The 56,783-nt window shown below is 56.6% G+C and carries 57 protein-coding genes, 2 tRNA genes and 1 pseudogene (1 of these 60 running past the window's edge); 32 read left to right on the top strand and 28 right to left on the bottom strand.

The genetic code is table 11. The annotated features are described in order from the left end of the window. Positions 1–87, top strand: partial view of a hypothetical protein gene (locus CBB62_10600; protein OUT40227.1) — the 3' portion only. Its footprint begins 354 nt before the window's first position; the window shows 87 of its 441 coding nt (coding positions 355–441); the start codon falls outside the window, past its left edge; its stop codon occupies positions 85–87. On the opposite strand, the gene CBB62_10595 is transcribed toward CBB62_10600, so the two are convergent. From CBB62_10595 to CBB62_10585, 3 genes are read right to left on the bottom strand one after another with little or no spacing between them, the layout of a single operon-like run. Continuing rightward, positions 76–375: a hypothetical protein gene (locus tag CBB62_10595; protein ID OUT40226.1), complete on the bottom strand. Its 300-nt coding sequence runs from the start codon at positions 373–375 to the stop codon at positions 76–78. The genes CBB62_10600 and CBB62_10595 overlap by 12 nt on opposite strands. After that, positions 375–1,742 (bottom strand): glutamate--cysteine ligase, encoded by a 1,368-nt coding sequence (locus CBB62_10590; GenBank protein OUT40225.1) that lies wholly within the window; start codon positions 1,740–1,742, stop codon positions 375–377. The genes CBB62_10595 and CBB62_10590 overlap by 1 nt, the downstream gene beginning before the upstream one ends. 41 nt (positions 1,743–1,783) lie before the next feature. After that, the gene (locus tag CBB62_10585; protein ID OUT40282.1) at positions 1,784–2,536 is read right to left on the bottom strand and encodes a 16S rRNA (uracil(1498)-N(3))-methyltransferase; all 753 of its coding nucleotides are present in this window, start codon (positions 2,534–2,536) and stop codon (positions 1,784–1,786) included. Positions 2,537–2,629: 93 nt separating this feature from the next. Between CBB62_10585 and CBB62_10580 the strand changes: the two genes are divergently transcribed. Further along, entirely contained in the window at positions 2,630–3,613 is a 984-nt protein-coding gene (locus CBB62_10580; GenBank protein OUT40224.1) for a 4-hydroxybenzoate polyprenyltransferase, read from the top strand. Positions 3,614–3,616: 3 nt separating this feature from the next. On the opposite strand, the gene CBB62_10575 is transcribed toward CBB62_10580, so the two are convergent. Both CBB62_10575 and CBB62_10570 read right to left on the bottom strand, forming a co-directional pair. Beyond that, a complete protein-coding gene (locus tag CBB62_10575; protein ID OUT40223.1) occupies positions 3,617–4,060 on the bottom strand; it encodes a hypothetical protein in 444 nt (147 codons plus the stop codon). A gap of 25 nt (positions 4,061–4,085) precedes the next feature. Further along, positions 4,086–4,913 carry a hypothetical protein gene (locus CBB62_10570; protein OUT40222.1) on the bottom strand — a complete coding sequence of 276 codons (828 nt, stop codon included), beginning with the start codon at positions 4,911–4,913 and terminating at the stop codon, positions 4,086–4,088. Between the two features lie 139 nt (positions 4,914–5,052). Here CBB62_10570 and CBB62_10565 point away from each other — a divergent pair, with 139 nt between their 5' ends. The 4 genes from CBB62_10565 to CBB62_10550 all read left to right on the top strand — a co-directional run bounded on the left by CBB62_10565 (position 5,053) and on the right by CBB62_10550 (position 9,624). Next, positions 5,053–6,399: a modulator protein gene (locus tag CBB62_10565; GenBank protein ID OUT40221.1), complete on the top strand. Its 1,347-nt coding sequence runs from the start codon at positions 5,053–5,055 to the stop codon at positions 6,397–6,399. A gap of 158 nt (positions 6,400–6,557) precedes the next feature. Next, positions 6,558–7,529 carry a hypothetical protein gene (locus CBB62_10560; GenBank protein OUT40220.1) on the top strand — a complete coding sequence of 324 codons (972 nt, stop codon included), beginning with the start codon at positions 6,558–6,560 and terminating at the stop codon, positions 7,527–7,529. 60 nt (positions 7,530–7,589) lie between these two features. After that, the gene (locus CBB62_10555) at positions 7,590–8,048 is read left to right on the top strand and encodes a hypothetical protein (protein OUT40219.1); all 459 of its coding nucleotides are present in this window, start codon (positions 7,590–7,592) and stop codon (positions 8,046–8,048) included. A 1-nt stretch (position 8,049) separates the two neighbouring features. Continuing rightward, positions 8,050–9,624 (top strand): hypothetical protein, encoded by a 1,575-nt coding sequence (locus CBB62_10550; protein OUT40218.1) that lies wholly within the window; start codon positions 8,050–8,052, stop codon positions 9,622–9,624. On the opposite strand, the gene CBB62_10545 is transcribed toward CBB62_10550, so the two are convergent. The 3 genes from CBB62_10545 to CBB62_10535 all read right to left on the bottom strand — a co-directional run bounded on the left by CBB62_10545 (position 9,581) and on the right by CBB62_10535 (position 12,518). Beyond that, entirely contained in the window at positions 9,581–10,432 is an 852-nt protein-coding gene (locus CBB62_10545) for an IclR family transcriptional regulator (GenBank protein OUT40217.1), read from the bottom strand. The two genes, CBB62_10550 and CBB62_10545, sit on opposite strands and share 44 nt — an antisense overlap. A gap of 156 nt (positions 10,433–10,588) precedes the next feature. Further along, the gene (locus CBB62_10540) at positions 10,589–11,728 is read right to left on the bottom strand and encodes a carnitine dehydratase (protein ID OUT40216.1); all 1,140 of its coding nucleotides are present in this window, start codon (positions 11,726–11,728) and stop codon (positions 10,589–10,591) included. Between the two features lie 4 nt (positions 11,729–11,732). Further along, a complete protein-coding gene (locus CBB62_10535) occupies positions 11,733–12,518 on the bottom strand; it encodes a citryl-CoA lyase (protein ID OUT40281.1) in 786 nt (261 codons plus the stop codon). On the opposite strand from CBB62_10535, the gene CBB62_10530 reads away from it, so the two are divergent. Then, positions 12,066–14,096, top strand: coding sequence for a hypothetical protein (locus tag CBB62_10530; protein OUT40215.1), 2,031 nt, complete (start codon positions 12,066–12,068; stop codon positions 14,094–14,096). The two genes, CBB62_10535 and CBB62_10530, sit on opposite strands and share 453 nt — an antisense overlap. Before the next feature lie 6 nt (positions 14,097–14,102). On the opposite strand, the gene CBB62_10525 is transcribed toward CBB62_10530, so the two are convergent. The 3 genes from CBB62_10525 to CBB62_10515 form a co-directional block, all read right to left on the bottom strand. Then, a complete protein-coding gene (locus tag CBB62_10525) occupies positions 14,103–14,546 on the bottom strand; it encodes a hypothetical protein (protein OUT40214.1) in 444 nt (147 codons plus the stop codon). Between the two features lie 34 nt (positions 14,547–14,580). Beyond that, entirely contained in the window at positions 14,581–15,975 is a 1,395-nt protein-coding gene (locus CBB62_10520) for a hypothetical protein (GenBank protein OUT40213.1), read from the bottom strand. Between the two features lie 2 nt (positions 15,976–15,977). Beyond that, positions 15,978–16,054, bottom strand: a tRNA-Arg gene (locus CBB62_10515). 463 nt (positions 16,055–16,517) lie between these two features. On the opposite strand from CBB62_10515, the gene CBB62_10510 reads away from it, so the two are divergent. Next, entirely contained in the window at positions 16,518–16,997 is a 480-nt protein-coding gene (locus CBB62_10510) for a hypothetical protein (protein OUT40212.1), read from the top strand. Between the two features lie 308 nt (positions 16,998–17,305). Here the strand turns inward: CBB62_10510 and CBB62_10505 are convergent, their stop codons facing one another. Beyond that, positions 17,306–18,190: a hypothetical protein gene (locus CBB62_10505; protein ID OUT40211.1), complete on the bottom strand. Its 885-nt coding sequence runs from the start codon at positions 18,188–18,190 to the stop codon at positions 17,306–17,308. 312 nt (positions 18,191–18,502) lie between these two features. Between CBB62_10505 and CBB62_10500 the strand changes: the two genes are divergently transcribed. The 3 genes from CBB62_10500 to CBB62_10490 all read left to right on the top strand — a co-directional run bounded on the left by CBB62_10500 (position 18,503) and on the right by CBB62_10490 (position 21,555). After that, the gene (locus CBB62_10500) at positions 18,503–19,282 is read left to right on the top strand and encodes a dehydrogenase (protein OUT40280.1); all 780 of its coding nucleotides are present in this window, start codon (positions 18,503–18,505) and stop codon (positions 19,280–19,282) included. Further along, positions 19,279–20,316, top strand: a complete 1,038-nt coding sequence (locus CBB62_10495; GenBank protein OUT40210.1) for a hypothetical protein — start codon at positions 19,279–19,281, stop codon at positions 20,314–20,316. Before CBB62_10500 ends, CBB62_10495 begins: the two co-directional genes overlap by 4 nt. A gap of 198 nt (positions 20,317–20,514) precedes the next feature. Beyond that, complete coding sequence (locus CBB62_10490; protein ID OUT40209.1) at positions 20,515–21,555, top strand: hypothetical protein; 1,041 nt, start codon at positions 20,515–20,517, stop codon at positions 21,553–21,555. A 1,275-nt stretch (positions 21,556–22,830) separates the two neighbouring features. Here the strand turns inward: CBB62_10490 and CBB62_10485 are convergent. Next, positions 22,831–23,958: a hypothetical protein gene (locus CBB62_10485; protein ID OUT40208.1), complete on the bottom strand. Its 1,128-nt coding sequence runs from the start codon at positions 23,956–23,958 to the stop codon at positions 22,831–22,833. Between the two features lie 251 nt (positions 23,959–24,209). On the opposite strand from CBB62_10485, the gene CBB62_10480 reads away from it, so the two are divergent. From CBB62_10480 to CBB62_10465, 4 genes are all read left to right on the top strand, one after another. Next, complete coding sequence (locus CBB62_10480; GenBank protein ID OUT40207.1) at positions 24,210–24,908, top strand: thiol:disulfide oxidoreductase; 699 nt, start codon at positions 24,210–24,212, stop codon at positions 24,906–24,908. Positions 24,909–25,052: 144 nt separating this feature from the next. After that, positions 25,053–25,586 (top strand): hypothetical protein, encoded by a 534-nt coding sequence (locus tag CBB62_10475; GenBank protein ID OUT40206.1) that lies wholly within the window; start codon positions 25,053–25,055, stop codon positions 25,584–25,586. Between the two features lie 148 nt (positions 25,587–25,734). Then, a complete protein-coding gene (locus CBB62_10470; GenBank protein ID OUT40205.1) occupies positions 25,735–26,247 on the top strand; it encodes a xanthine phosphoribosyltransferase in 513 nt (170 codons plus the stop codon). Positions 26,248–26,360: 113 nt separating this feature from the next. Continuing rightward, the gene (locus CBB62_10465; protein OUT40204.1) at positions 26,361–26,843 is read left to right on the top strand and encodes a hypothetical protein; all 483 of its coding nucleotides are present in this window, start codon (positions 26,361–26,363) and stop codon (positions 26,841–26,843) included. Between the two features lie 12 nt (positions 26,844–26,855). On the opposite strand, the gene CBB62_10460 is transcribed toward CBB62_10465, so the two are convergent. Together CBB62_10460 and CBB62_10455 are read right to left on the bottom strand one after the other, a co-directional pair. Continuing rightward, positions 26,856–27,944 carry a hypothetical protein gene (locus CBB62_10460; protein ID OUT40203.1) on the bottom strand — a complete coding sequence of 363 codons (1,089 nt, stop codon included), beginning with the start codon at positions 27,942–27,944 and terminating at the stop codon, positions 26,856–26,858. Positions 27,945–28,074: 130 nt separating this feature from the next. Further along, positions 28,075–29,145: a hypothetical protein gene (locus tag CBB62_10455; GenBank protein ID OUT40202.1), complete on the bottom strand. Its 1,071-nt coding sequence runs from the start codon at positions 29,143–29,145 to the stop codon at positions 28,075–28,077. Between the two features lie 286 nt (positions 29,146–29,431). Here CBB62_10455 and CBB62_10450 point away from each other — a divergent pair, with 286 nt between their 5' ends. From CBB62_10450 to CBB62_10410, 9 genes are all read left to right on the top strand, one after another. After that, a complete protein-coding gene (locus tag CBB62_10450) occupies positions 29,432–29,644 on the top strand; it encodes a 50S ribosomal protein L35 (GenBank protein ID OUT40279.1) in 213 nt (70 codons plus the stop codon). Positions 29,645–29,664: 20 nt separating this feature from the next. Continuing rightward, positions 29,665–30,030, top strand: a complete 366-nt coding sequence (locus tag CBB62_10445) for a 50S ribosomal protein L20 (protein OUT40201.1) — start codon at positions 29,665–29,667, stop codon at positions 30,028–30,030. A gap of 156 nt (positions 30,031–30,186) precedes the next feature. Further along, positions 30,187–31,278, top strand: a complete 1,092-nt coding sequence (locus CBB62_10440; GenBank protein ID OUT40278.1) for a phenylalanine--tRNA ligase subunit alpha — start codon at positions 30,187–30,189, stop codon at positions 31,276–31,278. A 14-nt stretch (positions 31,279–31,292) separates the two neighbouring features. Beyond that, positions 31,293–33,686: a phenylalanine--tRNA ligase subunit beta gene (locus tag CBB62_10435; protein OUT40200.1), complete on the top strand. Its 2,394-nt coding sequence runs from the start codon at positions 31,293–31,295 to the stop codon at positions 33,684–33,686. A 50-nt stretch (positions 33,687–33,736) separates the two neighbouring features. Then, positions 33,737–35,026 (top strand): hypothetical protein, encoded by a 1,290-nt coding sequence (locus tag CBB62_10430; protein ID OUT40199.1) that lies wholly within the window; start codon positions 33,737–33,739, stop codon positions 35,024–35,026. A gap of 9 nt (positions 35,027–35,035) precedes the next feature. Then, positions 35,036–35,359: a hypothetical protein gene (locus tag CBB62_10425; protein ID OUT40198.1), complete on the top strand. Its 324-nt coding sequence runs from the start codon at positions 35,036–35,038 to the stop codon at positions 35,357–35,359. A gap of 112 nt (positions 35,360–35,471) precedes the next feature. Further along, positions 35,472–35,792, top strand: coding sequence for a hypothetical protein (locus CBB62_10420; GenBank protein OUT40197.1), 321 nt, complete (start codon positions 35,472–35,474; stop codon positions 35,790–35,792). Between the two features lie 16 nt (positions 35,793–35,808). After that, entirely contained in the window at positions 35,809–36,954 is a 1,146-nt protein-coding gene (locus CBB62_10415) for a hypothetical protein (protein OUT40196.1), read from the top strand. Between the two features lie 32 nt (positions 36,955–36,986). Next, positions 36,987–37,829 carry a short-chain dehydrogenase gene (locus CBB62_10410; protein OUT40195.1) on the top strand — a complete coding sequence of 281 codons (843 nt, stop codon included), beginning with the start codon at positions 36,987–36,989 and terminating at the stop codon, positions 37,827–37,829. 38 nt (positions 37,830–37,867) lie between these two features. Here CBB62_10410 and CBB62_10405 read toward each other — a convergent pair whose 3' ends face one another. Together CBB62_10405 and CBB62_10400 are read right to left on the bottom strand one after the other, a co-directional pair. Next, complete coding sequence (locus CBB62_10405; protein OUT40194.1) at positions 37,868–40,684, bottom strand: DNA polymerase I; 2,817 nt, start codon at positions 40,682–40,684, stop codon at positions 37,868–37,870. 2 nt (positions 40,685–40,686) lie between these two features. Continuing rightward, the gene (locus CBB62_10400; protein OUT40193.1) at positions 40,687–40,863 is read right to left on the bottom strand and encodes a zinc-finger domain-containing protein; all 177 of its coding nucleotides are present in this window, start codon (positions 40,861–40,863) and stop codon (positions 40,687–40,689) included. Between the two features lie 179 nt (positions 40,864–41,042). Between CBB62_10400 and CBB62_10395 the strand changes: the two genes are divergently transcribed. The 4 genes from CBB62_10395 (at position 41,043) to CBB62_10380 (ending at position 43,741) form a co-directional block, all read left to right on the top strand. Next, the gene (locus CBB62_10395; GenBank protein OUT40192.1) at positions 41,043–41,996 is read left to right on the top strand and encodes a multidrug ABC transporter ATP-binding protein; all 954 of its coding nucleotides are present in this window, start codon (positions 41,043–41,045) and stop codon (positions 41,994–41,996) included. Continuing rightward, the gene (locus tag CBB62_10390; protein ID OUT40191.1) at positions 41,996–43,048 is read left to right on the top strand and encodes a hypothetical protein; all 1,053 of its coding nucleotides are present in this window, start codon (positions 41,996–41,998) and stop codon (positions 43,046–43,048) included. The genes CBB62_10395 and CBB62_10390 overlap by 1 nt, the downstream gene beginning before the upstream one ends. 36 nt (positions 43,049–43,084) lie before the next feature. Then, positions 43,085–43,573, top strand: coding sequence for a hypothetical protein (locus CBB62_10385; GenBank protein ID OUT40190.1), 489 nt, complete (start codon positions 43,085–43,087; stop codon positions 43,571–43,573). Between the two features lie 91 nt (positions 43,574–43,664). Beyond that, positions 43,665–43,741, top strand: a tRNA-Arg gene (locus tag CBB62_10380). Here CBB62_10380 and CBB62_10375 read toward each other — a convergent pair. Together CBB62_10375 and CBB62_10370 are read right to left on the bottom strand one after the other, a co-directional pair. After that, positions 43,701–45,254 (bottom strand): annotated as a pseudogene (locus tag CBB62_10375) (recombinase). The gene CBB62_10380 and the pseudogene CBB62_10375 overlap by 41 nt on opposite strands. A 2-nt stretch (positions 45,255–45,256) precedes the next feature. Continuing rightward, complete coding sequence (locus CBB62_10370) at positions 45,257–45,514, bottom strand: hypothetical protein (protein OUT40189.1); 258 nt, start codon at positions 45,512–45,514, stop codon at positions 45,257–45,259. A 216-nt stretch (positions 45,515–45,730) separates the two neighbouring features. Here CBB62_10370 and CBB62_10365 point away from each other — a divergent pair, with 216 nt between their 5' ends. Both CBB62_10365 and CBB62_10360 read left to right on the top strand, forming a co-directional pair. Then, positions 45,731–46,411 (top strand): hypothetical protein, encoded by a 681-nt coding sequence (locus CBB62_10365; GenBank protein ID OUT40188.1) that lies wholly within the window; start codon positions 45,731–45,733, stop codon positions 46,409–46,411. Further along, positions 46,408–46,836 (top strand): hypothetical protein, encoded by a 429-nt coding sequence (locus CBB62_10360; protein ID OUT40187.1) that lies wholly within the window; start codon positions 46,408–46,410, stop codon positions 46,834–46,836. Before CBB62_10365 ends, CBB62_10360 begins: the two co-directional genes overlap by 4 nt. A gap of 276 nt (positions 46,837–47,112) precedes the next feature. Here the strand turns inward: CBB62_10360 and CBB62_10355 are convergent, their stop codons facing one another. The 3 genes from CBB62_10355 to CBB62_10345 form a co-directional block, all read right to left on the bottom strand. After that, positions 47,113–48,036 carry a hypothetical protein gene (locus CBB62_10355; protein ID OUT40186.1) on the bottom strand — a complete coding sequence of 308 codons (924 nt, stop codon included), beginning with the start codon at positions 48,034–48,036 and terminating at the stop codon, positions 47,113–47,115. 460 nt (positions 48,037–48,496) lie between these two features. Beyond that, positions 48,497–48,889 carry a hypothetical protein gene (locus CBB62_10350; protein OUT40185.1) on the bottom strand — a complete coding sequence of 131 codons (393 nt, stop codon included), beginning with the start codon at positions 48,887–48,889 and terminating at the stop codon, positions 48,497–48,499. 293 nt (positions 48,890–49,182) lie between these two features. Continuing rightward, positions 49,183–49,404, bottom strand: coding sequence for a hypothetical protein (locus tag CBB62_10345; protein OUT40184.1), 222 nt, complete (start codon positions 49,402–49,404; stop codon positions 49,183–49,185). A 180-nt stretch (positions 49,405–49,584) separates the two neighbouring features. Between CBB62_10345 and CBB62_10340 the strand changes: the two genes are divergently transcribed. Beyond that, a complete protein-coding gene (locus CBB62_10340) occupies positions 49,585–51,066 on the top strand; it encodes a hypothetical protein (protein OUT40183.1) in 1,482 nt (493 codons plus the stop codon). After that, entirely contained in the window at positions 51,053–52,576 is a 1,524-nt protein-coding gene (locus CBB62_10335; protein ID OUT40182.1) for a hypothetical protein, read from the top strand. The genes CBB62_10340 and CBB62_10335 overlap by 14 nt, the downstream gene beginning before the upstream one ends. A 163-nt stretch (positions 52,577–52,739) precedes the next feature. Here CBB62_10335 and CBB62_10330 read toward each other — a convergent pair whose 3' ends face one another. The 6 genes from CBB62_10330 to CBB62_10305 all read right to left on the bottom strand — a co-directional run. Next, entirely contained in the window at positions 52,740–53,672 is a 933-nt protein-coding gene (locus tag CBB62_10330) for a hypothetical protein (protein OUT40181.1), read from the bottom strand. A 2-nt stretch (positions 53,673–53,674) separates the two neighbouring features. Next, the gene (locus CBB62_10325) at positions 53,675–54,754 is read right to left on the bottom strand and encodes a hypothetical protein (protein OUT40180.1); all 1,080 of its coding nucleotides are present in this window, start codon (positions 54,752–54,754) and stop codon (positions 53,675–53,677) included. Positions 54,755–54,770: 16 nt separating this feature from the next. Next, the gene (locus tag CBB62_10320) at positions 54,771–56,111 is read right to left on the bottom strand and encodes a DNA (cytosine-5-)-methyltransferase (GenBank protein ID OUT40179.1); all 1,341 of its coding nucleotides are present in this window, start codon (positions 56,109–56,111) and stop codon (positions 54,771–54,773) included. Next, entirely contained in the window at positions 56,098–56,346 is a 249-nt protein-coding gene (locus CBB62_10315) for a hypothetical protein (protein OUT40178.1), read from the bottom strand. Before CBB62_10315 ends, CBB62_10320 begins: the two co-directional genes overlap by 14 nt. Positions 56,347–56,453: 107 nt before the next feature. After that, the gene (locus tag CBB62_10310) at positions 56,454–56,609 is read right to left on the bottom strand and encodes a hypothetical protein (protein OUT40177.1); all 156 of its coding nucleotides are present in this window, start codon (positions 56,607–56,609) and stop codon (positions 56,454–56,456) included. Further along, on the bottom strand, positions 56,584–56,783 hold a 200-nt coding region (locus CBB62_10305; protein ID OUT40176.1), incomplete at its 5' end, for a hypothetical protein. The genes CBB62_10305 and CBB62_10310, both read right to left, overlap by 26 nt.

The raw sequence follows: 56,783 nt of genomic DNA, 5'->3' as shown, positions 1-56,783 counted from the left end.
CCGGTTTCACTCGCCCGGTTTGAAGAGGCAATCCTAAGCATTCTGGATGAGCAGGTTTTTTACCCGTCAAACGATTCAGTCTGCTGATTGCTGACGTTGCTGTTTTCTGTAACGAATAGCCGTAACGACAAGCGTTGTAACGCCCGCAATCAGGGTCAGTGGCACCGAGCGTATCAAGGCCCAGATCAGAACATTGAGAGCGCCCACCCTGGGCGCTTCTGATGTTGAGACGCCAGCCACAAACATGAAGGTGAACAGGCAGAATGCGGTGCCAATCAGGCCCAGCATGCGTTGCCGGGTTTCCGCATGATCGGGGCTGAGCAATATCTGTTTGCAGATGCTCGCCAGTCCATCCTGTTCTGTGGAAGTGCTCATCAGTATGCGTACTCCCGGTACAACGGTTCGATGGCACCGTTCCATTCGGTCTCAAACCGTTTGCGCTTCTCTGCCGCCGGGGTGATGCCGGTTTCCACAGTCTCGAACAGCGGATTCAGGAAGCCACGCTCGTCGACACCGACCCAGTCGAGTTCGGCGCGGCGCTTCAGCCCTTCGCGGGCAAGGTCGAGAACGGTTTTGCCAAGATCGCGCAGGGTGCCGTCCCGGAATGGAGTATTGAGCCCATGGGTCGGGGTCAGCTTGCGCAGGCTGTCGCGCTCTTCGGCGGTCCAGTCGCTGACCAGACGGTCCGCCTGATCCAGTACATCGTTATCATACAGCAACCCGACCCAGATCGCGGGCAGGGCGCAGAGATTGTCCCAGGCACCACCATCGGCTCCACGCATCTCGATATAGCGCTTGAGGCGCACATCGGGGAAGACGGTGGTCAGGTGGTCGCGCCAGTCCGAGATGGTCGGTAGCTCACCGGGCAGCAGGGGCAGTTTGCCCGCGAGGAAATCCCGGAACGACATATCCGAGGCGTCGAGATACTGGCCGTCGCGATAGACAAAATACATCGGCACATCGAGCACATAATCCACATAGCGCTCGAACCCGAACCCGTCCTCGAAGGCAAGTTCGAGACCGCCAGTACGGTCGGCATCGGTATCGGTCCAGATATGGGCGCGGTAGCTCTCATAGCCGTTTACCTTGCCCTCGGTGAAGGGCGAGTTGGCAAACAGCGCGGTGGCCAGTGGCTGCAGCGCCAGCGAGACGCGCATCTTCTTGATCATGTCGGCTTCGGTGGAGAAGTCGAGATTGACCTGCACGGTACAGGTCCGGCTCATCATATCGAGGCCGAGCGAGCCTTTACGCTCCATGTTCCGACGCATGATGGCGTAACGCCCCTTGGGCATCCAGTTGATCTCGTCCCGCCGCCAGTTGGGAGAGAAACCCATGCCGAGCATACCGATATCGAGCCGGTCGCCGACGGTCTTGGCCAGCGTCAGGTGCTTTTTCAACTCGCTGCAGGTCTGGTGGATGGTAGCCAGCGGCGCACCGGATAGTTCAAGCTGCCCACCTGGTTCGAGCGAGACCGAGGCACCATCCCCCGTCAGGCCGATGATATGTTCACCCTCCATGATCGGTTTCCAGCCGCTGATGCCCTGCAGCTCCGTCAGGATCGTGCGGATGCCCTTTTCACCATCATAGGCGGCAGGCTTCAGGTTCTTGTTACAGAACACGAATTTCTCATGCTCCGTGCCGATCTTGTACTGGTCGGCCGGTTTGCAGCCGAGTTCCAGTTCCTCGACCAGCTGTCGGCGGTCGGTAATCGGCATATGGTCGGGTTTGGTCGGGCCGGACATGGCTGTTTCGCCTATGTTTGTATGACAGGTTGCGTCGCGGGTCAGGTTTCTGACTGCCGGAGGTTCTGGACAATCGCAAGTGCGGACAGGGCAGCCGTTTCGGCCCGTAATATCCGTGGTCCGAGACTGATGCGGTCAGCAAATGGCAATTCGGTGAAGAGGTCAAGTTCCGTACTGCTGAACCCGCCTTCCGGACCGATCAAGATTGCGAGATTGCCAGCGGGCAGCGTGTCCTGCCGCAACGGAATGGTGGTGTCACGTTCAGCCGCGATCAGCAGGCGATCCGCGCTGTCCCAGCCCTGCAGGACGGTTGCCAGCGGGGTCAGTGGCAGGATCTCGGGCAGGTCGAGGCGCTCGCATTGTTCGGCTGCCTCAACAGTGATTTTCCGCCAGCGATCCAATTTCACGTCCCGGACCGATGTGTGTTCGCTCAGAACCGGTTGAATCGTGGTAACCCCAAGCTCGGTTGCCTTCTCGATCAGCCAGTCGGCGCGGTTCTTCTTGATTGGTGGAATAATCAGGGTGAGCGTTGATGACAGTACGGGTTGCGGGCGTTCCTGCACTGTTGGGGTAACCGTGGCATCGCGCTTGGAAATGGCCGTGATCTCCGCCCGCCATTCCCCGTCCCGCCCGTTGAACAGGGCCAGTTCGGCCCCAGGAGCGAGGCGCAGGACGCGACCGAGGAAATGGGCGCGGTCCGATGACAGGATTACGGGTTCGCCCTGCCGCAGATCCTCTTCCACATGAAGTCTGGTGGCCAGATCGGTGCTGGTGCGGTTTGGGCTTGTGGACATATCCATCGGGAAATCATCACGATATTTGGCATCAGGCTGTTGCCTTGCTAGATACTCCCGGAGCACTGCACTGTCCATGATCCATCGCGCACTATGACCCCAGAGCACCAAGACGCCCCAGCCGCTGACGTCACGAACGCTGAAAAAGCGCCTGCAACGGGAGCGGGTCATACGGATATTACCCGGCGGAGCCTGATCGAGCGGCTGCTGCCTGCCGCCGCCGGGCCCTATATCCGGCTGGCGCGGCTCGACCGGCCGATCGGTACCTGGCTGCTGCTGTTTCCCTGCTGGTGGTCACTGGTGTTGGCCAGCCCGGTGCCTCAGACGGTCCAGCTCTGGTATGCACTGCTGTTCGCCATCGGTGCCGTGGTCATGCGCGGGGCCGGTTGCACCATCAATGACATTCTCGACCGCAATATCGATGCCCGGGTTGAGCGCACCCGCAGCCGCCCCCTGCCATCGGGTGAGGTGACGCTGGCTCAGGCAATCATGTTCTTTGCCGTGCAATGCCTGATCGGCCTCCTTGTGCTGGTGCAGTTCAATGCCCAGACCATCACCATCGGCGCGTCATCCCTGTTGTTGGTGGTGACCTATCCCCTGATGAAGCGGATCACCTACTGGCCGCAATTCTCTCTCGGTCTGACCTTCAACTGGGGGGCGCTGGTCGGCTGGGTCGCCATGACCGGCACCCTGTCATGGCCGCCGCTGGTGCTCTATCTCGGTGGCATCTTCTGGACGCTCGGCTATGACACCATCTATGCCCATCAGGACAAGCAGGATGATGTCGAGGCCGGGGTCAAGTCACTGGCCTTGCGTCTGGGTGAAAACAGCGCGCCGTGGATTGCGGGGTTTTACATCATTGCCTGGGTTTGCTGGGTGATCGCCACCATCGGGGTCAGCGGTGATCACTGGCTGTCGGCGCTGTGGCTGATACCGGTGGCCATGCACTTCTTCTGGCAGTTGCAGGCCTGGCGACAGGATGATCCGGCGAGCGGGCTGGCGATTTTCCGGTCAAACCGTTGGGTCGGCTGGTTGGCGCTGGCCGGTTTTGGCATGGCGATGAGCCCGCCGATCTAGCGCTTATGCGCCGTTCCCTGCTTCGTTATCTCCAGCTTCGTCATCCACTTCTTCCGGCTGGCCTTCATCCGGGCGGATCAGCGCTACCACGGCCCCCGTGGGGTCGGAGATGATCGAGATACGGCCCAGTTCCGGGATATTGGTCGGCGGCAGACGGATCGCGCCACCGGCATCAATCACCTGTTTCGCCGTCGCGTCCACATCCTCGACCGCGATATAGGAGGTCCAGAAGGCGATCGCTTCCTCGCCATCGGCATCATCCATGTGCAGCATGCCGCCGATGCCCTGACCCTCATGGAGCCAGACCGAATAGGTGCCGAAATCACCGAGATCAACCTGCTGGCTCTTCCAGCCAAAAACCCTGCCGTAAAATTCACGGCAGACATCGGGGCGGCTGGTGGCCAGTTCGTTCCAGATGAACTGGTTGGTTTTGATCGGCATGGTCATGACCGCGATACTTAAGCAGAATGCGTCACAGCAGCAAGGTTTGCAGCGTGATCGGTGGTGTTTTGCCGGACACTGTGCCCTGCCGGTCAGTCTCTGCGGGTTGCCATGGAGCAATGGCGTGCCGGGCGAGCCGGTCAACCCGGCGCTGACGCAACAGCGGATCGGCAATATTGCCGGCAATGAACTGGTTCAGGCCGATACCGGGCGCGAGGCGACGGCACAGGAAGCGCTGCATTGCCGGTTGGCTCATCCGCGCCTGCCGCCGGTCATGCACCGGCAGTTCCGCCATACCGATCGAACGGTGTCCGAAAGTGGCGATGGTGCCTGCGCGGTGGCGATAGAGTACCACGCTGCTGACGTCGCCGGGCACGCCGCTGTCAGCCTCAACCGGTACATCGAAGCGGTCATAGGCAATGCCGAGGCCCTCGGTCTCGTCCATGCGCACAAATTCCGACGGGGTCAGCCAAACCAGCATCATGGCGCAGATGGTGCCGGGTGCCCGCACCGGGGTTGCTGGTATTGCACCGTAATGGCCGATCGAGGCCGCGAAATGCACATCGATGCCGTTGACCCAGACCGGCCAGACCGGGATGGCGAGCGGTTCGCGCCAATCGGCATATTTGCGCGCCAGTTGCCGGGCCGCCCGGTTCGAGCCGACCGCCAGCGTTGGCGCGCGTCCGCGCAGCAGGGCTGCCGTATCATCTTCCGCGGTCCATGCCCGGACCCTTGGCTGCAGAAAGCCGCCGCCGGTGACGATCATTGGCCTGTAGGCGCAGTCATAGGGATAGGTTAGCGCCCGGCGTGCTGCCAGCCGGGTGAGGCGATAGGTATTTTCTGTGGTGAAAATGCTCATTGATGGAAGACGGCTGCTTGTTTTGCCCGTGCACCCTGTTACATACCATTGGACGGATATTGTATAGGCGTTCTGCCTCGGGCTGATCGATACGGCTCGATTTCTTTACCTGCCGGCTGACAAAACGGACTTTCTCGATATGGCTTATGATCGCGACCGCGACACGACTTTTCTGGGTGACCTTATCAAGCGTGCCAAATCCTATGGCGCGGATGCCGCCGATGCGGTCATGTTCGACCAGACCTCGATCAATGTGGGTCAGCGTCTGGGCAAGCCGGAAACCATCGAGCGCTCGGAAAGTCAGGAAATCGGCCTGCGGGTATTCGTCGGCACGAAGGTGGCCAATGTCTCCACCGGTGACCGCAAGCCCGAGAGCATCCAGACACTGGTTGAGCAGGCCGTCGCCATGGCCCGCGCAGTACCCGAAGACCCCTATGCCGGGATCGCGGACAAGGGACAGCTGGCAACAGAGCTGGTCAATGTGGACAGCCTCGACAACACCGAGCCGAGCACCGAAAGCCTGATCGAGGTTGCGAACGAGACCGAGGCGGCGGCCCGTGCGGTACCCGGTGTCACCAATTCCGAGGGCGCGGATGCCGGTTATGGCAAGACCCGCGTGACCCTTGCCACCTCGAACGGTTTCCTCGCCAGCTATGCCGTGACCCGGCACACGGTATCCGTCTCGGTTCTGGCCGGTGAGGGTACCAAGATGGAGCGCGATTACGACTATGCCTCCAAGGTTTATCGCAGCGACCTGCCACCGGCAGCCCAGATCGGCAAGACCGCCGGTGAGCGGGTGATCAAGCGGCTCAACCCGCGCAAGGTGCCGACCGGCAAATATCCCGTGGTCTTTGACCCGCGGGTATCGCGCACGATCCTCGGCCATCTGAGCGGCGCGATCAACGGCCCGTCCATCGCCCGTGGCGTCAGCTTCCTGAAGGACAAGCTGGGTGAACAGATCCTGCCGATCGGTACGCTGGTGGTGGATGATCCCTTCGTCAAACGCGGGCTGCGCTCGCGCCCGTTCGACGGTGAGGGACTGGCCCCGATGCGCCGGAACATCATCGAGAACGGCACCCTGACTACATGGTTCCTCGACCTGCGTTCTGCCCGGCAACTGGGGCTGGAGAGCACAGCCCATGCGTCACGCGGATCATCCGGCAATCCGAGCCCGTCACCGAGCAATCTGGTGCTTGCCGCCGGGCGTATCTCGCCAGAAGAGCTGATCCGCGAAACCGGTACCGGCCTCTATGTCACCGAGTTGATGGGGCAGGGGGTTAATATGGTTACCGGTGATTACTCGCGCGGGGCTGGCGGGTTCTGGATCGAGAATGGCGAGATCGCCTATCCGGTCGGTGAGATCACCATCGCCGGCAATCTGCTCGATATGTTCATGTCCATGACCGTGGCCGATGATCTCGAGCGCAAATACGGCGTCGACGCCCCGACCCTGCGGATCGAGGGCATGACCATCGCGGGCAGTTGATCCGCAAACGGTTTCCGGCCTTTCAACCATAGCGTGAAACATCATGGTGCAAGCCCCATTCGGCTTGACGATGTTGGTATGGTTCTTTAATCTTCAAATAACGAAAAAATTTTCGATATACGAAAATATCAGAGAATGCATTAGGGAGGACTTCAACTATGCGACAATTCTTCAAATTTCTTGCGCTGCCGGTTGCACTGCCGGTGGCTCTGGCCTTCGGAACCGCACAGGCGGCGGATTATCCGAGCAGCCCGGTTACCATGGTGGTGCCGTTCGGTGCTGGTACCTCGACCGATCTGGTTTCCCGCATACTGGGCGATGCCATGTCACAGGATCTGGGTCAGCCATTCGTCATGGAAAACCGTCCCGGCGCCGGTGGCAGCATCGGTACCGTCGAGGTCGTGAAGGCCGATGCCGATGGCTACAAGATTTCCATGGGTACTGTCGGTACGCTGGCGATCAACGTCTCGCTCTATGACAACCTGCCCTATGATCCGCAGGCCGATCTCGAGCCGATCGCGCTGGTTGGCTATACCCCGACCCTGCTCGTCGTCGACAGCGATTCCCCGTACAACAGCCTCGATGATCTGATTGCGGCCTCCAAGTCTGGTGACGGCCTTACCTTCGCCTCTGCCGGTAACGGTACTTCCGGTCATCTGGCCGGTGAGCTGCTCGGTATCGAGAGCGGTGGCCAGATGCTGCACATTCCGTTCAATTCCGGAGCCGAGGGCCTGACCGCTGTCATGTCCGGCGAAGTCGACTTCATGTTCTATCACCCGGTTGCGGCCCTGCCGAATATCGACGCAGGCACCCTGCGGGCGATTGGCGTCAGCGGTGCAGATGGCAGCCCGGTGGCACCGACCGTTCCGGCGATTGCCGATACCTATCCTGACTTCAATCTGGTTGCCTGGTGGTTGCTTGCGGCCCCTGCCGGTACCCCGAAGCCGGTGCTGGAGAAGCTCTATGGTGCGGTTCAGACAGGTCTCGCGGATGACGCCGTTGTGGCGCATTTCGAGAAAAATGGTATTCGTCCAGGCAAGCTGAAGTTTGATGAGCTGCCTGGCTTCATCTCTGCGGAGATCAAGAAGTGGGGCGATATCGCCAATGCGGCGAAAGCCCAGGTCGACTGATCATAATCAGCCAAATGACAAAAGCCTGAAAACACAGGCTGCTGAAACCAAGGGGAAGAAATGTTCTGGACCATTCGTGTGAATGGGCGTGCAGAGGCCGTGATAGCCGGTGCCCTGATGATTGCCGGGATCGTGATCGCGGTGGTCGGCGAGGGTTATGGTCTCGGCTCCCTGCGACGCATCGGTCCGGGTTTCTTCCCCACATGGCTCGGCATCGCCCTTGCCGTGCTGTCAGCGATGGCAGCGCTCAAGGCATTGACGGTGCCGGGCGATGATATCGTCCTCGAATTGCGCTGTCTGCTATGGACCGCAATCGGCATTACCGGTTTTGCCCTGCTGATCGAACTCGCCGGTATCCTTGCTGCAGCTCTTGCCATGGTGTGCTGTGTCGCGCTCGGACAGGGACGGTTCAACCCGCTGCGGGAGGTTGCGACGGCGGTTGGCCTCTCGATCGGCGGCTATCTCATTTTCGGACAGATACTGGGCATCCCGGTTTCCCTGATTGCAGGATTGCTCTGACATGGAATTGCTGTCCAATCTCGCACTCGGTGCCCAGGTTGCCTTTCAGGCGGATGCCCTGCTGTTCTGTTTTATCGGTGTCACCCTTGGCACCCTGATCGGTGCCCTGCCGGGTATCGGCCCGCTGGCGGCGATTTCGGTCTGTCTGCCCCTGACCTTCGGGATGGAGCCGACCGTCGCCCTGATCATGCTTGCGGGCATTTTCTATGGTGCGCAATATGGCGGGTCGATTGCCTCGATCCTGCTGAACCTGCCGGGAACGCCCTCGACCGCGATCACCGCGCTTGATGGTTACCCGATGGCGCAGAAGGGCCGTGCCGGGCTGGCGCTGTTCATCAATGCGTTTGCATCCTTCTGCGGTTCCAGCATCTCGATCCTGCTGCTGATGTTCTTTGCGCCGTTCATTGCGGCCATCGCGCTCAAATTTCACTCGACCGAATACTTCGCCATCATGCTGCTGGGGCTGGTCTCGGCCGCCACGCTCAGCGGTGGTGCGCCGGTCAAATCGCTGATCATGGTGCTGTTCGGGCTGCTGCTCGGTGTGGTCGGCCTCGACAGCAACAGTGGCACTGCCCGCTTCACCCTCGGCTTTCTCGAACTGAGTGACGGGCTGAGCCTGATCCCCGTGGCCATGGGGCTGTTCGGGGTTGCCGAAGTGCTGATGAAGATGGAGGCAGCGCGCAAGTCCGATGCCTCGCCAGCGAAAGTCGAGCGGGTGCGTCTCGCCGATCTGATCCCCGAGCGCAGCATTCTGCGCAAACTGGTGGCGCCGATCCTGCGCGGTGCCTCGGTCGGGGCGGTCATCGGTGCCCTGCCAGGTGCCGGGCCGACGGTTGCGTCCCTGATGGCCTATTCCTTCGAGAAACAGACCAACAAGGCGGGCGATAAGTTCGGTACTGGCGAACCGGCTGGCGTTGCGGCACCCGAGGCGGCAAACAATGCGGCGGTTCAGACCGCCTTCATTCCGACCCTCGGGCTGGGTATTCCCGGCGATGTGGTCATGGCGGTGTTGCTCGGTGCCATGATGATGCATGGCATCGTCCCCGGCCCACGCTTCATCCCGACCGAGCCGGAAGTGTTCTGGGGGCTGGTCATCAGCTTCTGGCTCGGCAATGTCATGCTGCTGATGCTCAACCTGCCGATGATCGGCGTGTTTGTGCGGCTGCTGTCGGTGCCTGCCTCGATCCTGTTGCCGATCATTGTGTTCTTCATCTGCATGGGCTCATACAGCGTCGCCAATAACCCGTTCGATATCTACGTCACCCTGTTCTTCGGTGTGCTCGGCTATTTTCTGGTGAAGAGCGGCTTCAGCCCCGCGCCGGTGCTGCTCGGCTTTGTCCTCGGCCCGCTGGTCGAGGATAACCTGCGCCGGACCATGACCATTGCCCGCGGCGATGCGACGGTCTTTCTCGACCGGCCGATTGCGCTGGTGCTGCTGATCATGACTGCACTGGTGGTACTGCTGCCAATAGGTCGTGCGGTGATGAAGATGCTCGCCGAGCGTCGGGCCGGACGAGACGGCGATGCCGGGTCTAAAAGCGTATTGATGCAGCCAGTGCCGGATAGCGAGCAATAGCAGCGGTAATCGCCGATGCCGTGCGCTGCATTTCCACCAGCCGTTCGGAGACCAGCTGTTCCGGGCTGACCATGCCGGTATAGCCGGATGTATTGAGGGCCGCGATGATCTCGTTGCCCTGTCCGCGAATGGGTACGGCCAGTGCCGTTACACCGTAATCGAGCTGATCCACCGCCGTGGCATAGCCGTTCTTTCTGGTCTCGATCACGATCTCGCGCAGTTGCTCACGGTCGGTCACGGTCTTGCCGGTCAGTGGCTGAAGGTCGGCCTCTGCCAGATAATCGTCCAGCGCCGCATCACTGAGGCCGGAGAGCAGAACCCGGCCGAGCGAGGTGGCATAGGCAGGGTAGCGGGCACCGACCATGGCCGAGGCGCGTCGGGCGCGCTGAACCGAGACATGGGCGATATAGATTACATGCTGGTTGTCACGGGTGCCGACAGAGCAGGCATCACCGAACAGTTCCACGACCCGGCGCAGATCCGGCTGCAGCAACTCCTCGATCTGTGCGGATACGTAATAGGCGGTGCCGAGTGCCATGACCTTGGGCCGCAGGTGGAACCGCTTGTCGCTCTGGCCGACATAGCCGAGCGACATGAGGGTCAGCAGCGAACGCCGTGCTGCCGCCGGTGAGATATTCACCCGGCGGGCGACTTCGCTCAGGGTCATCTCGCGATGCCCGGCATCAAAGCATTCGATGATCGCCAGCCCTTTGGCCAGCCCCTCGACATACTCGGCTGGCTTCTCGGCTTTTTTCTGTTTCTTTGGGTGCTGGCTGGCGGGCCCGGTTTTGGTCTGTAACTGCGACATACAATGGTCCTGTCGATCGGGCCCTTTCCCGAGTTTGCGACATTCCGGTCAATCCCAGCTTGTCGGCTTGCTCATGGGGGCAACGTTCTCATGGCTATATCAGTTCCGGGCCATGAAGTAGAAGGCGTTCGGCGGAGTACGCCGGATTTACGCCGGTCAAGTGGCTGATTTTACGCGGCGCCGGATATCGTCTCCATGTTCATCCAGAACTGGCGGTGGCACGACCGTCCGGTCGGTTTCGCCGTCGAATGTATAGGGTGGGCGGACGGTGGTGAAGGTGCCCATCTGCGGATGCTCGGCGGATACCTTGATGCCGAGATGCTGCGCCTGTGCATCCTCCAGCGCTTCATTGGAATCATAGGCCGGTGAGTGTGGCACCTCATTGGCCAGCAGCCGTTCGCACCATATATCGCGGTCCGCCGAGGCAAAGACCGGAGTGAAGATCGCGATCAGTTCATCCTGATTGGCAATACGGTCCGGGCGCTTGGCAAAGCGCGGGTCACTGGCCAGTGCCTCCTGTCCAGTGGCGGTGAGCAGGCCGGTCCAGAATTTCTCCGGTGACGACAGGTGGAAGGCAATCCATTTGTCGTCCTTGCAGCGGAAGGTATAGGACTGCGAAACCGATGGGCGGCTGAGCGGCCCCATGATCTCGCCCTCGCTGTAATAATGGGTGAAGCTGTCCAGATTGAAATGGCACATGGCCTCAAGCATGGAGATGTCGAGACGGTGGCCCTTGCCCGATTTCGCCCGTTCCAGCAGCGCCGCCATGATGCCGGTGGCGGCATACTGGCCGGTGATGGCATCGGCAATCGCCGGGCCGATCACGCGCGGATTTTCCGGCGGCGTCACCAGCCGCAGAAAACCGCTCGCAGCCTGTGCTACGGTATCAAAGGTCGGGCGTTCCGCACCGGGACCGGTCCGGCCGAAACCGGAGATGGCGCAATAGATCAGATCGGGGCGAATGGCCCGCAGGTCATCCTCGCCAACACCGAGCTTTTCGGCCACGCCGGGGCGGAAATTCTGGATGAAAACATCGGCGTCACGGATCAGCCCATGCATGACCTCCAGATCTTCCGGCTTGGTGGTATCGAGGGCGATGGACCGCTTGTTCCGGTTATAGGTCTGGAAATGCGGGGAATAGAGCTCGCCCTTGAAGGCACGGAACGGATCGCCCATGCCCGGACGTTCGACCTTGATCACATTGGCACCGAGATCGGCCAGCTGCATCGCTGCCGCCGGACCGGTGATATAGGTGCCCATCTCGATGACGGTGACGGATGACAGGATATTGGCCATGGGCTCAGTCCTTCGCCGCCGGTTCGCCGTCATAGCTGATCGCGAGATCGGCATGATGCGACATGATAAAGCCGATCGACCGGCGGGATTCCTCGAGCAGATGGGCAGCGAGACCGGCGGTGCGGGCAAGGATAGGGACGGCTTTCAGGGCATCGACCGGCCAGCCTGCATCCATGACCACAGCGGGAATGGCGCCGGATATATTGATCGGCAGCGGACGGTTCATGATGGCCGGGGCGCGCTCACCCAACAGGCGCAGCATGGCAACCGCCGGGCCGCTGACCTCAAGCTCGTCGGCGAGTTCGAGCAGCCGGTTGGCGCGTGGATCACCGCTTGAATGCTGCGGATGGCCGAGGCCGGGCACCTTGCGCCGTTCTGCCTTCAGCCTTTCAAGAGAGGCGGTGACCACGGTCTCCGGATCGCCTTCCTCGGCGAGCAGTTCGGCCAGATAACGACCAGCCACTTCCGAACTGCCGGCAACCACCGTACCCATGCCGAGGATACCGGCAGCCATGGCGCCCTGCCATGCTTCCGGTGCCGCGGCGAGGGTCATGCGGGCCGCCTGTACGCTCGGCACCAGCCCGTGCTCGGCAATCGACACCATACAGGCGTCGATGATCGTGCGTTGCGGTTGCGTCGGCTTCTCGCCGGTAACCAGCAGCCAGAAATATTCGGTGAAGTCGAGCTTGCCGATCAGGTCACGGCACAGATCATGTCCGCGAACCGTGACCGAGTCAGCATCAGAGGTAGCGATACCAGTGAAGGCCTGGTCCTGTTTGCCAATGCGCATGCGTTATCTTTTCGTATATCGAAGATTTTTTCTTATAACGAATTTAACCGTTGCGGCCCGACACTGTCAACCCGACAACGGGGCATTATCGGTGAGTGTCACTACAGTTTGGGGCGATGCGGGCATACAGTTATCAATGGTACTGTTATCGCGTGTCCGAAACCCGCAGATATTCCCCGCAACACCGCCCTATGTCAGGTCCCGATGTCTGAGCACAAGACCATCACCATTGAAGACAAGGTAAGCCAGCATGAGATCGACAAGCTGCCGCAATACCGGCGCAAGCTGCGTCGGTTGGAGCGCCGTCAGCAAATGGTTCGTACCTATAGCGTGATCGGTTTTGCCTCTTGGGGGCTTTGTTTTTCCGCCTGTGCTCTGTTGCTCTGGGCCATGTATGCTTATTACCAGAATACTGGGCTGTCGGGTGGGTTGATCGCCTTTGGCATGGTGCTGGTGCCGTTCATGCTGCTGTTCTGTTTTCCGATGATCGGCTATGTCTACGCTTTTATCACCGGGCATGATCCGGTGCGGGCCAAGTCGATTGCCGATCTGATCCGCCGGATTGATCAGGTCGAGGCGCTGCTCGGCAAGAGTATCTCATGGCTGAACGAGCGCAAGCTGCTGGAGAATATTGATCCGGCAGTACTGACCGATGCCAATATGGCGCGGCGCAGGTTCCTCCGCCAGCATTGCGTGAGTGGCATCACATTCATCATCCTTGTGACGCTTGGTTTCTGGCTGATTTATGACGAGTGGCCTGTGGTCAGCCGGTTTCTGGACAGCGAAACCAGTCTGTTGCCGCATATTGTTTATGGCGTGCTGTTTGCGTTCTTTGTTCTTGTCATCAAGGACGATACCTCCTTGGGTTTTTCCCGTTACCTCAAGGACAGTTTCTACAAGGATCTGCTGGCGCGCATTGATGTTCGCTATCGCCAGAAGGCATTTTTTCTGCCGGTCGATATTGCCGAACACGGCCTTGTCGATACCCATGCCGATTTCTTCTGTGATGAGGCATTCAGCCTGACCTATCACAATCGCCGGGTCGAGTTTCAGGAGTTTACCAACCGGTCCCTGCCACCAGATTTGAAGCCGAAGATCATCGAGAAGAAGCCGGGTACAGCACATTACATGCGTGGCAACTCCGATCGCAGATTGCGTGGGATTATGGCACGCATCGAATTACGGCGACCGCTGCAGTCGCAAACCATTGTCTATGCCAATGCGCTCGAGAAGAAATTCTCCCGTCCGAAATTCAGAAGCATCAAGCTGCTCAATGATGAACTGGAAGAGCGCTATACCGTGCAGTCAATGGATGAGGTGGAATCCCGCTATATCTTCGACCCGCATTTTATGGAGAAATTCCTGCGGCTGGCCGAACATCTCGGTACGGACAGGATTGTCGCCAGTTTCAAGGACAAGGAACTGCTGCTGCTATTGCTTACCGACAAAAATCATTTTGAAGTCGGGTTTTTGCGCGAGCCGCTGGTGCCCGAGAGTTTCGAGCCGTTGTTCCGCCATGTGATGATCTATCAGGAAATCGTCGATACCCTGGAACTGGCACCGAACCGCGGTCTCTGATCGGCCTTATTCCACCATGCCGGGCAGGGCGAATTGGCGCAGCAGGGCGCGGGTTTCATCCGGTATCGGCGTTGCCTTGCGGGTCTTGTCATCCATCAGCACGATCACAGTCTCGGCCCGCCCGGCAACCTTGCCCTCCTGCACGATCATCTGGCTGAACTGGATCGATGAGGTGCCGATCTTGGCAATGCCGCTGCCAACCTCGGTCGGATAGCGCCAGTCCAGCTCGGCGACATAATCCAGATTGAGATTGGCGATCACGAATTGCGTGCCCGGCGGTGACAGCCCCTTGTCACCGCTATAAAGCAGCCGCACCCGCCCGGTCTCCAGCAGCGTCACAAACACCGCATTGTTAACATGCCCCTGCCGGTCCGTGTCGTTATACCGAAGCGGCACCGTCACCCGCGCAGGATAATCGGCAATATCGGGAAGGGTGGTGGGTTTGGTCATGGGGTAGCCTTTACTGCCGGGGTGGCTTGGCGGTTCATTGGGAACGTTTCAATTCTTCTGCAACCGCATCAAACACGCTGTCCCAGTCGCCGGGGGTTGGTTGGCGGAACAGGCGCATGGAGGGATACCACGGCGTTGTCTCGCCCGTCGATCCATAGAGCCAGTAGGGGCGGTAGTGCAGCAGGTTCCAGATCGGCAGGCCGAGTGATCCGGCCAGATGGGCGATGCCGCTGTCGGTCATGATGGTGAGGTCGAGTTGCTGCAGGATGGCGGCGGTCTGGGCGAAGTTCTTGAGGTAGGGGCCGAGCTCGATCACCAGCCCCGATCCGCCGGCCTGTGCCAGATCGCCCTCATTCGGGCCTTTTTGCAGGCTGTAGAGCTGTACTCCCGGTATCTGTGCCAGTGGCAGGAAGTGCTCAACCGATGCCGCGCGCTTGCTATTGTTATAGAAGGCGGGATTGCCCGACCAGACGATGCCGATTTTCCAGCGGCCATTGCCGGCATCAAGCCGTTGTTGCAAGCGTTCCGGCAGCTTGGCTTTCGACATGAGGGGCGGCGGTGGCGGTGGTGCCTCGCGCGTCGGGTCGGTGCCGAACAGGCCGGGCAGGCTCATCATGGCAACGGCATAATCGAAGGCCTCAGGCTCTGTGACCTCAGCGGTGACCTTGCCGGGCAGGGTTGAGAACAGGCCATGCAGTGCCGGATTGCACAGCAGCGTTACCGTCGCGCCGCGTGCCGCCAGCAGCGGGATATAGCGGGCGCACAGGATCTTATCGCCGAAGCCCTGTTCCTCAAACACGAGTATGGTCTTGCCGCTCAGATCCTCGCCCTGCCAGAAGGCGAGATCGGCGGGCAACTGCTCCCGGATCGCTGCCCGCTGCCAGCGATGCTCGAAGGTGGTCCATGCTTCCGGGTAGCGCTCAAGATAGAACAGCGCCTGCGCGCGTTCCCACAACACCTGATTATGCTCCGGCTCCTGCTCCAGATAGCGGTCACAGGCGGTGAGGCTCTCCTCGAACCGCCCGGCCTCGCGCAGGGCCAGGATCAGGTTGCGCACCATGCGGATATCATCGGGCCGCTGCGCTACCGCCCGCTTATGACAGGCCACGGCCTCTTCCGCGCGATAGAGGTCGACCAGAATATTGCCGAGATTGGTGAGCACGGTCGGGTCATCGGGCATCAGCTCCTGCGCCCTCAGGGTACAGCCATAGGCCGCCTCGATATGCCCCTGCCGCCGCAGACACAGCCCAAGGTTCAGCCACGCGGTGCCATGGGCCGGATCAAGCTCCAGCGCCTGCCGGTAAAAACCGGCAGCCGCCGGCCAGTCCTCACGCTGAAACGCACCATTCCCCCGCCGATAAAACCGCTCGGCGGGCGACAGTGACGATGCAGCAGATTCTATTGGGGAAGTCATGGCAGTAGAAAACATAATGGCGCGCCCGGGAGGATTTGAACCCCCAACCTCCTGATCCGTAGTCAGACGCTCTATCCAGTTGAGCTACGGGCGCGTGATGCTGCGCGGGTGCATTGGGCATGACCTGAGCGGTATAACCTCAACACGGGGAGAGGCGCGGCATCGAACTTCGATAAAATCGGCGATGCCGAGCGAAGCGAGCGGGACACTAGCCAAAGCAGCTGCGCTTGGCAAGCCACTATCTGAAAGATTTTTTGTGGCCCCGGTTCTGCCCGGCAACCAGGGCTGTCGGCCCGCCGCTGGCGGCATAAGCCCTTGCTAATCAAGCATGTGGGGAAAAGCCCGGTTTTCAGCCAAAAGCGTCTCAAAAATAGATAAAATATCCAATAAAAAGAATTAGTTGAACAGGTCCAAATCCAACTTATTCTCATTCTTAACACCGCAACAAGAGGGCAGTTTTGATCCCCGTCTGCGGTCAAACGGTCCGCATGATCGCAACAGACGGCCAGCGGGCCAGACAACGACAGTAACGGGGCTTACAGAAGAAAGAAGAGGCGATGATGGTCCGTACAGTTGTTTACACACCAAACTACGAGAATCTGGCTCTGGCCAAATCCGTTGTAGATCGAACCAGCGCACTGGAAGTGCGCCACAGCAGCGATGTGAATGAGCTGGAGGCAGCAATGCGTCAGCATGATTGTCATGCGCTGATGATTTTCCTGCCCCGACGGCTGGCAGAGTTGGGTGAGGCACTTGTACGTCTGGCGCCCTATATCATGCGCTGGCATATCGCCATCAGCGTGGTTGGCAATGCCCCGACCATTGAGCAGGCCAAACGCATGAAAAACGCCGCGATTTCGGATTATGCGATCCTGCCCATGGGTTCGGATCAACTGGCTGAACGCCTTGACCGTGCTGTTCAGCTCAAACGGGCCGAGGCAAACTCCCGCTTTGTGGTTGAGGCGAACAGTAGCTGGAAGCCGGCAATGGCGCGTTCCGTATCCATGCCTTCTGCATTGGTGGCAGCGACGGCCTGAGGCTGAAAAGCAGCCCACTGGAACGTAGCAGATGCGGGAGGCCGAATTAAAAAGGGCCTCCCCGACGTCTCCGTCAAGAAGGCCCAGATTTGGACGACAGGCTCTCCCCTTCCTCTCGTCCGGCGTGCTGCAACCGTCGCCGTATCGCAGCACACACAACTCTAATTTTGCTGGGGTCAGAGGCAATAAACGGGGCGGAAAGCCTCATGACCGAACTGGAAATTTCTTGACGTTAAGGTCACATTTTTCGATGAAAGCGCCAATAGAAAAATCCAAATTAATTTAGTTATTCCACATACTTAAAGGCATCACGGCCCTGGGCGGCGGAAGCCGATGCCATGATCATTCCGGTACGGGGAATTGTGATCGGTGCGGTCGGCAACTGGTTGCTCGTGCAAGTCTTTAGCAAATGCCGCGACATCGGCCAGATGAGCCAGCAGCGAGTGGTTCTTCACCGGATCGGTCATGTCATAAACAATGGCAATTTCTTCCGGCTGACCGTTCATGTTCGAGAACACCTTGATAGACAGCGCGTCGGTGGCAACCGGGCTCGGTGGCATGCCACGGGTCGGGTCCATGACGATGGCGCCCGGTGGCAAAGACATGCCTTCCGGCAGCTCGCCGCCATTGGCCTCGACCGCTTCGCGTACTTCCTCGACGGTCATCGGCTTGCTGCGGGGCTTGGGCCCCTTCTTCTCAACACCACCTTCGGAAGGCTCTCCGTCAGCAGACATGGAGACCGCGCCTGCGCCATTGTGGACCAGAATTGGTGTGTCAGGGCCGGGGATCATAGGTTGCTTCGGTTGCAACGGGTGTGCAGGACCATCATCGTCATCTGGCCCGTCCATCATGTTTTGTTGTGCGGCCATACGTTGCCGCATTGCGCCCTGCATCTGCTGCTGGCGCTCCATCACATCGGTCGGGTACAGCATGACCGGACGAATACGGTCGATATGCAACTCGACCAGCGTCTTGTCGTCCTTGTCCTTCATGGCGGCGCGCTGCGCACCTTCCTTGGGTGACAGGCGCTCGAACTTGACCGGGTAGCCCTTGGTGCCGAGATCATTCACAAAGCTGCCGATTTGCTCGAACATCTGATCGACCATCTGACGATGGGCGCGGTACTGCTCAAGCCGTGCGGCGCTGATGTGAACCAGAGGGTTCTCTTCTGAACTGGCGGGTGTGGGCGACATAGTACAAACCTGAAAAACGGGGAGTTGGGATAAGCTCGCTACCCTCGCGCCGCATGTTCTCAACACATTGCAGCCACTCAGATATCGAATGGCTAGGGTGCAAATGGTCAATGAAAGCGACAATCATTTTGTTTCAAAAATATGACTAAAAACGACATAGTTGCGTTTGCTATCTATCAAACGCGATCAATCGCGCATTTCCATCCATCCCCACCGTAAAAAGACCCTCGAAGCGGGCGTCGATCCCTGCTAGTGGCTACAGCCAGATAGATTTTTCAATCCGCGTCATGCAAGGGAGGGCCACTGGCAATGCTGTCACTCAACGGAAAAACGGCACTGGTTACCGGTGCGGCACAGGGGATCGGGCTCGCCTGCGCCGAGGAACTGGCGCGTCACGGGGCCGATGTGGCCATGGTCGATATTGCCGGGGACAGGCTGGCCGAGGTCGCCACCCGGCTGGCGGGTGAAACCGGGCGCCGTATCGAGCCGATCACAGCGGATATTGCCGATGCCAATGCCTGTCATGTTGCCTTCGCCAGTGCGGTCGATGCGCTCGGCGGCGTCGATATTCTGATCAATAACGCTGCCATCCTCGCCAGTGGCGACATCTTTGATCTGGCACTCAGCGATTTCGACAAGGTCATGGGCGTCAATCTCCGCCCGGTCTTTGTGCTCAGTCAGGTCGCGATCCGGCATATGCGCGATACCGACCGCAAGGGGGCGATCATCAACATGTCCTCGGTCAATGCCGTGCTGGCGATCCCGAACCAGCTTGCCTATGTCACCGCCAAGGGTGCGGTTTCCCAGTTGACCAATGCCATGGCCCTGGCCGGTGCGCCCCATGGTATCCGGGTCAACGCTATCGGTCCCGGCTCAATCGCCACTGATATGCTGAAGCAGGTGATGACCGATGACAGTGCCCGCAAGACGATCCTGTCACGCACCCCGATGGGCCGGGCCGGTGAGCCGGCGGAGATTGGGCGACTGGCAGTATTTCTCGCCTCAGATTACGCCAGCTATATCACCGGCCAGACGGTCTATGCCGATGGTGGTCGCCTGCCGTTGAACTACACGGTGCCCGTGGCGGAATGACCGGAACCAGCGCCCCGGATCAGGGTGGCAAGCGCCATCGGATTGCCACGCTCTATGCGCCGGAATCCGGCACCGAACAGGGTGAAGACCTGATCCTGCAGGGCAATAACGATATTCGCCATCTGATCGACCCGCGTCATTTCACCAGCGACAGTATCATCCTGCGGGCAAGCCGTCTCGACCATATCCGCGCCATTGGCCTCAACAGCTTCGATCTGGTGATCAATGCGGTATCGGATGTGGATTTGAACCCGGAAGGCCTTGAGCTTGCGGCAACAATCTGTGGCGAGCTGGATGTGCCGGTGCTGAACCTACCGGGTGCCGTCATGGACACGGCGCGCGACCGGATTGCAGAAAAGCTCACCGGCATCGACGGGCTGCATATCCCCAAGACGCTGCGCCTGCAGGGATCGGCGATCACGGCAGCCAGCCATTATCTGGGCGGCATGGGCTGGCCGGTACTGGTGCGCAAGGCGGGCAATCACGGTGCTATTGATCTGGTCCGCTATGACGATGCTGCCGCCCTCGCCACGGTGCTGGAACGGGCGGATTACGACGCGGATGACTTCTACTACATGACCGAGTTTGTCGATTTCAGCGAGCCATCGGGCATCTACTGGAAAACCCGGATTGTGGTTATCGATGGCGAGCCGGTCATCCGCCACCACATCCCGTCACCGGAATGGATCGTCAATATGTCCCGGCGCAAGCTGCTGGTGGAAAAGCGCCCGGACCTGATGGAGCGCGAGGCCCGTGTGGTCAATGATCCACTGACATTTCTCGGCGAGGCGGGACTGCGGACAATCCGGGCAATCCACCGGGCGATCGGGCTGGATTACTTCGGCATCGACTGTACGGTTCTCGGCGACGGGCGGCTGATGGTATTCGAGGCCAATGCCTCGATGAACATGCTGCCGCTGCCGGAGAAACCGCCTGACTATTCGGTAAATGCCCTGCGCCGGATTACCAGCCGGATTACCCGCATGCTGCAGGCGCGGATTGCCGGGCACGCAGCGCGAATCGGTTTGACATAGCCCGCCTGAAACCGCGCAGCACGAAAGGCCAAACGGCTGGGCTCTGGCAATGGGGCAACGATTTGGCACAAAGCCGGGCCTGTGTGGCGGCCAGACGGCCCAGAGGCGACTGCAGAGTTGATTTCACCCGCGGACAGGCAGTCATATTGACGGTCATGTTGCTACTTCATTGGGGAAATCCTGCCCGTGACTGCTGTGATGGCCAAGCCTGTGACTGATGACACGTCTATCTCTGTCAATACCGATGCGGACAAGCGGGCCTCGGCACGCGCTGCCTTTGCCGCGCAACATCTGCCCGATGGTGCAGAACTGATTGCCCTGCCAGCCGATGCGTCGTTCCGCAGCTATTACCGGGTGCGTGGCGCGGATATGCCGATGCTGCTGATGGATGCGCCGCCGGGGCCGGAAGACCTTCCCGCCTATCTACGGATTGACAGCTACCTGCTCGAGAACGGGCTCGCGGCACCGAAGGTCATGGCAAGTGACATCGAGAACGGCTTTGCCCTGATTGAGGATTTCGGCGACCGGACCTATACCCGCCTGCTGGCAAGCGGTGCCGATGAAACCGCCCTCTATGCGCTCGCCGTCGATGTGCTGGCTGCCCTGCATCACTGCCCGATCCCGGCAGGGGACAGCGGCATTGCCGATTACAATCTGGACCGTCTGCTGGCCGAGGCCGCGCTGTTCCCTGACTGGTACTGGGAACATGTCACAGGTACGCCGCCGAGTGCCGACCAGCGCGCACGGTTCATGGCCATGATGGCAGAGATTATGGGTGATGTGGCCGGGCGCCGCGAGTGCCTCGTCCTGCGCGACTATCATGTCGACAACCTGATGCTGCGCCCGGATCAGCCGGAGGGCGATACCACCAGTTGCGGGCTGCTCGATTTTCAGGACGGGCTGATCGGTGCCCGTGCCTACGACCTCATGTCATTGTTCGAGGATGCACGGCGCGATGTGCCGCCAGAGCTGGCCGAAGCTATGCGCGCGCGTTACCTCAAGCAATGCCCGCCGGATGATCCGGAACGGTTCGAGCAGGATTACCGCGCACTCGCCATTGGCCGCCACGCCAAGATTCTGGGCATTTTTGTCCGGCTCAACAAACGTGACGGCAAGCCGAAATACCTGCAGCACCTGCCTCGTATCGCGGGCCAGATCGGTCGCCATCTGGAGCATCCCTCCATGGCCGACCTGAAAGCATTCCTCGACACGGAATGCCCAGGCTGGCGGACGCCATAAATCAGCACGGATTGAGTATTAGGGCCACCAGGCTCTGTGGCCAAAGCCAATCGGCAAAATCCCGCCACGCTCGCCTCAGTCAAACTCTGGACACCATTTGTCCACGGAACCTAAATCAGCACTATTCGACATCGCACACCTCATTCATCCCAAACCGATCCTCGGGCACAGGCAATCCCCGACGTACACGCTCTGCGTCCAGTATATTTACCCCATCAAAGCACCCCACTCGACCGATACCCGTAGAAAAAAAGTAATAGAAAACCTCATTTTCCAACCAAAATGAAAAATTTCTGAGTAAATTACTTTTTACTTCGTCAAAAGTAGCATTTGCTGAATTTACTTTATAAAAATACAGCCCCCTTCTGGTTCTTATACTATCATCTATATTATAGACCAAAATTCCACGTATTGTCGGTATAATAACCATTGATGAGATTGCATATTTTGCCAAATTGCCTTCCTTGACACATGATACCTTTATCCGTAGCAAATGATCGCGCATTCCGGATACATAGTATCCTATTGGAACAACGTCTGCGCCAAACAAGTATATTTTATAATAAGAAGATAATCTTTTCTCTGACTTCAAATTATTAAAAACATCAACTATTTCTCTCTTAAAAAAATTTTCCATCATTCCGTTTTTTATGCTTTTATCTAAAGCATTTTTTTCTCTTAAAACTTTGTTGCTAAACCTTCTTTCGGCCATATTATGGCTTGAATTTCGTATGGGTTCACAAGTATTTAAATCAAACATTCCTGGACCATAAAATTGGACTATAATTCTGGTGGGAACTATATCTTCCAATTTTCCATTGATACCTTTCTCTTCCCAAATGCATTCGCAAGGATCGAGAAAGCTGTAGTCATCAATTTGTGGATAGGTTCCCTTGTCAAAATCATTGGATAGCGCGCCGCCTGTAAAACAAAAGGAGCATAAAAAAAATGCAAGCAGGCAACTTTTCTTATTGATTAAGAAAGGCATAAATAGACTCTCATATTATATAAAATCCAAAGCAATCCCTCTGGTTGAGGCATTGCCACCAGAGGCCTGACAACATCTCCAACGCCTGTTACCCAAAACGCTAAGCCAATATTGTTGCCATGTAAAATGACTTTTCCGCGTACTTGTTATGACCCAATAAGCGACCTGACGAAACACCTTAAGGCGGCTTAGCATCTGTTCGATGACGTTGCATTGACGGTAAAGCCTTGAGCTGGCGGACGCCAAAACCGGCTGCGTGAATTAGCGCTGAAATTGTGTGGCTTGGCCTAGAACGCCACCTTGCCGCGGTATTCCTCATAGCGCGGGCGGACGCCGTCCTCGTGGGAGGCGCGCATGAACTTGATGAACTTCTTGAAGCCGGGGCAATCCTCGTCGGCTTCCGGGTTCCAATATTTGAAGATCACGCCACAGCCGGAGCGACAGACGCGATATTCGTCACAGGTCCGGCATTCCTTTTTCGGCTTGGCCGCTTCGAGCACATGGGCGCGGAAACCGGGTGAGGCAGCAACCTCGGCGACCGAGCTCTGCACCACATTGCCGAGCCATTCGGGATCGAGACCGCCGCCAGCCTCAAGGCAGGTTGCGGTCTGACCGTTCCAGTCGATATCCATCGACCCGGCAATGATCGGGCAGACGATATCGTCGAGCGGCTCCCCGGAATTGATGCCCGAGAGCATGCTCTCCACCGGATTGACGAACAGGTCCGGGTCGTCATCTCGTCGCTCGAAATACCAGTTCGCGGCCTCGATAAGGAAGTTCGAGGTCTCGACAAATTCCGGGAACATCTCGTCACGGTTCACCAGCCCGTCACCGGACGGAATGAAGAAGCCGAAATGGATCTGCTTGATACCCTGATTGTAGTGATAGTCGAGCAGGGTGCGGGCACCGTAATTGATCACATGCTTGGTCATCGCGGTGGTGACGCCGACATCAATGCCGTTGTCGCGGAGCAGCGCCAGATTATCGCGCCACATCTGCTCCAGCTTGGGTTTCGGGAACCGGGTTTCCGGCTCATAGGAGGTGTTGACCCGATCGAAGTGATTGGCGATCGGCAGGATATCCCGGGACAGCAGGTTCGAGACCATGATGATCTCAAAGCTGAACGGCTTGTCCATCCGAGCGGCAGCCTCTTCAAGGGCCGCGCGACCAACCGGGATATTTTCCTCGAAAAACGGCAGGCCGAGAATGGTCGGCTCACCGCCGATCACATGGATTTCGGCATGGTCATAGCCGATCTGGGCCATGTGTTCGGCAATGCCGGTGAAAATCTTGCGGAAGTTGTCGGTCGACATCTTGCCCGACGCCTTCTTCACGTCGGAGTGTATATAGCAGTGAGTACACCGCAGGTTGCAGTCGCGTGTGATGTTTACCTGATAGAGAAACGTCTTGCGCATTCGGCCCCGGTTATCCCCTCACTGTCTTCTGGCGCAACCGCCGCGGGTTTGTATTCATGGCCAGCCATCAAAACATTATTGGCCAGCCTGCACAAATCCCCGACATACTGTTGAATATGGTACCGAATTTGTCCCCTTAGCGCGACCGAAATCCGTATTCGCGGTTGCGTCCGGCGGAAAAGCGCACATCTTATGCAGTGACACGCCGTTCGGCGTTTTTATCTTCCCACCCATTTCCGGGGGCACCTCACATGATCGATCTTTATTACTGGACCACGCCAAACGGTCACAAAATCACGATGTTTCTCGAGGAAGCCGATCTCGATTATCGGCTGCACGGCGTCAATATCGGCAAGGGCGAGCAGTTTGAGCCGGAGTTTCTGAAAATCTCCCCGAACAACCGTATCCCTGCCATCGTCGATAATGATCCGATCGGCGGCGGTGAGCCGATCTCGATTTTCGAGAGTGGCGCCATCCTGCTCTATCTCGCCGAGAAGACCGGCAAGTTCATCCCCGAAGACCCGCGCGGTCGGTATGACTGTCTGCAATGGCTGATGTGGCAGATGGGTGGCCTCGGTCCGATGCTGGGCCAAAACCATCACTTCGGCACCTATGCGCCGGAGAAAATCCCCTATGCCATCGACCGTTATGTCGGCGAGACCGCGCGCCTCTACAAGGTGTTGAACAAGCAGTTGGCCGAGCGCGACTATATCGCTGGCACCTACTCGATTGCCGATATGGCCTGCTATCCGTGGATCGTGCCCCATGAGCGTCAGCAGATGGACCTCAACGACTTCCCCCACGTAAAAGGCTGGTTCGAGGCCATTCAGGCGCGCCCGGGCACCATTGCCGCCTATGAGAAGGGCAAGGAGATCAATTCGGCCCCGACCGTTTCCGAAGACGCCAAGAAGGTGCTGTTCGGCCAGAACGCTTCAACCGTCAAGGACTGATGGCCTGCCTGAAGATCAATGATGAACAACTGGTTCGGGCGCCTGTCACGGTGCCCGAATTTTTTAACAATCGTGTACTAGGGCTTTATTAACCAGCGATTGGGTATAACATAGTTAACTGACAACATTGGGAAGGATGTTGCTATGACTTGTACCCCACTACCCACGACGACCGCATCAACGGGCGTGAAGTGCCGGAGCGCAGTCGCCCTGTTTGTTGCACTTGGCTTTACCGCCGCCCCGGTGGCCATGCCCACCGATGCCCATGCCGCACGCGAGGCCCATATAGAGGCCGAGCAAAAGGCTGCATCTGTCGCCCATCACGATCTGGTGGCAATACAGCAGGTGATCCGCGAGCAGATGGCGGCATTCTCCGCCGATGATGCCCAGGCCGCCTTCAAATACGCCACGCCGATGGTTCAGAAGCGGTTCGGCAATGCCGACAAGTTCTTCGCCATGGTCAAAACCGGCTATGCGCCGCTCTACCGGGCACGGATGGTGAGCTTCCATCTGGCCAAGCCGGACCGGGGCAATGAGGACGCGATCATACAGAGCGTCATCATTCAGGGGCCGACCGGCCTGCTCGTGAATGCGCTGTATCGGATGGTGCGCATGGATGGCGGCGAATGGCGTATTGCGGGATGCGTCCTGCGCCAATCGGAAGAAATGGCCCTGTAGGCCGGATCGACACCGTCGAGACTGAATGCCCGCCGCAATACAGCTTGCGTGCGGGCTTTCAATTTCTAGCTTGCAGCACGGATCGTCTCCGCTATAAGCAGCGACACGATATTCTTTTCCGTTCCGCCGCCCTGCGAAGGTTGATCCCATGTCTGAAGAAGATGAACTTCCACAGCCCGAGAAGAGCTTTCCCGTGTCATGGGAAGAGCTGCACCGCAATGCCAAGGCGCTCGCCTGGCGTCTGATCGACGGTATTGACGGCCAGCCCTGGAAGGGCATTGTCGCGGTTACCCGTGGTGGCCTCGTGCCGGCAGCCATCGTTGCCCGTGAACTCGATATCCGCCTGATCGAAACCGCCTGCATCTCCTCCTATAGCGGTACCCAGAGCGGTCAGGCCAATATCCTGAAGCCGGTCGCGGTTTCCGATGGCGGGGCCGGCTGGCTGATCGTCGATGATCTGGTCGATACCGGCAAGACGGCAAAAATCCTGCGCGAGATGCTGCCAAAAGCCCATTTCGCTACCATCTACGCCAAGCCACTGGGCCGTCCGCTCGTTGACACCTTTGTCACCGAGGTCAGTCAGGACACCTGGATCTTCTTCCCATGGGATGTCGACCTCCAGTTTGCCCGCCCGATCGCCAGCATGCGCAGCGGCGGCTGATCACACCGGCTGATTGCTGCGTGACATTTCCACCAGCGCTTGCCGGCCTGACGAAGCGGAGCGGTTGATTGTGATTGAAAACTGACCCTGCCCCTGTCAGGGTCAGTATCACTATGCAACGCACAAGTTTTTCCCATATTGACTGTCCCATCGCCCAATGTCTTGAGGCGGTTGGTGACTGGTGGTCCATGATGATTATCCGCGACGCCATGCTCGGTGTTCAGCGGTTCGAGGATTTTCAGGATCGCCTCGGCATTGCCCGCAACATCCTCTCACAGCGCCTGAAAAAGCTGGTGGCCGAGGGCATCTTGCGCCGCCGGGAATATCAGCAGCGCCCGCGCCGGGTGGAATATGTCCTGACAGCCAAGGGCCGTGACCTGTTTCCACTGATTGCCACCATGGTCGAATGGGGCCGCAAATGGGGCAAGGACGGCCTTGGCAGCACCCAACAACTGGCCTTCCCGGATACCGGTGACCTCGCCAGCGCACGGGTAGTGGATGAGACGGCGGGCCGGGCCATCGATCTGTCGACTGTAGTGCTGTTCGATACGGTTAAAGGCAGGCCGATCCGCCCAACCACGCGGCGCAATAACTGAGTTGGCTCAAATTTAGGGGGCAGGCTTCGCGGCTGGTTTGGGCGCGCAATTATCATCGGAATCAACTGGCCGTCCGAAGGTCATCTCGCTGTAGGTAATCGTAACCCGCAAATCGCGCCATTTGCCGATTTTCTCAGCATTGATAGTGACCATGCCTTCGGTGGAGACTTCAGACAGATCGGTATTCAATCCGCTCTGCAGGATTTCATCCATCAGCGATGGCTGGATAACCGGTGGTGGGCCAAGCGCGGCAACGGCGGCGGCCGTCACGTCATAGCCGATACGATCCTTGAACTCATCCTCGACCCGTGTGCCCATTTCCATCCGGGCAAGCTGGTGGGCGTGGAGCACCTTCTCACGATCACCGCTGGCGATCATGGCTTCGCGTGCCTCGATGGCCATTTCCGTCATGTCGTTCAGATACTCATCCGGCCGACCGGCATCTTCCAGCCGCAGGGCGGTCATGGCGACATATTCGAGACCGGTCTTGCCGATCAGGCCCTTTGGGCGGTGCCGTTTGGCATAATCATTGTTCGGGGTACCGTAGGAGCAGGCGATCAGGTTCGCCTTCTGCTTCATGTCCAGCGATTGGCCGATATAGTACTTGCTCTCCGGATTGGCGAGGAAGGTCAGGGCCGGCACCTTGACGCCGTCACCGATCTCCGCCTGCACAATCTGGCGGCGATAAAGGCATTGCATGCATTCAGGGGTTTCCTGTGCATGTACCTCGTTGAGCATCAGCGCGGCGGTCTCTTCCGGTGCAAAATAGACGATGCCCGGCAGGCGGCTGCCCTTGTGTGGCTCCAGCCCGAGGGTCAGACCCGGGGACTTCTCCGTACCGCGATAATAGATGTCATTGAGCGAGAAATCTCGCCGGAAGCCATGGATGGCCGAGGCGTGACGCTCAGTCTGTCCCGGTGGCGGGTTGGCGCAGATCGAGCCATAGGCAAATATAAAAATGCCACGCTCCCCGGTCACGGGATGCGTGGTCATCAGGGCATCGAGGGGTGGCTTGGTACCGCCCGGCCATGTGCGACCGACAACCGGCGCGTTTGGCGCGTCGTCGTCAAAGTCATCATGGTTGGCGGCTGGTTCAGCCATGCTTTTGCCTATCCGGTTATGGCATACGCTCTATGCATTAAAAGCATAGATAGCGGATAAGAAAGCCCGAAATGTGCAGTGCACAAAAATGCATTTTTTTCCGGGGAAAGCCTGATTTCTCGGCATTGACCTACATGCCCGGACGGCGAATTTGACGCTGCTCATTCACCTTTGGCACCGCAGGATCGGTAATGGACGGGTCTGGGGTGGCATCCAGCCCGGCACCTGCGGCCCGTTTCCGGCGCCAGTCATTCAGCTTGTCAGCCGGAACGACAACCGCGTTTTTGCCCAGCCCGCTGGCTGTCAGTGTGTTGTTAGATGGCATGATCTGCGGCAGCCCCATATCGGCGACAGCCGCCGCGGCAATCTTGCTGCCGATCCGGTCGCTGAACGCGGCCTCAACCTTGGTGCCGACCTCCATGCGAGATAGTTGCTCGGCCTTCATCCGCTCGACCTTGTCATCGCTGTGGATCATCGCCTCGCGCTTCTGCACCGCCAGTTCGGTCAGCTCAGAGAGATAGGCATCGGCATTGCCGGATTCCTCCAGCCGCAATGAGGTCATGGCGAGATATTCCAGATCGGTCTTGCCAATGGTCATGCCGCTGCGGTTGCGCTTGGCATAGTCATTGTTCGGAATGCCGTAGGAGCGGGCGATCTTGGCGGCCTTTTCATCCATGCTCATGCTGTCGCCGACATAGAGCTTGCTGTCAGGATTGGCGACAAAAGCAAGGGCTGGCACCTTGTGGCCACCCTCGATGCCGGTTTCCACCACCCGGCGCTGATAGATATCTTCCATACCGCGCGGGGTTTCCTGTTTCAGCACCTCGGTCAGCATTTCCTGAGCACTCGCCTCGGGCGCGAAATAGACCGCACCCGGCACCTTGCCGCCCTCATGTGGGTCGAGGCCGAGGGTCAGACCCGGCTCGGCCTTGGTGCCGCGATAGAAAATGTCCTGCACCGCGAAGTCGCGGCGGAAGCCGGTGATATGGGTATCATGGCGCTCGGTCTGGCCCGGTGGGGCATTGGCCACCAGTGAGCCATAGCCGAAAATGAAGATACCGCGCTCGCCGGTCTTCGGATGGGTAGTCATCAGTTCCGCAAGCGGCGGGCTGGAGCCACCGGGCCAAGTCTGGCCGATTACCGGCTCGGACGGTGAAGATGCGTGATCGTCAGTGTTTTTACCCTTGGCAGGATCGGCCATGTTGTTCCCTCAACCCCCATTGAACGAAATCGATAAGGTTTAAACTATCTGATACACAAGAAAGTGATAACAGCCATGCACAAACCGCATTCGTCATTTGGGCGGATTGCTTTCCATACTGGGCTTGATTGCTGGAAATGCTTGCTCTATAAGCACGCGGTCTGAATAACCCGTTTGGGTGTTCGGATAATCAGTTATGAGCGTCATGGCGATTGGCGACGATCCACCGGATCGATTGCCAGGGCATGCCTCGCCGCTCTGAAGTTTAGCCTTAATGGAGAACAAAATGCCCAAAATGAAAACGCGAAGCAGCACCAAAGGCCGCTTCAAGCTTACCGCCAGTGGTAAGGTGAAAGGCCGCAACGCCTTCCGCAGCCACATGATGGAAAACAAATCACAGAAAATGAAGCGCCAGTCTCGTGGTGCTAAAATCCTTGCTGATGGTGATGCACGCGCAGTGACGCGGCACATGATGCCATACGGCAAGAAGTTCAGTTAAGCCAGGGAAGGGATAAAGACATGGCACGTGTAAAACGCGGTGTGACCACCCACGCCCGGCATCGTAAAATTATCAAAGCTGCAAAAGGTGCGCGGGGTCGTCAAAAAAACACCTTCCGCGCGGCTAACCAGCGGGTTGAGAAAAACGGTCAGTACGCATACCGCGACCGCCGCCAGAAGAAGCGTCAGTTCCGCGCTCTCTGGATCCAGCGTATCAACGCCGGCGCTCGCCTCAACGGCATGACCTATTCTGCCCTGATGAACGGCCTCAACAAGGCTGGCATCGAGCTTGACCGCAAGGTTCTGTCTGACATCGCTATCCACGATGCTGCAGGCTTTACTGCCCTGGTCGAGCAAGCGAAGGCAGCTCTCGACCAGGCAGCATAAGCCGGTCCAGCCGAGCAACGGTATCTGCGGCGCATTCGGGTAACACCCGCGCCGCAATATCGATGATAGAACAACAAGGTCTCGGCTACCGCCGGGGCCTTTTTGTTTATTGACGCGAATTTCCACGACACCAACCGATTGAACGAGATGACATCGATGCTCGACCAGGCAGCGCAACTGAAAGATCAGTTGCTGGAGAAGATCGAAACCGCCGCCGATATGTCCACCCTTGAGGATGTGCGCGTGACCGCCCTTGGCAAGAAGGGGCAACTCACCGAACTGATGAAGGGGCTGGGCAAGCTCGACCCGGAGGAGCGCAAATCCACCGGACAGGCGCTCAATCAGGTGAAGCAGGCAATCGCCGAAGCGCTCGAGCAGCGTCAGGAAAGCCTCAAGGCATCCGAGATGGAAGCCAAGCTGGCGGCCGAAAAGATTGATATGAGCCTGCCGGTGCGTCCTGAGCGTGAGGGCCGTATCCATCCGATCAGCCAGACGATTGAGGAATGCATTGCGATCTTTGCCGAGATGGGCTTCGTCGTCGGTGAAGGCCCGGATATCGAGAATGACTGGCTGAACTTCGGTGCGCTCAATATTCCGCCCGAGCACCCGGCACGGCAGATGCACGACACCTTCTATATGCCGAAGGCCGAGGGCGGTGAGGACGATGGTATGGAGCGCGTGCTGCGCACCCACACCTCACCGGTGCAGATCCGCTCCATGACCTCAATGCAGCCGCCGATCCGTGTGATCGCGCCGGGCCGCACCTATCGCTCGGATTACGACATCACCCATACCCCGATGTTCCATCAGATCGAGGGCATCGTGATCGACAAGGCCACCAATTTTGGTCACCTGAAAGGCTGTCTGGAAGAATTCTGCCGGACCTTCTTCGAGATTGATGACCTGCCGCTGCGCTTCCGCCCGAGCTACTTCCCGTTCACCGAGCCATCGGCAGAGGTTGATATCGGCTGCCGTCGTGGCGGTGGCAAGCTGGAGCTTGGCCCCTATGGCGACTGGCTGGAAATCCTCGGTTCCGGCATGGTGCACCCGAAAGTGATCGCGAATTGCGGCCTCGACCCGAATGAGTATCAGGGCTTTGCCTTCGGTATGGGGATCGAGCGTATCGCCATGCTGAAATACGGCATCCCCGACCTGCGCACCTTCTTCGAGAGTGATCTGCGCTGGCTCAAGCATTACGGCTTTGTACCGCTGGCCCGCCCCAATGTTGCCTTCGGCCTGAGCGGATAAAGGATACTGACCCGATGAAATTCCCCCTTTCCTGGCTCCGTGAATATCTCGACACCACGGCCTCTATCGAGGAACTGTCTGTGGCCCTGACCTCGCTCGGTCTTGAGGTCGACGGCATTGATAACCCGGCGGACAAGCTGCGTGGTTTCCGTATCGCCCAGATCGAGGATGCCAGCCAGCACCCCGATGCCGACAAGCTGCAAGTCTGCCGCGTCAATACCGGCGATGAAGTCATTCAGGTGGTCTGTGGCGCACCCAATGCCCGCACCGGTCTCAAGGGCGTGTTCGCGCCGAGCGGCACCCATGTGCCCGGCATCGACCTGACCCTGAAAGCCACCAAAATTCGCGGTGTCGAGAGCAACGGCATGATGTGCTCCGAGCGTGAGCTGGAGCTGTCTGACGAGCATAACGGCATCATCGACCTGCCAGAGGATGCACCGATCGGTACCCCTTATGTGGAATATGCCGGTCTGGATGATGCGGTGTTCGAGATCGGCCTGACCCCGAACCGTGGCGACTGTGCCGGCATCTACGGCATTGCCCGTGATCTGGCAGCCAAGGGCATCGGCACCCTGAAGCCACTGCCCGGCGAGCCGGTTGCCGGCAAGTTCGACAACCCGGTCAGCATCACCATCCGACCTGAGGCACAGGCAGGCTGCCCGGCCTTTGCCGGTCGTCTGATCCGTGGCGTCAAGAACGGCCCGTCGCCCGAATGGCTGCAAAAGCGGTTGAAGGCAATCGGCCTGCGCCCGATTTCCGTGCTGGTCGATATCACCAACTTCTTCACCCACGGCATGGCCCGTCCGCTGCACGTTTTTGATGCGGGCAAGCTCAGCGGTGGCATTCAGGTCGGCATGACCGATGGCAGCGAGAAATTCGATGCCCTGAATGACAAGTCCTACGAAGTACCTGCCGGTCTGGTCGGTATCTTTGACGACAGCGGCTTCCTCGGCCTCGGCGGTATTGTTGGCGGCGTGTCCTCCAGCGTTGATGACGAGACAACCGATGTGCTACTGGAATGCGCCCTGTTCGATCCGATCAAGATCGCCGAAGCCGGTCGCGCGCTGCAGATCGACAGCGATGCCCGCTATCGTTTCGAGCGCGGTGTCGATCCGGCCAGCATGGCAATCGGTATCGAACTCGCAACCTCGATGATCCTCGAGCTGTGCGGTGGTGAGCCGAGCAATGTGATGATTGCCGGTCAGGTGCCGGTGGTAGATCGTGAGATTGCCTATCGTCCCGAGCGGACCGAAAGCCTCGGCGGCCTGTTTGTCGAGCTTGACGAGCAACGCCAGATCCTCGAGCGCCTCGGTTTCGCCGTTGATGGTTCCGGTCCGGTATGGGGTGTGAAAGCCCCAAGCTGGCGCCCCGACATTGAGGGCGAAGCGGATATCGTTGAGGAAGTCCTGCGTGTTCATGGCTATGAGCGCGTTCCCGCCGTACCGATGCTACGTGAAAAGGTGGTGGCTGATGTTGCTGTCGGCCTTGAACGCCAACGCTCAGGGCTGGTGCGTCGCGCACTGGCATCCCGTGGTCTTGACGAGGCGGTGACCTGGTCCTTCCTCGCACCCGCCCGTGCCGATCTGTTTGGCGGTGTCGGTCCTGACCTGCACATCGTCAACCCGATCTCTACCGACCTTGCGGTGATGCGCCCGAGCCTGCTGCCGAACCTGATGGAGGCGGCAGGCCGTAACGCAGACCGCGGCATGGCCGATATCGCCCTGTTCGAGGTCGGCCCGGCCTATCAGAGCGCCGATGAGAAAGGCCAGCGTCTGGTTGCTGCCGGTGTTCGCCTCGGTCAGGCCCGTCCACGCAACTGGGCCGATCCGGCCCGGCCCGTTGATGCCTTCGATGCCAAGGCGGATGTGCTGGCGGCCCTTGCCGCAGCCGGTCTGCCAACCGACAACCCTCAGATGAGCACCGATGCCAGTGGCTGGTATCACCCCGGTCGCTCCGGTGTGTTCCGTCTCGGCAAGAACGTGCTCGCCGAGTTCGGTGAGGTGCATCCGAGCGTGCGTGAAGCCTTTGATATCGATCAGCCGCTGGTTGCCTTCGAGGTCTATATCGATGCCGTACCGGTGCCGAAGAAAAAGACCGGTCCGGCGCGCCCGACGCTCAATCGCTCGCAGTTCCAGCCGGTATCCCGCGACTTCGCCTTTGTGGTCGAGGACAGCGTCAGCGCCGACAAGGTGCTGCGCGCAGCCATGTCAGCGGACAAGAAGCTGATCGCCGGTACCGAACTGTTTGACGTCTATGCCGGTAAAGGTGTCGCAGAGGGGCACAAATCCCTCGCTATCAGCGTTACCCTGCAACCGGTTGAGGCAACCCTGACGGATGCCGAGATCGAAACGGTCGCGAAAGCGGTTGTCGCCAGTGTTGAAAAACAGACCGGCGGCAAACTGCGCTAAATTATTACGGAACAGCATGTTATGCTGACCCTTCAACGGTCGTTGGCAGCTTGCGGATCACCATGACGGATGATGATACTGATCGTCTGATGAACAGCCTGTTACAGATGGGCTATCATCAGAAATCAGACAAGGCAGCAGATAAAAAGCCGCTCAAGGAAGGGGCTGATCTGCCATTGCTGAAGCGCAAGGTGCCGAAAGACGACCTTGAGGATCGTGATCCGCTCAAGAAACCCGTCCGCGCGACCGCCATGCCAATCGCCCGTGATGGCAAGGGCAAGCCAACTGCCAAAAAACAGCTGTCCCGTGATGCTCTCAAAGACAAACCGAACAGCCTGCGTCCACGCAAGGCCAGTCAGGTCATTCCACCGTCAGAACGGATGACCGAGCGGCGCTCCCGCCTGATCCGGGAGCTTGAGGCCGGGCGCGAGGCAGCCTTTGATGGCCAGTCGGATCGTGGTCTCGGTGACGCCAACGATCTGGAGAAAGCGGACCTTCTGAGCCGCATCGTGCGCGACCGCAAGGCCGAGCCGGAAGCATCGAAACCCGTTGCGGCGGAAAAACCCGCTGCCAAAGCCGCTCCTCAGGAAAGCCTGCGCGATCTTGCGGCCACCAAGACACCAGCCGAGGAATACCGCCGCCGCCGCAAGCTGCTGGCCCATGACCTGCAAATCGGCCCGGATGGGCTGGACACAAAATTCGCCCGCTACGACCGACGCAAACAGGCGGTATTCTTTGCCGAAATGCTGGCGGCACGGCAATTCGACACCTTCTCCAGCGACCGCATCTGGCGTGCTGCACGGATGGAGAGCCGGGTTACCTTTCTGAATGCCATTCTGCACATCCATTCCAAGGTGCATGGCTTTACCGCCTCGAAGCTCGATGACCGCTTCTATGAGGACATCAGCAATATGCCAAGCTCCTCGGCCAATTTCACCGGCATCACCAGCTTTGACCGGGAGCGCGGCATCATCCTGCTCTATCCGCCGTTCTGGAATAATGCCGTGAAGTTTCAGGACATGGTGCGGGAATGTATCGAGCAGAATACCCGCTATCATGTGCGCCAGATGGCCCAGCTGATCAGCAACCGGATTATGAAGCCCGATGACCCGCGCTTCGGTCAGGCGAGCCTGTTCAATATCCAGATCGATACCTTCGACGACATGGTCAATGCCCTCAGCATGGAGGCACGTATCGCCGGTGAGCGGATCGAGACCAAACAGTTCGTGCCGGCGGAGGAGATGGGCTTCGATGTCTATGCCAAGCAATCAGCGCAATCGGTTTATGACCAGCTGGTCGATCTGATCGATGAACCCGACAGCGGTGATACCGGACGATAGACAGCAGACATGGCCGACCCGATCCCGATGACCCAGCGCCTGCGCATTGCCATCCACCGTGATGATGGCACGATGCAGGTGCTCGGCACCCTGAAACTGGCGCGGGGCTACAAGCTCAGCATTGATCAGGCCGAGGGCGGTTCCGACATGGTGCTGCAACGGTTATGCGACAAGTATAACGGGCTGGACCGGCTGCATCGCGATACCCCGGCCCCGGACGGCAACCCGCTGGAAAGCTGGTCACAGATCATCGGCCGTCAGGATGCGGGCTTTGCCGATGCGCTGATCGAGAAGATCACCGAGGATTTCGGCCTTGAGGTCAACCGGGTCTGATCCGCCGGAAACAACGCCACTCCACGCAGGTTGCTTGACGGTCACCACGCAATCACCCATGCTTAACCCCATGAATGAACGGGGATTATTAAGGCCACCTATTTTCTGGGATGTGCAGCGGGTAACCGCCTCCGGTGAGGCTGTTGCGCTCGGTCGCCTGTGCCTTGATACGGACCATGTGCTGCGGATCGTCTCCACAGGCGGTGATGCGACCGACCATCCCCTGCAACCGGTGGTGAATGCCATCAACCGGCAGGACGAACTCGACGAAAAGATCATCGACCCCGACCGTCCACACACCAGTCTGGCGCTGATGACCCCGCGCGGCCATGACGACTTTCCGCGACTGGTTGAGCAGCATCTGGCTGCTGCCATGCTGCGTCTGACACGGCTTGATGCCGAGCTGATCGAGACGGAGGTGCTCGATGGCTAGGGCACGGGCGCAGGATATGGGTGAATGGCGCGCGGCCAATACCGGCCGTACGCAGACCACCAGCGCTGGTCCCGACCAGATTGACGATATTCGCGATATCGGAAAACTCGCCACCGCCTTCGAGGCGCGGATGCTGGTTGGTCGGCGCGGCCCCCTGCCGAATATGGACAACACCATCAGTGCCCTGACCGATCCCGGCAACAGCACTGATCAGAAACGGCAACTGGCGGAAATGGTCGTCGGCGGGATGAGCATGCGGGAACTGTCCGATCTGGGCAGTCATCAGCAGCAACCGCTGGTCGAGGCGCTGAAGGATGCGCCATTCGATTATGGCGGTCCCCGCGACACGCTGCTGCGTGCCATCGCCAATGATGCACCAGCACTTGAAGCAGAAACGGGCAAGCTGCGGGAATATCTGCAGGTTGTGCGCGATGACCCGGCAATCGCCGATGCCCGCCAGAACTGGGAAGGACTGTCAGGCGATCAACGCTGGGAGGTTTTCGAGCAGATTGCCAGCCATCACGCCCGGATTTTCGACTATCCGCGCCCACAGATGCAGCCCTATGAGAAACCGCGTGAACCCTATGATGCCACCCGGTTTATCTATGAATTCGGTGAATACCAAAGTCCGGCCATGGGTGGCCCGCCGGCAGGGGCCTTGCGGTTCAACAAGGACGCCCATCATCTGGAGAAATTCGAACGTTCCTTCAAGCACCTGACCCATGAGCTGACCCATGCCCGTGATGTGGCCATGGATATGAAACTGCAGTCCGGGGAGATAAAACCGGACAGCCATACCGGTCGTCAGATTGGCCGGATGCAGGCCGATTTTGCCAATGGTCGCGCGAGCCGGAGCCAACGGCTGATGGCCGGGCGTATCCCCTATGAATATCAGGCGACGGAACAGCATGCGGTGGTGATGGCCGAGGCGGCCCATAACGGCCTCGTCGATCCGAAACATGATGTGGCGGTAACCCTGCGCAGCATCACCAGCCGTGCCGACGATCCGGCATCTCCCGGTGTGCCGATCATCAAGAAATTGCCTGATGGCGTTAGTCGACCACGCGGACATCTGTCCGTGACTGTCGACAGTATCAAAAACTGGCGTGACGGGCGCAAACCTGCTCCGTCCCTACCGTCACCAGGTTTTGCCCCGGGTTGATACAGCCCCACACAGATCGAAAGCACTATCCTATGTCTCATCCAGCCATCCAGCCCGGCTACGTGGCTGTTATTACCGGTGCCGCCAGCGGTATCGGCCTTGCCGCCGCGCACCGGTTCGGTGCGGCGGGCATGAAGGTCGTGCTCGCCGACCTGCCCGGTGCAGCGCTGGGCGAAGCGGCGGGCCAGCTGATAGCTGACGGGATCGATGCCACGGCTCAGGCGACGGATGTCTCCGACCGCGCGCAGATCATGCGTCTGAAACAGGCGGCAGATGCTCTCGGTCGGGTTGCCGTGCTGATGTGCAATGCCGGACGCGAAGGCAGTGGTGGACTCGCCGCCGGGCCGGAGCGCTGGCAGCAAACCCTCGATACCAATCTCTGGGGCGCCATCCATTGCCTGCAGGTGTTCCTGCCCGACATGATCGCCGCCGATCATCCGGGTGCGGTTATCTGCACCGGCTCGAAACAGGGCATCACCCTGCCGCCGGGCAATACCGCCTATAATGTCAGCAAGGCAGCGCTCAAGGCACTGACGGAATCCGTCGCCCATGATCTGGTGCAGGAGACCGGCAAGCGGATTACGGCGCATTTGCTGATCCCCGGCTTTACCTATACCGGCCTGACCCGCGCCCGCGGCGTGACGGAGAAGCCCGAGGGTGCCTGGACGCCGGAACAGGTGGCGGATTTCATGCTCAAGGGCATGGCAGCGGGCGATTTCTATATTCTCTGCCCGGATAACGAGGTGGACCGGGAAACCGATCTCAAGCGCATGCGCTGGAATATCGGGGATATTCTGGAGAACCGCCCGGCCCTGTCGCGCTGGCATCCCGATTACGCCGATGCCTTCAAACGCTACATGGAACAGGATGACTGAACAGCTGACTGGGGACCGTTGATCGGCCTCAGTGCGCTTTAGTGCGCTGACGCCCAGCTTTCGGCCTGATTGGCTTCGACCTCGAGCGGGACATCGAGCGTCGCTGATTTCGACATGATCTTGCGGATCAAGGCCAGCGCCTGTTCGGCCTCATCCACCGGTGCCTCGAAGATCAGTTCGTCATGGACCTGCAGCAGCATCCGGGTTTTCAGACCAGCCTCGGCAAGTGCTCCGGGCAGGCGCATCATCGCCCGCTTGATGATATCGGCGGCGGTACCCTGCAGCGGTGCGTTGATCGCCTGACGCTCGGCAAAAGCGCGGCTCGCCGGGTTCTTGTCCTGAATGCCGGGGACATAGCAGCGCCGCCCGAACAGGGTCTCAACATAGCCATGCTCGCGGGCATATTCCTTGGTGTCTTCCATGAACTCAGTGAGTTCGGAGAACCGGCCCAGATAGGCGTCGATATAGGCCTTGGCCTCGCCCATCGGTACCTGAATCTGTTTCGCCAGACCGAAGGCGCTGATGCCATAGATGATGCCGAAATTGATCGCCTTGGCGCGGCGGCGCAGTTCCGGGGTCATCTCATCGAGTGGTACGTCGAAAACCTGTGATGCAGTTGCCGCGTGAATGTCGATGCCATTGCGAAACGCATCTTTCAGTGCCTCGATGCCCGCCATATGGGCGGCAAGGCGCAACTCGATCTGGGAATAGTCAGCCGCGATCAGCACATGGCCCTTGGGCGCGACAAAGGCCGTGCGGATCTTGCGGCCTTCCTCGGTACGGATCGGAATGTTCTGCAGGTTCGGATCGGATGAGGACAGGCGGCCGGTATTGGTCGCCGCCATGGAGAACGAGGTATGCACCCGGCCATCGACAATGTCGTCCTGCAACGCGTCGGTATAGGTGCTCTTCAGCTTCGACAGCGAGCGCCATTCCAGCAGCTTGGCCACCACCTCATGCTGATCGGCCAGCGGCTCCAGCACATCGACGGCGGTTGACCAGACACCGGTTTTGCTCTTCTTGCCACCGGGCAGGCCGAGATTGTCGAACAGCACTTCACCCAGCTGTTTCGGTGATCCGAGGTTGAATTCGGTACCCGCGAGCTTGTGCACCTCGCCCTCAAGCACCTGCAGGCGCTTGGCGAAATCCTCGCTCATGCTGCGCAGGATGCCCGCATCAACAGCGATACCGGCCAGTTCCATGGCACCGATCACCGGCACCAGTGGCCGCTCGATCCGCTCATAGACATAGGCCATCCTGTCCGCCGCCAGACGCGGTTTCAGGATGCGGTGCAGGCGCAGGGTTGCTTCGGCATCCTCGGCGGCATAGCCGGTAGCGGTCGGGATATCGACCTGATCGAAGGTGATCTGTTTCTTGCCCTTGCCGACCACGCTCTCGAATTTCACCATCTCATGATCGAGATAGAGCAGCGCGAGGTTGTCGAGGGCATGGCTGTGTTGGCTACCGTCGAGCACATAGGACAGCAGCATGGTGTCATCGACCGGGGCCACGTCGACGCCCTGCCGTTTCAGCAACTGCCAGTCATATTTGAAATTATGCCCGATCTTAAGGACCGCCGGGTCTTCAAGCACCGGTTTCAGCGCGGCAATGACGTCGGCCATGGGCAGTTGCCGGATATCGTCGCCATCCTTCTGCTCAAGCAGGTCCTGCACCTGTTCATGCTGCAGCGGGATATAGGCACCGCCGGTGGGCTTGGCCGCCAGACAGATACCGACCAGCTTGGCGGTCGGGGCATGCAGGCTGTTGGTTTCGGTATCAATCGCGAGGAAGCCGCTGTCATAGGCATCGGCGATAATCGCCTCCAGCGCTGCCATCTCGCTGATCGTGGCGAAGCTGCACTCGCTGATCGGCGGCAGCTTTTCCGTTTTTGCAGTCGCAGCCGATCCGACGGGCTGTGCCGTGCTCTGTGCTGGCGCTTCCTCAACCGGTGGCAGATCATCGACACTGCCATCGGTCAGCCGCTCAACCACCCGTGTGGTCAGGGTCTTGAAGTTCTGTTCACGCAGAAAACCGCCCAGTTGTTCAGCCGTCGGCTTATGGGCAATCAGACTGTCGAGCGGTTGCGGTACCGGGGTGTCCTTATCGAGGGTCACCAGCTTCATCGAGACACGCGCCTGTTCGGCAAACTCGATCAGGTTCTCACGCCGCTTGTTCTGTTTGATCTCGCCAGCCCGCTCCAGCAGGGTTTCGAGATCGCCATATTCCTGGATCAGCAGGGCAGCGGTCTTGATGCCAATGCCCGGCACGCCCGGAATGTTGTCGGTACTGTCACCGGCCAGTGCCTGTACATCAACCACACGTTCAGGCTCAACGCCGAACTTCTCGAACACCTCTTCCGGGCCTGAGCGCTTGTTCTTCATGGTGTCGAACAGGCTGACCCGGTCATCGACCAGCTGCATCAGGTCCTTGTCGGAGGAGACGATAATCACTTCCTGATCCCGCTCACGCGCCTGTCTGGTATAGGCGGCGATCAGGTCGTCAGCCTCGTAGCCCTCAAGCTCGATCGACGGCAGAGCAAATGCCCGCACGGCATCGCGGATCAGGCCGAATTGCGGGCGCAGGTCTTCCGGCGGTGCCTCGCGGTTCGCCTTGTACTCGGGATAGATTTCGTTGCGGAAGGTGTTGGATTTGGCGTCAAAGATAACGCCGATATTATGCGCGTCGAAATCGGTCAGCAGCTTCAGCAGCATGTTGCAGAAGCCATAGACCGCGTTCACCTGCGTGCCATCGGCACGGTTCATCGACGGCAGGGCGTGATAGGCACGGAAGATAAAGCCCGATCCATCGACGAGATAGAGCGGTTTGGATGGATCGTATTTGGCCGGATCGGTCATGCTTAATGGCTGACCTTCGCGCCTTCTTTCAGAACATAGCGGCGACCGCAATAGGGGCAGTCGATCTGGCCAGCCCGCTCAATGGTCAGATAGACGCGCGGGTGGCCGAGGGGGCCATTCCCGCCATCACAGGCAATCTGGGCGGTATCAACTTCAACAATTTCAACGGGCTGGCGCATGTTTCAATCCGGTATGCAATCAGGATTAGGCAGGATGAGGCGAGAAACGCTTCGGACAATAAACTACCCAAAAGATCACAACGGGGGGTGTGATCGGGTTATGCTAGGCCTTATATAGCCTTAAACGACGGCGATAAAGCCCGAGCACACATCCATTCCTGTCATTGATTGATTTTATTATGAGCAAGTCATCCCCCGATTACGCCGTCGAGGTCAAAAACCTCGTCAAAACCTACCCTGCAGCGGGCAAGGCACCAGCGAAACAGGCACTGAAAGGCATTGACCTCGCGGTCGAGCGCGGCTCGATGTTTGCGCTTCTGGGACCAAATGGCGCGGGCAAATCGACCCTGATCAATATTCTGGCCGGGCTGGTGCGTCGCACTTCCGGTGAGTCTAAGGTCTGGGGTTATGACACCGAGACCGAGGCCCGCATGGCCCGTGCCGCCATCGGTGTGGTGCCGCAGGAACTGAACATGGACGCCTTTTTCACGCCGTCCGAGATGCTGGACCTGCAGGGCGGCCTCTACGGTGTGCCGAACCGGGAGCGCCGGACCAAAGAGCTGCTGGAGCTGGTTGGCCTCGCTGACAAGGCCGACACCTATGCCCGCAACCTGTCCGGCGGGATGCGACGCCGGTTGATGGTCGCCAAGGCTATGGTACATACGCCACCCGTGCTGGTGCTTGATGAGCCGACCGCCGGGGTTGATATCGAATTGCGCCAGATGTTGTGGGAGAATGTCCGCGAGTTGAACCGCAAGGGCGTAACCGTGGTGCTGACCACCCACTATCTCGAGGAAGCAGAAGAGCTCTGCGACACCATCGCCATCATCAATCATGGCGAAGTGGTGGCCTGTGAGCCGAAACGCAAGCTGCTCGGTCGGATCGACCAGAAGGAAGTGGTCATCACCCTCGACCGCGATCTCGACGCCGTGCCCGAAACATGCCGTCAGTTCGAGGATGTTACGCTTGAGGGCCGCGAACTGATCATCCGCTATCGCCGTTCCCACGCAACGGTCGGGTCGATCCTTGAGGCACTGGGTCAGTCCGGCATCGGCATTGCCGATATCACCACCCGTGAGGCCGATCTCGAGGATATCTTCCTTGAGCTGACCCGTCGCAAGGCTGCTGCCTGATGATCGGGGGGCGAGCGTTACGGACAGCCTTGCTGACGATCGCCCTTGGTGCCCTCACCACGCTCGGTGCCTGTGCGCCGGATTTTCGCCCCATGGGACCGGCAATCGGCCCAGCGCACCTGACCGATGATGCGATCATCACCGCCGACGGTGCCCGACTGCCACTGCATGTCTGGCCTGCCACCGGGGAGACCCGCGCGGTTATCCTCGCGCTTCACGGCTTTACCGATTACAGCAACGCCTTCGCCCTGCCGGCAAGTGCGTGGTCCACGGTCGGTATCACCACCTATGCCTATGATCAGCGCGGCTTCGGTGCCGCGGAGCCGCATCTGCGCTGGGCCGGGGCGGAAACCTACACCAATGACGCCCGTACCGCCCTGTCGGTGATCCGTCGTGCCCATCCCGATGTGCCGCTCTACCTGCTGGGTGAGAGCATGGGCGGGGCGGTGGCCATACTGGCGGTGACCGAGACCGAAACTGCCGGTGACATTGCCGATGGCATGATCCTGATTGCACCCGGCATGCTCGACCGCCCGGAACTGAGCGAGGCCGAACGCACCTTCCTCGATATCGGTGCCCATACCCTGCCATGGGCAATGAGCGGCAAACGCGGCATTACCGTCTGGCCGACCGACAATCTGGCACTGCTGAGACAAATGGCACAGGACCCGCTGATGCAGCGCGAGGTACGCTTCGACCAGATTTACGGTCTGCTGAACATGCTGGAAAAATCCACCCGGCGGATACGGCGGATCGACCTGCCGACACTGGCGCTGTTCGGGGGCAAGGACGAGATATTGCCGCCCGGTGCAGCCGATTATTTCGAGCAACAGACCATCGCCCAGATGGCCCGCGGCACCGTTCGGACCGAGCGGATACCCGGTGCCTATCACATGCTCTTGCGTGACAAGGACGCCACCAGCCGTCATGATCGTATCGGCGCCTGGGTTTTTGACCTGCCCCCGGTCAAGCACAATGCCACTATCGGTATGGATATGGATGCTGACGCAACCAATGCCGATACCGAACAGATGGCATTGCATCAGGATTGACCTGATACCGGACTGGAGGGGGAGGACTGCTGCATCATGGACCTGACGATCCGGCCGTTCCGCAATCAGGATGCGGAGGCCATATCGCTGCTGTACCGGGTTTCGGTTGAACAGCTCGGCAGCCGTTATTACGCCCCGGCACAGATTACGGCATGGGCATCCCTGACACCGGAGCCGCAACGGCTGGTCGAGCAGATGCGCGACGGTCGCCTGCGGCTGCTGGCCGTGGATGGTGGCGACCGGGTGCTGGGCTTTGCTGATCTGGAATATGGCGGCGACGGCTCGGGCCATCTGGACTATTTCTATATCCACCCCGATGCCGCCAAATGCGGCGTTGGCCGGGCGCTCTGTGCGGCGATCGAACAGGCCGCCAACAACGCCGGGTTGTCCCTGATCGATGCCGAGGCGAGCGAGGCGGCAAAGGCGTTTTTCATCCGTCAGGGCTATCAGGAGCGTCAGCGCCGCGATCTGATGCTCGGCGATGTGCCGATCCATAATTACGCCATGCGCAAGACCTTGATCTGACTGCGCAACAGACCGGAGATGATTTTCTGCACATGAAGCGGCAAGCGATGCTTGGCAATCCGCATCCACGTCGCTATGTTGCGCCCCATGCGCGCCCGTAGCTCAGCTGGATAGAGCGCTGCCCTCCGGAGGCAGAGGTCAGAGGTTCGAATCCTCTCGGGCGCGCCATCTTGTTTTCACCCTCGTCAGTTTCGCTCAACACCTTGAATGGCAAGGTCAGAGCGGCGGTTCGAAACCCTTCGTTCCTGACATAGGCCAGCTTGTCGGCAAATGTCAGTTTGAGCACCGCACGCTTGTCTTCAATTCGGTCGGAATCCCATAGCCTGTGCGGGTTTGACAGGAACTCGATAGCGGTTCGAAATGTTTCGTCAAAGTCCCATTTGGGTTTGCCGTTTTCAGTGATTTTTTCTTTCAGCTCAATTTGCCGCTTCTCAAGATCGGTAACGCGCTTTTCATAGGCGCTGATCAGCGTATCGCTGCTGGCATCGACAATGCGGTCCAGCAGTTGAGAAACCTGCTTATCGAGCTTCTTCAACTCATCCTTCATCATGCGCACCAGAGCCGTTGATTGGCTCAGGCGGCGCTCCCACAAATCCTTGAACATATCAAAGACCAGATGACATAGCCCCTCAGCCGGTTGTGCCTGATCCAGAAGCGCCTCAAAGGCGGTTTCCAGCTCATCCTTGCGGATCGACTTCCGATTGCTGACACAGCCCCTCTCAAAGCACATGTAATAGGCATAGCGCTGTGATCGGCCCTTGGACCAGGCACCGGATAAGGGTTTGCCGCAATCGCCACAGGTCACAAAGCCCCGCAGCGGAAAATCCGCATGAAGATTGGTTTTAGCGGGCACTTTGGGCGTGTCGGTCAGGCGCTCTTGTATCTTCTGGTAGCATTCAAAGCTCACCAGTGGCTCGTGATGGCCCTTGCGCAGCTTTACATCCCACTTCGGCACTTCGATATACCCGGCATAGATCGGACGCCTTAGAAGATCACGCACCCGCTCGTAGCGTATCTCGCCATTGGGCAGGTCTTTTGGATAGTAAGGCTGGCTTTCCAGAAAGCGTTTTACCTCGGCCTGGGTCTGGAACCGACCGGAGGCATAGCCTTCAAGCGCTTCTGTGATGATAGAGGCGACAGGCTCATTGCGGATGAGCAGTTTGCCGTGCCCGGTCACCCGCTCATAGCGATAGCCAATCGGTGCCTGAAATACCCAATAACCATTCATCACCCGACCGCGCATACGGTTCTTGGTTTGCTCGCCATTCTTCTGCCGCTGGTGCTGTGACACGCTGGCCAACAGGTTCTCAACCAGAATGGAATCTGAATCCTCACCAAACTCCACTGAGGGAGATTCTAATACCCCTCCGGCTTTGCCGATGGCGGCCCGAAGCTGCAAATGCGCTTCGATACCCCGCGCCAGACGGCTGATGTCGTCGATGATGACGATATGCGGGTCTTTGCGCTGGCGGCGCAGATGACCGAGCATGGCCTGCATCCCAGGCCGGTCAATCAACCCGCCTGAAACATCATCCTGATAAACCTCGATAACCTCATAGCCCTTATAGTTGGCATATTCCCGGCAGCGGGTTTCTTGTGAAGCGAGACCATTCCCACGTGTCGTCTGCTTCACATTGGACACGCGGCAATAGATCACCGCCTTGGTTTTGGATTGATCCATGCTCATAGTGTTGGTCCTTTCTGGCCGTCCACCAGTGGCGTGGCCTGCTTATTGTTTTTATCGTGAGCACCATGGAAGGCTTCGCGCAAGGCCGGGAACAGCTTTTGCGTGTCCAGCGATTGTTGAGGATCGGCCTCAAAGCTGCGATCCACGACCGTTTCTACCACCGCCCAGATGGTCGCCAGCAATTCCAGTTGCTGATCTTTGGTCAGATCGAAGCGCTGCACATGGTGTAAATACTTTTCCAGATTAATATTCATGATACAAGCCCCATTATTTAAATATAACAATCAATATACATAATACTTTAGCATACAATCGTAAGTTGTGCATGTGTGCGATGTGCTGCTGCGCAGTAAATTGCGCGTTTGTATTCATGATTGTCTCCGATCATTGCTTGTTGCGTTTGACCCCAGAATGACCGAAGCTGCTGCTCTGTAGTACCGCCTGCGGCGTAAAGTTACGGAATATTCCAAATGGATGGCGACATCGGGTTTGATCCCACCAGTCTTGGGCTGGATAGGCATTACACGCCGGAGCAGCGTCAGCTCATCCGGCGCATGATGCTGGAGGATTGGCAGGTGATGGCGGTGAAACTGCCCACCTATATGAAGCTCGTGGCCCGCTCGATTGCCGGAACTGGAGTGCCAGAGGAATGGCTCTCCAAGCTGATCCATCAGACCGCAGATAAGATGCTCAAGGGGACGAGCACGCCACGCTATGAGTTCTGGGCCTGCTTGCATCTCTATATTCGCCGCAAATACGGCGATAACGGTATCAGCAGCCAAACGCCTACGGATGATATGTTATTGGGGGAAGCTCTGGCACAGTTTGGAGCCACGCTGGATGAGGCAGAAGTGCTGGATGGGATATTCACGGTGGATGGCGATGAGAATACGGCCATCTCATTCCAGCCCAAGCCAGGCTATGCCCGGATCACGCAGCTTATCCGCGTTATCAATGAAGGGCCATTTGCCGAGGATCGCTGGGCGGTGTCGCATGGCGTAGCCATTAGCCAGGGGCAGCGGCTCTTTGGAATACTGAGGGCCGTGAAGGATCGGTCGCTATCATCAACCACGCTAGAGCGCTCGCAACTCACGGAGGTGATGAGCGATGACCACAAGCAGCGCCTAACACGGGAGATCGTAAGCCTATGACCGATCAACCCGAAGACGATCCGCTCAAAGCGCTGAAAGACTATGTCGCCAAGCTGCCTCAAGCAGAGCAGGACAAGGCGCTCGATGATCCACATGAGTTATTCGAGATGATTGAGCGGGGCGATGCTGTTGGGGTGTTTATAGCGGTGAAGAATGGCGCTGATGTTGAGATTACCGATAAAAACGGTATGACCCCGCTCCATCACGCCGCCGCAAACGATATGCCACTGATAGCAGAAGCTCTAAACCAAGAATCCAATCAAGCCATGTGGATAAAGGATAAGTTTGGCCGTTTACCTGATGAGATAGCCCCACTCGTACCTAGAGCATTGATTATATCTCAAATAGCAAGATCAACACGAAACAAGCCACGAATTATTGATAATCAGTTAACAGAACAAATTGAGAACGGGCGATCCAGGTAAATTGCTTATCGGTTGATTTTATGATTGTCTACTCTCGGGCTAGCGAATTTCCTTCATCAATATGTGCGCATCTTGACATAGGGGGATGCAACATGTAGTATATTGTTGCAATTTTAACTAATTTAATTGTATAGATTTAACTTGAAAATTTTTGTAGAAAGATAATGTAATGACAATTCGAAACATATTCATGGGGATTACGATGAGTACGAAAAATGTTCAAACGCTGCTGAAGCCGGAACGGGGTGATGGAGACAGGCCGCCTGCACCACTTTTCTAAAGCGAGCCTAAGCGCTTTGAATTAAAATGCTCAGCTTTAACCTCCATCGAAAAAGATTCCGGTGGAGGTTTTAGTTTTCTAGATGGCTTCAATCCTTTAGCTAGATCTTGAAGGGTTTTTATACCGAACTCAGTCATTTCGTTGTGGCTGCAATGCTTGCCTAAATATGCGCAAACGAAGCCAATAGTCTCAGCATGATTGTACCATTTAAAATTGTATTGTGGCGTCATTATTTTAGTCTTGGAAAGCGTCTCATATATGTTTTTGCAGTCTCTGAATATCTCATCTATCTCATTCTTAGATAACTCTTTGTTGTTTATTAATACCCCTGATGCGTAAGCATAAAATTTAGCATTATAAAGCCTGATGCATACGACAAGTGCTTCAGCATCTTTGCCCGAAAATATTGAGTCTATTGGTTGGTGGCGATTCAAGAACTCCAAGCCATGCTTTGCGATGTTATGGGCATTCCGAATAGAGGCGTTTGCTTTGTCTATTTCATGTTTATTTAGAGATTTTCCTTCTAGGCTTTTTTTGACGTACTCATAATATTCTTCGTACCAAATATAAGATAGAAGATTAAATGCCCATGCCTGAACAATTGAAGATTCCTTATGGACAATTTCTGATATATCCTTTTCTAGTCTTGAAATTATCAGCCTGTAAACGCCGACACCGAAAATGGAAATAAGAATTGCTATAATAGCTACGTTTGTAGTTAGGAGGCTTACAAATATGGTGAAATATCTTTCGCTTAATGACGTGTTTTTTTCTGATAGATTTAATCTTTCGTCTATTATTTGCTTTGATAGCGCCTCTATTTTTTCTTGTTTTTCTATTATCTGTTCGGAAGCAGCTGTAAAATCAGGTTGTTGCGGAGGTTTCGCCGAAGCGTGAGGCTTTTGCGTCGGCAACGGCATCGTTGCTATCGGATTATTTACACTCGGCTGACCTTTGGAAGCGCTAACGAAAGAGATCTGTAGCAGCAAGACAATTGCCAATGTAAGCAGGCTCTTCGCGGCTTTTGAATGAGGTGACATTCACAGAAGTCCTTTTTGGGATTCAAATTTATCTAAAGACAATCTTAATCTACACTGCAAAAAGATCATGGATTAAAATTTCAGTATATGGTTCGTATTTGGAAGTTTTTGGCTTGAACATTTAGCCAAGATCCATGCGCTACCACGTGGTTAAAGGGGTTAGCCAGCGCAGCGTCAATCGGTGCCCGCTCCATTCGTCTTATAAATAAGTCTCCCGTGTTACCCGCTTCGCTGGATTGGCTTGCACCTTGGCCGCGCGGTCTAACTGTATTGAAATTGTGCCGTTTAGCGGCGAGAATAAGTCGAGCAAATGGTCAGTGTAGCGCTATCTGTTTTTGCATCACTCTTTGACAGTGAGAACAAATCGGGTTGGCGCATTGCAGAGCTCCTCATCACTGTAAATGCTACTGTATAACTCAGGTTCTGACGTCAGTGAGTCATGTTCTTGCACAATGCCTCTAAGGGCCTCAATGGGAACACTGAAATTGTATTCGATCATGCTTTCCTCTGCTTCTCCCCGTTTTGCAAAATCGAAGTCAATTATGTGAAAGTTCCCGTGATGACCACGGTTGTTCGATATATAGCCCTTGAGTTCGATTTCTTGAGAACGCAAGCCGCCATAGAAAGCGTAAATCAGCTCGACGGGGTCAACTGCATTCGACATCTTTTTCCATGCTTTGATGCACTCTTTTTCATCCCATTTATCCCAGTCAATCAGGTGGCGCTTTGCCATGCGTCATTCTCCTCAGCATAGATAGATAATTAAGAGTATAACTTTATGTAGTGCCATGTTCCTATTTTATTTGTTTGGCATGCCGCCCATACAGCCAAGATCCATGCGCTACCGCGCGGCTAAGGGTGTTCGCTAACGCCGCGTCAATCGGTGCCCGCTCCTTTCGCCTTACACGTAAGTCTCCCGTGTTACCCGCTTCGCTGGATTGACCCGCACCCTGGGCGCGCGGTCTGGGTTGCGCATCGGCTGGATGGTCTAGCCGAAACAATTCAGAAAAAGGAGACAAACCAATGTCACAAGAAACTCAATCTCAAAAGCCACTTTACCGCGTCAGCTTTTCTCGCATCACGGGCCAAGACGATAACGGTCAAGACGTCCTCAGCCGCCCCGTCGAAATCGGTGCAGCCTGGAAACGCAAAGGCGATAAGCAAGGCGCTGTCGTAAATCTCGACATCGTCCCGACTGAGCTCATCGACCGCAAAGGCGTCCTCTTCCTGGTTCCGCTCAGCGATCAACCAGCAAGCGCCTAAGGCTCAATCATCAAAGAAGCCCGCTTCATTCCGAAGCGGGCTTGTTGCGCTAGAGGGATATTGATTCACAGATCTCTTTCAATAATTTCCTTAAGTAGCAAAGTTATCTGTAGCCGAGATGCCTGGATTTAGTATTCTGATGCATATACGCAGTCAGGCAGATAAATTGAGGGACCTTTGTTGGCCAACAGAGACAAGATATTCATTAGCCACGCCACACCCAGTGATAATAACTTTGCAATTTGGTTGTCTGCACGCCTTTCAATGTCTGGTTATGATGTTTGGTGCGATACAAGCAAACTGTTGGGTGGTGAAGACTTTTGGCAGGAGATTGAAAAGACTCTTAGAGATGAGGCCGCCAAATTCCTTATCGTCATATCTGGTAATGCATATTCAGATGCAAACGTCCTACGCGATGGCATTCGCAAAGAATTAGCCTTAGCTGAGGTCGTTAAAAAGAAACTCGATGATCCGTACTTCATTGTTCCCATACGCCTTGACGGTACGAGCTATGGTGACTTTGCCGTAGAGCTCATTCGTATAAATGGGGTTGATTGCAGCTCAAACTGGGCCGCAGGTTTTTCTCAGATACTTGAGCTGTTTGAACGCGACAGTGTCCCCAAAATTAATTCAGGATCACCCAGCCTTAAAAATTGGCGCGATATTCATATGCGTCACACAAGTGCGATTTCAGAGCAGTCGGAGGTACTTCAGTCTAACTGGCTGCCAATCACCCAAATGCCAGAAACTCTGTATTTTTTTGAAAGGCCCGGAGCTAGATGGTCAGCAGAGCCTCGTGTTATCGCCTCTCAATCAAAACTGCCGACATTTGCGCATGGACAGCTACTAGCTGGTTTTGCCCCTCACAACGAAATGCAGGAGGCAGTTGGAGAGGAGTTTCCAATAAAAGACCGCGGTACTCTACCTCTTAAACAGTATCTTAGGGGTAATACTGGCGACATTCTCGGAATTGCTCCTCGTGATGCGCAAAATCAGGTGAGCTCGCTCATCCGCCAGGCTTGGGATGTTCGAATGGAGCAACTTGGCCTCAACCCGTATCCATTAGCCAATGGTCAACTTGCATGGTGGTTTCCGCTCGACTTACCAGAAAACGGAAAGCTTCTTTTTACAGATTTCAATGGTAAACTACGCAAGCGGGCCGCGACGGGCATAAAGGGGCAAAAAGAATTGCCCTCTGGCAAGACTGTGCCTCGCAACCATTGGCATTTAGGCTTTACAGCGCAGCCAATGCTCGGTGAAGAGAACATTTTAAAGCTTAGATCACGAATTGTTATCTCAGAGGATGGCAGAACGCCAATCGCTGACAAGACGCGGCTTAATGGATTACGACGCTCCCTAACAAAAATGTGGTTCAACGAAAAATGGCGTGGATTAACGCTTGGTTTCGCAAATTTTGTAGCTGATGGCAGCGATGAGATTTCTCTGCCTAGTTCCAAACTAAATAGCATTGTTATTTCTGCTCAACCGCTATCGTTCCAGTTAGATCGCGGCATTGCTAGTGATCCAGTGGATGAAAATTTGTCCGATGAGCTCGCTGACGCTTATGATCAAGAAGAAGAAAGCTTGCGGCTGAACGATCCCGTCTTCTCTTCCCTGATTAATCATGAGGAGCATGACGATGAGTGAACGAAAGCTTATACTTCTGCCGGAGCCTCAGCTGCAATTTGCCCACTCACAGCTAGAAGAGCACCCAAAAGACGGGCTTTTTCTCTACGGTCCCGCGGACAAAAATAATAACCTAGAAACACTTAAGATAGGCATGATTGGCCCGGCTCATTTGCTAGATCTATTGGATGATTTCGGCAAGCTCGTCACAGGCTATATACCGCCCTACGATGAGAATAGGGCCCATCACACGGCTTTTCCAGGGCTAGAAGCAGCGTTTGGTTTGCGATGGCCAAATCCTGCCACTGCCAGACTGAGCGTATCTAGTAAAGAGCTAGAGAGGGCTATCCGTCTTCATAATAGGCATGAGGCCATTAAGAGAGCTGTTGATATTTATGCTGACAAAATTCAGTCGTACTTGAAGGAAGAAGCAGATGTGACACCGGAGTTTTGGTTTGTCGTTATCCCAGATGATGTCTTCCAGTGGGGGCGGCCAACCAAGATGCCACCCTCTGCGGAACGCGTGAAAGGTGAAGCGACGCTAAAACCAAGGACTGCAAAGGGCTTGCTCAAATCACCATCTTTGTTCGAAGAGGATAACAAAGAGGCAGAGCTTCAGCTCTATGATCTGAACTTTCACAATCAGCTAAAAGCCAGATTGCTAAACATTACCCCAGTACAAATAATCAGGGAACGGACACTGCACGGGATCTTGGCTCCGCGTGAAGAACAGTACAAACATAAAGTTCAAGATCCTGCTACGATTGCGTGGAATCTCTGCACAACATCTTACTATAAGTCTTTTGGACCACCTTGGCGCCTAAAGGATATTCGTCCGGGCGTGTGTTATGTAGGTCTCGTTTTCAAGAAAGACCCCTCTGATCCTGACAAAAGAAACGCGTGTTGTGGAGCACAGCTCTTTCTTCGTTCGGGTGAAGGTCTCGTCTTTCGTGGTGCCGTCGGTGAGTGGTACTCGGAGAGGCTAAGGCAATTCCATTTATCACGCGAAAAGGCCGCTGAGTTAATGCAACTCGTTTGTGCGGCTTATGAACAAAAGCATGGCAAGCCTCCAGATGAAATTTTCATTCACGGACGATCCCGATTTGGGAAAGCAGAATGGGCAGGCTTCCAAGAAGGTTGCTCACAAGGCACCAATGTTGTTGGCATTAGAATACGTCCAACAGATGATCTAAAGCTGTTTCGTCAAGCTAAGAAGCCTGTCATACGAGGCACCTGCCTTATAAGACATAAACGGCTCGCATATCTTTGGACTAAGGGGTACGTGCCTCGCTTTGACACCTATCCAGGATTTGAAACTCCAAATCCAATCGCAGTTCATGTTGATTGGGGCGAGGCAGATATAGAAACAGTTGCAGCGGATATATTGGCTCTTACCAAAGTCAACTTCAACGGGTGTAACTTTGCGGACGGCTTACCGGTAACACTTAAATTTGCCGATGCAATCGGTGAAATACTGACTGCTGCTCCAAGTATTGCTGGTGCTCCCCTGCCTTTTAAATTCTATATTTAGTAAAAGCTTGGTACTGCTGAAGCCAATGTCTCAAAACGTCTATAAATGAGACGCAAGATGTGCGTGGTAGTACCACGCCTCTTGGCAAGGGGACCCGCTGCGCGTCCCCGTTGCATCCCCTCCGGCTATGGCGGCTAAGGTTAGAGAAATTGCCCTAAAAGGCCTAAATTGTTGGAATATCCTGCGCACGTTGATGGACCCAGGCAATAACGTCCTGTTTCAAAGGATCGGAAAGCAAAATGTTGTTGTCGTAGGTGGCGTGCAAAAGGCGTATGCGATCAAACACCGTGATCTGACCACTAAGGCCAGCGTGCCTCATCTCTTCCGTGCTGATCACAAATGGAGCGACAATACCCGTGCTGGGCTGAACAGCTGCATCCAGATACTTCATCCAAGAGATAGCACAGGGCGTATGTATCTTATTTCTCCAATTCGTCCCGCTTGCACACTGCAAAAAATACGTGGGTGTTGCTTCTCTGGAATCAGCGAACTCTCGGTAGCAAACTAGGTCCAAGCCTCCGTCCTTCGTAGCATCTGAAGTCCAGTCGTCTAACCGAAGACTTCCGAGGGTGTTAAGGCGCTCACACAGATCGGTAACGATCAGGTCAATGCTTACGGCATTATCTGGCGACCAACCCGCTCTTACAGTGGTCCAACCAGGCAGCAAGCCGGGGCAAATTTCCTCCGCAACCCTCTCGAACAAATCGCCTTGCACCGAAAAATCTTGATGTTTCTCAGACCATTCTGGATAGAGTTGAAGAATTGATAGCATCACCAAGAAGGCACGAATTGGGTCTTCCCTCCAATCAGCGGCAAAGGTTAAACGGTTTGCGGAGATTGTAAGATTCGGAGAGATTCCTCCCCATGACTGTCGCAATCTGATTTCAGCCCAACCGAGATCTGCAATTTCATTAGCCAAGTCTTGTGCACCGCCATCACAAATCTGTTCTTCAATTAGAACATCAACCACATCGCTCTTTGATATCTCAGTTTCGCCGAAAAGCAGTGATGCCTCGAGCCAGTCGGCAAGAGTGACAATCCTTACGTTGTTCACGTTTACGGATCGTGAAAAGTTCTTCTTTGGTATCTCAAGCATCACTACAGTTCGAAGATTCTGTTGATTTGCGACATGTTAGCCGAGAGCCTTTGTACTATCCGGATCAGTCTTTCATCATCAGCATAGTGATGGATTGACGATAGCGCTTCCTCTACGTTGTAGGCAGCTGTTGACATCAATTCGTACAACTCTTCCTGATCTCCACCTGCAATCACAAAAGCTTTTTCTAAGCTAGGCCTCTTTACCGTACGAAGATAATCTAACCCCTCGGCGCTGGCTAAAACCTTTGCGAATTTGTCTACCTGCCGAGAGTCTGTGACAACGGCTGCGTTCTCCTCGTCGCCAAACAACCATCTTGAATACTCTTTCAAATTTTGTTCGCAGTCTGTTGAAATTACCGGCTTTACTTGATCCGGAGGAACCTCAAACTTCTCTTCGACACCCAGGAATTTACGGACGTCCTTGCGGGCCAAGGAGAGAAACAACACGCTAAACTTGTCCTCTACTTTGCTAACGTCCAATCCCTCTGTGTCCTCCATCTGTATTAGGATTGAGTAAGCGATGTAGTTTCTCTGGACGGTAGTGGTTTTGCTGCCAATTTGACGCATCACATCGTAGTATCTCAGCCCTTTTTCATCAATTAACTTGGCAATGAATTGTGCTTTTTCTGCGGGAGCCCATTCCTTAATGCCAGTTACGTGGCGGAAGCCTAGGAAGGCATCTACCTCGCTTCGGTTATCGAGGCGGATGAAGGGAACCTCCAAAAACAGTTCTTTTGGTTCTTCAACACTGGCGATGATCTCCTGCCATTTTTTGGAAGTATCATCGCCATCAAAAGTCTTTTTGAGCCGCATCAACGCTGCAATACGACGATTTCCCTCTATTACAACGAGGCGATCCTCTCCGTGAACTTTCTCTTGAACACACAAAACGGCTTCATGTGCCCAAAATCCGCTTTCCAAGAATGACGTGGCCAACTCCTCAAGCGACCAATCACCCATAAGATTGAGTATCTCGTCCGGAGTCAGATTTTTGCGGAGCGCCGACCTTCCAAGTCTAGGATTGTGCGGATCAAGTGCAATCTGATCTAGGGTGGCGTATTCGATTTTTCGTTGTTTCATGCTGATTTCCTTAGGCCTATCCAGCTATCAGACTGGCACGATCAAGCTTGCATCGGTCGTTTGTTTCGGATGTTTCTAAGGTCGCCGCGATTAGATGCTCCGCAACAGCAGCGACAACATCAACATTCACGGCGTTTCCCAACGCTCTGTAGGCTAAGGTTTTGCTTTCAGGCAATTGTTTGAGCGCATCCATGCTTTGAAGCCGAGCACACTCCCGCATTGTCATGTAACGCTTCTCCCAAGGGATGACTGGCACCTGACTTGTCGTAAGTGCCACTAACGATGGTGCGCTAGCCGGGTTCTTCACTCGAATGCCAGATGCTCTAAACTGCACGACTTTATCCCAAAGAGTTCTGCTTCCATCTTGCCAGTTCCACTCAAACTTTTGAAAGCTTGGCGCAAACTCCCGCACCCTTGGCAACCAATTCCTCAGGTATTGCTTATTTTGCTGAAAAAACTCCCGATTCTGTTGAATAAATCGTATCTTCCATCTTGGAAAATTAGCGCAATCTGTTCGAGCGTAGGCCGGAAGCGAGGCAAGCTGTTGATCTTTGCTCATTTTTGCGAGGCTCTGTCCAAAACTGCCTTTGAATCGAGCCAGATATGCTTTTTGATAGGATTTGGGTGAACGCTGTTCAAACGGATAGGTAGCGCCAAATTCCATAGCCCAAATCGGAAATGAGGGCATCTTTGTTGATTTCGGTATGAGATGAAGAAACTCTTCCCATACTTCCAGATATGCCAAATAGTCATTCGTTAAAAGGTCAGCATTATTTGGCCTTTCGTCCAACACAGAAGAAAGGTGCATTGGCGATGCATTTCGTTCGCATTTCGGCCAGTTGAACTTGGATAAGTCACTAGCAGCAACAATTAAGGCTCTTGGCCGGATCTGGGGGATACCAAATTGGTGTGGCGATAGCTCTGTTGCCGCTACGTCGTAACCCCGTCCTTTTAGGCTGCTTTTGATCCTTTCCCACGTCTTGCCGCCGTTGTGGCGCATAATGTTTGGAACATTTTCAAAAATCAAAAGTCGAGGTGAGTGACGGTCCACAACTTTGAGCATGTAGTCGAACAGATCGCCGGAATCTGCGCATTCAAACCCTTTCTGCGAACCCGCTTTTGAGAACGGCTGACAGGGGAAGCCAGCGCAAAGAATATCGTGTTCAGGAACATCTTTCCAAGCAAACCTAATGTCAGATGCCGGTCGCATACCATGGTTAATCTGGTATAGATCCTGCAAGTCTTGGTTGATTTCGCTAGCGAAAACGCATTCACATCCCAGGCCAGTCAAAGCGAGATGAAATCCGCCTAAGCCACTGAAAAGATCAACAAACTTTAGCCCATTACTTCCGGTCATTGATGCGTACCCCTGGGCCATCTTGGTTGGGATCAAGGAATGTTGCACCCAAGTCTTCAAGTGCGGTCTGAATATCCTTGAGTGTCCTGTCGTAAGAAGCGCGCTTTCCCGCTTCAAAGTCAGCTAAAGTTGCCACCGATACGCCTGATAACTCGGCCAACTTTGTCCGCGATAGGTTGGCCCCCGCTCTCGCCATCTTACATTGGGTTGGGGTGAGCGTCATTGCGTTATCCATTTTATCTACTCTAGCGTGATGTGAGTACTTTTAACTGATGTTGGCTAATTTGCAATAGCCGAGTATGGCTTGCCTGTAGGGCATTTTCGTGTTGGTGATGGTTTTTGCTATAAAACAATAAGCGTGGCACCCTCTTCGAGAGCATCAAGGAAATCGTTCAGCCCCCTCCGGTCCCTGATGGCACCAGTGCTCCCATGATCGCCATGAATTTGATCACAACCATATTGATTCAATGCATCAATTTGGCGCTTCCATTTGGTCATGATCTGTCACCCTGACATAGTCAATCTTCATACGAAAAATATGAATCACCTTCATTGAAGACTTAATTGTGAGGGCCTTAGGGCTGCCGCCCTCAGCGCACTTCACGCAGAAATAGACGGTCTCCCGAGGCTCGGGGCGTAGCCCTGCGCCCGCCGTCGATTTCTCGTGCCGTT

Source organism: Micavibrio sp. TMED2, assembly GCA_002168225.1.
Taxonomy (GTDB): domain Bacteria; phylum Pseudomonadota; class Alphaproteobacteria; order TMED2; family TMED2; genus TMED2.
The sequence above is the reverse complement of the archived record's forward strand: the minus strand, read 5'-3'. Positions and strand labels throughout refer to the sequence as shown.

Bases quoted from the DNA above. Each gene is read 5' to 3' on its own strand.
- CBB62_10525 (OUT40214.1), bottom strand. From the start codon at position 14,546: ATGACCAAACCCACCACCCTTCCCGATATTGCCGATTATCCTGCGCGG.
- CBB62_10465 (OUT40204.1), top strand. From the start codon at position 26,361: ATGCAACGCACAAGTTTTTCCCATATTGACTGTCCCATCGCCCAATGT.
- CBB62_10320 (OUT40179.1), bottom strand. From the start codon at position 56,111: ATGACCGGAAGTAATGGGCTAAAGTTTGTTGATCTTTTCAGTGGCTTA.
- CBB62_10365 (OUT40188.1), top strand. From the start codon at position 45,731: ATGGATGGCGACATCGGGTTTGATCCCACCAGTCTTGGGCTGGATAGG.
- CBB62_10530 (OUT40215.1), top strand. From the start codon at position 12,066: ATGCTGCGGATGGCCGAGGCCGGGCACCTTGCGCCGTTCTGCCTTCAG.
- CBB62_10330 (OUT40181.1), bottom strand. From the start codon at position 53,672: ATGCTTGAGATACCAAAGAAGAACTTTTCACGATCCGTAAACGTGAAC.
- CBB62_10595 (OUT40226.1), bottom strand. From the start codon at position 375: ATGAGCACTTCCACAGAACAGGATGGACTGGCGAGCATCTGCAAACAG.
- CBB62_10535 (OUT40281.1), bottom strand. From the start codon at position 12,518: ATGCGCATTGGCAAACAGGACCAGGCCTTCACTGGTATCGCTACCTCT.
- CBB62_10425 (OUT40198.1), top strand. From the start codon at position 35,036: ATGGCCGACCCGATCCCGATGACCCAGCGCCTGCGCATTGCCATCCAC.
- CBB62_10355 (OUT40186.1), bottom strand. From the start codon at position 48,036: ATGCCGTTGCCGACGCAAAAGCCTCACGCTTCGGCGAAACCTCCGCAA.
- CBB62_10540 (OUT40216.1), bottom strand. From the start codon at position 11,728: ATGGCCAATATCCTGTCATCCGTCACCGTCATCGAGATGGGCACCTAT.
- CBB62_10390 (OUT40191.1), top strand. From the start codon at position 41,996: ATGATCGGGGGGCGAGCGTTACGGACAGCCTTGCTGACGATCGCCCTT.
- CBB62_10550 (OUT40218.1), top strand. From the start codon at position 8,050: ATGGAATTGCTGTCCAATCTCGCACTCGGTGCCCAGGTTGCCTTTCAG.
- CBB62_10400 (OUT40193.1), bottom strand. From the start codon at position 40,863: ATGCGCCAGCCCGTTGAAATTGTTGAAGTTGATACCGCCCAGATTGCC.
- CBB62_10370 (OUT40189.1), bottom strand. From the start codon at position 45,514: ATGAATATTAATCTGGAAAAGTATTTACACCATGTGCAGCGCTTCGAT.
- CBB62_10315 (OUT40178.1), bottom strand. From the start codon at position 56,346: ATGGATAACGCAATGACGCTCACCCCAACCCAATGTAAGATGGCGAGA.
- CBB62_10575 (OUT40223.1), bottom strand. From the start codon at position 4,060: ATGACCATGCCGATCAAAACCAACCAGTTCATCTGGAACGAACTGGCC.
- CBB62_10585 (OUT40282.1), bottom strand. From the start codon at position 2,536: ATGTCCACAAGCCCAAACCGCACCAGCACCGATCTGGCCACCAGACTT.
- CBB62_10350 (OUT40185.1), bottom strand. From the start codon at position 48,889: ATGGCAAAGCGCCACCTGATTGACTGGGATAAATGGGATGAAAAAGAG.
- CBB62_10480 (OUT40207.1), top strand. From the start codon at position 24,210: ATGATCGATCTTTATTACTGGACCACGCCAAACGGTCACAAAATCACG.
- CBB62_10335 (OUT40182.1), top strand. From the start codon at position 51,053: ATGACGATGAGTGAACGAAAGCTTATACTTCTGCCGGAGCCTCAGCTG.
- CBB62_10475 (OUT40206.1), top strand. From the start codon at position 25,053: ATGACTTGTACCCCACTACCCACGACGACCGCATCAACGGGCGTGAAG.
- CBB62_10470 (OUT40205.1), top strand. From the start codon at position 25,735: ATGTCTGAAGAAGATGAACTTCCACAGCCCGAGAAGAGCTTTCCCGTG.
- CBB62_10490 (OUT40209.1), top strand. From the start codon at position 20,515: ATGGCCAAGCCTGTGACTGATGACACGTCTATCTCTGTCAATACCGAT.
- CBB62_10590 (OUT40225.1), bottom strand. From the start codon at position 1,742: ATGTCCGGCCCGACCAAACCCGACCATATGCCGATTACCGACCGCCGA.
- CBB62_10505 (OUT40211.1), bottom strand. From the start codon at position 18,190: ATGTCGCCCACACCCGCCAGTTCAGAAGAGAACCCTCTGGTTCACATC.
- CBB62_10445 (OUT40201.1), top strand. From the start codon at position 29,665: ATGGCACGTGTAAAACGCGGTGTGACCACCCACGCCCGGCATCGTAAA.
- CBB62_10440 (OUT40278.1), top strand. From the start codon at position 30,187: ATGCTCGACCAGGCAGCGCAACTGAAAGATCAGTTGCTGGAGAAGATC.
- CBB62_10580 (OUT40224.1), top strand. From the start codon at position 2,630: ATGACCCCAGAGCACCAAGACGCCCCAGCCGCTGACGTCACGAACGCT.
- CBB62_10360 (OUT40187.1), top strand. From the start codon at position 46,408: ATGACCGATCAACCCGAAGACGATCCGCTCAAAGCGCTGAAAGACTAT.
- CBB62_10405 (OUT40194.1), bottom strand. From the start codon at position 40,684: ATGACCGATCCGGCCAAATACGATCCATCCAAACCGCTCTATCTCGTC.
- CBB62_10570 (OUT40222.1), bottom strand. From the start codon at position 4,913: ATGAGCATTTTCACCACAGAAAATACCTATCGCCTCACCCGGCTGGCA.
- CBB62_10545 (OUT40217.1), bottom strand. From the start codon at position 10,432: ATGTCGCAGTTACAGACCAAAACCGGGCCCGCCAGCCAGCACCCAAAG.
- CBB62_10325 (OUT40180.1), bottom strand. From the start codon at position 54,754: ATGAAACAACGAAAAATCGAATACGCCACCCTAGATCAGATTGCACTT.
- CBB62_10450 (OUT40279.1), top strand. From the start codon at position 29,432: ATGCCCAAAATGAAAACGCGAAGCAGCACCAAAGGCCGCTTCAAGCTT.
- CBB62_10560 (OUT40220.1), top strand. From the start codon at position 6,558: ATGCGACAATTCTTCAAATTTCTTGCGCTGCCGGTTGCACTGCCGGTG.
- CBB62_10520 (OUT40213.1), bottom strand. From the start codon at position 15,975: ATGTTTTCTACTGCCATGACTTCCCCAATAGAATCTGCTGCATCGTCA.
- CBB62_10385 (OUT40190.1), top strand. From the start codon at position 43,085: ATGGACCTGACGATCCGGCCGTTCCGCAATCAGGATGCGGAGGCCATA.
- CBB62_10555 (OUT40219.1), top strand. From the start codon at position 7,590: ATGTTCTGGACCATTCGTGTGAATGGGCGTGCAGAGGCCGTGATAGCC.
- CBB62_10565 (OUT40221.1), top strand. From the start codon at position 5,053: ATGGCTTATGATCGCGACCGCGACACGACTTTTCTGGGTGACCTTATC.
- CBB62_10510 (OUT40212.1), top strand. From the start codon at position 16,518: ATGATGGTCCGTACAGTTGTTTACACACCAAACTACGAGAATCTGGCT.
- CBB62_10495 (OUT40210.1), top strand. From the start codon at position 19,279: ATGACCGGAACCAGCGCCCCGGATCAGGGTGGCAAGCGCCATCGGATT.
- CBB62_10410 (OUT40195.1), top strand. From the start codon at position 36,987: ATGTCTCATCCAGCCATCCAGCCCGGCTACGTGGCTGTTATTACCGGT.
- CBB62_10460 (OUT40203.1), bottom strand. From the start codon at position 27,944: ATGGCTGAACCAGCCGCCAACCATGATGACTTTGACGACGACGCGCCA.
- CBB62_10485 (OUT40208.1), bottom strand. From the start codon at position 23,958: ATGCGCAAGACGTTTCTCTATCAGGTAAACATCACACGCGACTGCAAC.
- CBB62_10310 (OUT40177.1), bottom strand. From the start codon at position 56,609: ATGACCAAATGGAAGCGCCAAATTGATGCATTGAATCAATATGGTTGT.
- CBB62_10415 (OUT40196.1), top strand. From the start codon at position 35,809: ATGGGTGAATGGCGCGCGGCCAATACCGGCCGTACGCAGACCACCAGC.
- CBB62_10435 (OUT40200.1), top strand. From the start codon at position 31,293: ATGAAATTCCCCCTTTCCTGGCTCCGTGAATATCTCGACACCACGGCC.
- CBB62_10455 (OUT40202.1), bottom strand. From the start codon at position 29,145: ATGGCCGATCCTGCCAAGGGTAAAAACACTGACGATCACGCATCTTCA.
- CBB62_10395 (OUT40192.1), top strand. From the start codon at position 41,043: ATGAGCAAGTCATCCCCCGATTACGCCGTCGAGGTCAAAAACCTCGTC.